Consider the following 52,377-nt stretch of genomic DNA (forward strand, 5'->3'; position numbering starts at 1 on the left):
GCCCCGGTCAGGACCGGGGCGCCACCCTGGGAACGCACAAGCGGAGATCAGTCGTTCGCGCAGACGTTGCCGAACGCCGGGTTCAGGGCGCCGATCACGTTGACGCTGTTGCCGCAGACGTTCACCGGGATGTGGACCGGGACCTGGGCCACGTTGCCGGACAGGACACCCGGGGAGTGGGCGGCTCCACCCTCGGCGCCGGAGTCGGCGAACGCCGAACCGGCGGCGGAACCGGCGGCGAGACCAGCAGTGGCGAGGACCAGGGCGGCCTTCTTGGCAGTCTTCATGGAAACAGCACCTTCTGTTCGATGGTTTGCCCGGGGTCCGGGCTCACACGGATCAAAACGGATGAGGCACAGAGATGACACGCACGCCTCGCCACTGCCCCCCATTCGGAGCAATGCGTGTACGCGCCGGGCCTTCCGCGATCCGTATTGCCGCGCGGGCCGGACAAGACCATTTGAGTGAACCGTCGGAACCATTCGCCCGGGCCACTGGTTGTCAGGGCGCTCCAGCAGCGGGCATCCAGGCAACAGAAGGACGGAACATGCTCAAGAAGGTTATGGCAACTGCCGCGATCACCCTTTCCGTGGCTGCCGCGGGGGCGTCGATGGCCCCGCAGGCTATGGCCGTCGGCAACGGCAATGACACGACGGCGCTGAGCGGCAACGGCGCCTCGCAGGCTTACGGCAACTTCGCCACCGACGGTGAGCAGAGCACCCAGCTCGGCCTCGTCCAGGGCTCGCTCAACAAGCCCTGCGTCGGCCTGCCGGCGAAGCTCGACGTCGGTTCCGTCATCGGCGCCGTGCCGATCACCGTCCAGGACCTGCTGACGACCCAGCAGAACCAGCAGTGCGCCGAGAACTCCACGCAGGTCAAGGGCGACGACACCCTGTCGCACCTTCTCAGCCAGATCCCGGTGCTCTCGGGCAACGGCGTGGGCAACGAGTAGTCCCACCTGCCGGCACGCACCGGGCCCCCCGTCGCCATCGGCACGGGGGGCCCGGTGCTGTCGTACGGGGGAAGGCTCCCCCGGCTGGGCTCAGCCGGTCCAGAAGTCCCACCAGCGGGTGAGGATCAGCATGCCGATGATGCCGATCCACAGCACCGGCGGCATCCAGTGGAACTCCAGCAGACCGCTGCGCAGCCCCTCAGGGACCCTGATCACCCGGTGCTTGACGTTGTGCACGGTGACGTAGCAGAACATCACGATCGTCGCCACCCACGCCAACGAGCACCACAGACACAGGGCGTTGATGTTGTACAGCGACTGGTACTGCAGCCACGTACAGAACCCCACCCCGAACAGAGCGCCCGCGTTCAGCCCCAGCCAGAACCACCGCCGGTACCGCGCACCCGCCAGCAGCCCCGCACCGATCGCGATCACCATGCCGTACGTGACCAGACCCAGCATCGGATTCGGGAACCCGAACGCCGCCGCCTGCTCGCTCTTCATGATGTTCCCGCAGGACACCACCGGATTCAGACTGCACCCCGGCGTGAACGACGGGTCCTCCAGCAGCTTGAACTTGTCGATCGTGATGACCCACGAAGCCAGCAGACCCCCCGCACCCGTGACCACCAGAAGCCAGGCGAACACCCGCCCGGCACCGACGCCTTCGCGGCCCTCCCGGTGCCGTCCGCGCTCTTCGACGGGCACTGATTCCGTCGCCATGATTGTCATTTGATTTCACCGATTCGATTGCCGTGTGGACCGGGACATTGTGCACCCGGCGCGGAATTCTCCGGGCGCCTCGAATTCATTCGGCAAACGGGTGAAATCCGAGCGTTGAGACCGCTCGCCGGTGCTTGAATGGCCGAGCAGGCCGTGCACGGGATCTGCTTCCGGGTGCAAGCCTCCAGCCGGCGGCGCACTGCGCCGTGGGGCGGTCGTGCCAGTTCTGGCATGACGCACCCGGTAGGGCGATCCGCTCCGTCGGCGGAGGGCCGCGTGTCGGCCTTCCGCCGATACACCGTGCCGGGCGCCAACAGATTGTGGCATTCGGGTGAAGACGCGGAACCAAACCCGTCGAATGCAGTTGATCAGCCTGCTCCACGATCGATCGTTCAAAGCGAAAAGGGACAAAAAGTGATCAAGAAGATTCTGGCTACCGCAGCGGTCACCGCTTCGATGGTGGGCGTCGGCGCTGCGATGGCCCCGCAGGCCCTGGCCGTCGGTGACGGCAACGAGACCACCGCGCTGAGCGGCAACGGCGCCTCGCAGGCCTACGGCAACTTCGCCACGGACGGCGACATGAGCCCGCAGATCGGCCTCATCCAGGGCTCGCTCAACAAGCCCTGTGTCGGCCTGCCGATCAAGGGTGACATCGGTTCCGTCGCGGGCCTCATCCCGATCACGGTCCAGGACATCCTGACGACCCAGCAGAACCAGCAGTGCACCGAGAACTCGACCCAGGTCAAGGGTGACGACCCGCTGTCGCACATCCTCAGCCAGATCCCGGTCCTCTCCGGCAACGGCGCTGCCAACGACTGACCCCCTGGGTCATCTGTGCGCCCCTGAGCGTTGTGCGCTCGGGGGCGCATTCATGAGAGGTGTCAATTCTTCCCGCGACACGGGGAGAATGATTCCCAAACTCATGGCCTTCAGGAAGTTTCCTTGCAGGAATTCAATCGTTACTCATTTTGCAGCGGTGTTCATGAACAGGAAACTGGCAGCGCAGCGCGACGGTCGCACCTGCGTACGACACCACTGCTGAAAGGATCAAAGAAATGAAGAGCAAGAAGGCTGCAGTCGTCTTCGCGGGCGTCGTCATGGCCCTGGGTTCCGCTGCCCCCGCCATGGCCGACTCGGGTGCCGAGGGCGCCGCTGCCGGTTCGCCCGGCGTGCTGTCCGGCAACCTGGTCCAGGTTCCCGTCCACGTGCCCGTGAACGTCTGCGGCAACACGGTGAACGTGATCGCGCTGCTGAACCCGGCCTTCGGCAACGCCTGCGCCAACGACTGACATTCAGCACAAAGCGGCCCCGAGGAGCACGAAAGTGCCCCTCGGGGCCGTTGTCGTGGGGCCCCGAGGTTGTGGTCGTGGGTCCCGGAGGTTACTGCGCGCCCGTTCAGGCCGAGTAGGCCGATAACGCACCTAGCCAGCCCCTGCGTTGGTACCTAGCATTCCACTCGATCCGGCTCTTCGAGAAACACCCCGAAATCATTGAAGGGTTGACATGTCCATGGCTAGCCCATGCATTCTTCCGGATCGACCCCTCACATTTCCCCCGATGGGAGAATCATGTCCCGTGCACTTTTAGCGGGCGGCGCGACAGCCGCAATTCTGGGTTCGCTGCTGGCCTCTCAGAACGCATCCGCGTCCATCGTCGCGCCCCCGGACAAAATCGTGATCGAGGTCGCGACGGTCAACGGATCCGGATGTCGTCCCGGCAGCGCCGCGGTGGCGGTCGCCCCGGACAACACGGCCTTCACCGTGACCTACAGCGAGTACCTCGCGAAGGTCGGCGTGGGAGCCTCGCCCACCGACTTCCGCAAGAACTGCCAGCTCAGCCTGATCGTGCATGTGCCGAACGGCTTCACGTACGCGGTCGCCAGCGCGGACTACCGCGGCTTCGCCAGCCTGGAGAGAGGCGCGACCGCCACCCAGAAAGCCTCGTACTACTTCCAGGGATCGCCGGACACCGCGGCGAGAACCCACCCCTTCAGCGGACCTGTCCAGGACAACTGGCAGGCCACGGACACCACCGAGTGGGGCCAGCTCGTCTGGGCCGCGTGCGGAGCGAAGCGCAACTTCAACATCAACACCGAAGTGCGCGTGAACGCCGGCACCTCCGACCCGAAGAAGACGACGAGCTTCATGACGATGGACTCGACGGACGGAGCGATCAACACCATCTACCGGATGGCCTGGAAGGAGTGCCCGTAGCCTCTTCTGAACAGACCTGAGTAAGCACGGCGTCCCGGTCACCCGCGCGGTGGCCGGGACGACGGGATGGCCACGGCCCCCGCGGCTCCGTCCCGTGGCGTGACGAGCGCAACATCCCCGGTCCGCGCGCCGGGCCCGCGCCGGGGACATCGCAGGCAGGCGGCCCGCCTCGGCTGACGTTTCGAAGGGCCGAGCCCTCCTCGACCGAGGCCGCACGCCAAAGCGGACATTCCCACCGGCCGTCGTGGGCGAAAACACGCAGCGATCACCGTTACGCGCCCGTAAGCTCACGGACATGCAGGTGATCCAGTCGACGAAGCTCGCCAATGTCTGTTACGAGATCCGGGGCCCGGTCCTGGAGGAAGCGATGCGGCTGGAGGCAGCAGGTCACCGCATCCTCAAGCTCAACACCGGCAACCCCGCAGCCTTCGGGTTCGAGTGCCCGCCGGAGATCCTGGAGGACATCCTCCGCAATCTCGGTGACGCCCACGGCTACGGCGACGCCAAGGGGCTGCTGTCCGCCCGGCGCGCGGTCATGCAGCACTACCAGACCAAGGGCATCGACCTGGACGTCGAGGACGTCTACCTCGGCAACGGCGTCTCCGAACTGATCCAGATGTCCATGCAGGCGCTGCTGGACGACGGCGACGAGGTGCTCGTACCCGCTCCGGACTATCCGCTGTGGACGGCCTCCGTCTCCCTCGCCGGCGGCACCGCCGTGCACTACCGGTGCGACGAGCAGTCCGACTGGATGCCGGACCTCACCGACATCGAACGGAAGATCACCGACCGCACCAAGGCGATCGTGGTCATCAACCCGAACAACCCCACCGGCGCGGTGTACGACGACGAGATGCTGCGCGGTCTCACCGAGATCGCCCGCAGGCACGGTCTGATCGTCTGCTCCGACGAGATCTACGACAAGATCCTCTACGACGGCGCCACCCACACCCCGACCGCCGCCGTGGCGCCCGATCTGATGGTCCTCACCTTCAACGGGCTCTCCAAGAACTACCGCGTCGCCGGCTACCGCTCCGGGTGGATGGCGGTCTGCGGCCCCAAGTCCCACGCCTCGTCCTACATCGAGGGCCTGACGATCCTGGCCAATATGCGGTTGTGCGCGAACATGCCCTCGCAGCACGCGGTGGCGACGGCGCTCGGCGGACGGCAGTCGATCGAGGACCTGGTGCTGCCCGGCGGGCGGATTCTGGAGCAGCGGGACGTGGCGTACGACCTGCTCACGCAGATCCCCGGGGTGACCTGCGTGAAGCCGAAGGGGGCGCTGTACCTCTTCCCGCGGCTGGACCCCCAGGTCTACAAGCTCAAGGACGACCGCCAGATGGTGCTCGACCTGCTGCGCGCCGAGAAGATCATGGTGGTCCACGGGACGGGCTTCAACTGGCCCGAGCCGGATCACTTCCGCATCGTGACGCTGCCCGCCGCGAAGGAGCTGGCGGACGCCGTGACCCGGATCGGGAACTTCCTGGACGGTTACAGCCAGCCCTGAGGCGTCCGCACCCACGATTTCCGACCGGACTCAACTTTAGACAGAATCCAATGTAGGATGGTCTCCTGACAGTGAGCAGGAGGCCATCCCCATGTACGAGCCGATCCGCACCAAGTCCATCCACTCGATGGCCGACGACGACGCGTACCCGCACCGCAGCCGCGAGGACGAGCTGGACATCCAGCTCGCCGGTCACCTCTCCGCGCTGCTCGCCGTCACGGACGAACTCGGGATCGACGACGCCGCCGAGCAGATCGCGTCCCAGATCACCCGGCTGCGCGGCACACCCCCGGTCCGGCACGCGGGCCGGCGTGGCAGCGACACCGCCGCCCTGCACCGGCGCGCCCACGATCTGGCCGGCCGCGCCCTCGTCGTCGCCGCGTCCCGCGCTGACACGGCGGTCGCGATCCTCTCCGCCGAGCGCATGGACGCCCACGCGGCCGCACTGGCCGAACCGCGCCTGGTCGGCGCCCCCTGACGGCCCCGGTCCACGGGCCGCGGAGGCGCGTGGACCGGGTGCCACCAACAGCCCTCGGGCGGGACCGGGGGCTGCCCGCAGACCCTTGGAATCCCGGCCGGCGGTGGAGTTCGGGGCCGTGAGCCCCTGATGTTTCGATTGGCTGATTCCGGTTGCATTCCGGGATCGGCCCTTCACTTCGCGTCCACCGGAATCATCCCGGAATGTGTAATTCCGCGAGCACGCTCTGTGCTGTGAGACGCATCGTGGGAATCGTCCTGGCGGTGCTGCTGATCGGCGGAGTGGCAGTAGCCGTCGTCGCAGGCCGCGAGAGCCAGGACCCGAGCACGGCAACGAAGACCGTGCGTGGAGTGATCGGATCGGAGAAGGCGGAGTTCTTCGCCGATCCCGACGTGGTGAAGGCCCTTGCTGCCAAGGGATTCACCGTCAAGGCAGAGACCTCGGGCTCCTGGGCCATGGAGGAACTGCCCCTGAAGGAGCAGGACTTCGCCTTTCCGTCGTCCAAGGCGCCGGCCGACGAACTGCGGCGCGGGTCGGGCGTCGGCGGCGGTCCGATCCGCCCCTTCTACTCGCCGCTGGTCGTCGTCGCCCACAGCGCCGCCGCCAAGGTGCTCGCCGGCAACGGGCTCGCCACCCTCAGCGGCGCTTCCACCGGCACCCTGCGCATGGGCCCGTATCTGGCCGCCGCACGCGCCGACCGGACCTGGCAGCAGCTGAAGGGAACGGGCCCGCACCCCGAGTTGACCGGGACCGTGTTCATCACGAGCACGGATCCCGTCGCCTCCAACTCCGGAGCGCTGTATCTGGCCGCGGCCTCGTACGTCGCCGACGGAGGGCGGGTCGCCGCGGACAGGGCCGCCGTGGCCCGTACCGCACCGCTGCTGAAGAAGCTCATCAGCGTCCAGGGCGCCCAGCAGACCAGCAGCGACGCGCCCTTCCGGGACTTCATCAGCGGAGTCGGCAATCCGCTGGTCCTGGTGTACGAGTCGCAGGTGGCCTCCCTGCTGATGCGGCACCAGGAGGTCGGCGACCTCGTCGTCCTCTACCCCGACACCACCGTCTCCAGCGACCACACGCTCGTCCCGCTCACCGAGGACGGACGGGCACTCGGCGAACTGCTCGCATCCGACCGGCGGCTGCGCGAACTGGCCGTACGGCACGGCTTCCGGCCACAGGGGGCCGCCGCCGAGTTCACCGCCGCCACCGCCGGTCACACCGCCTATCTGAACCAGAAGCTGACCGGTGTCCGCCAGGCGCCCGTGCCGACCTCCGAGGTCCTGCACACGATGGCGCGGGGGACCCGGTCCCAGGGGGGATCAGAATGACCGAGATCGGCACGGAAGCACTGGTCCTCACCCCGCCCGAACCGGTGGCGCCCGTCCGCGCCGAGCAGGCGGCCGGCCTCGTGCCGGTGGACGACTCCGCCCGTACGGAGATGAACCGGCGGGCCACCGAGTACGTCTCCTCGCTGGCGGGGCTCGACGCCCGCTCGCCGGAGTTCGCGACCCGCATCGGCGAGATCGCGGCACTCGGCTCCGGCGACATCCGCAGCGCCGCCCAGCAGTCCAACCGGATGCTCGACCGGACGGTGCGTTCGCTGTCCGCCGGCGGCGAGGACGCGCAGTCCCGCGTCGGCTCCAGTCTCGTCGAACTCCGGCGCACGGTCGAGGACCTGGACCCGCGCGAGACCCCCGGCAGGGGCGCCCGCCGGCTGCTGTCCCGGCTGCCCGGCGGCAACAGGCTCCGCGACCATGTGGCGAAGTACGCGTCATCGCAGGCGACGCTCAACAGGATCGTGGGCTCGCTCCGCGGCGGCCAGGACGAACTGCGGCGCGACAACGCGGCTCTCCACACCGAGCGCACGCGACTGTGGGAGACGATGGGCAAGCTCCAGGAGTACGCGGTGCTCACCGAGGCGCTCGACAACGCCGTCGTGGAGCGCATCGTCTCCGTCGAGGGCACCGACCCCGTCCAGGCCGACGCCCTGCGCGCGGACGTCCTCTTCCCCGTCCGGCAGAAGCACCAGGACCTGCTGACGCAGCTCGCGGTGTGCGCGCAGGGTTATCTGGCCATGGACGTCGTGCGGCGCAACAACGAGGAGCTCATCAAGGGCGTCGACCGGGCCGCGACGACCACCGTCTCGGCGCTGCGGATCGCGGTGATGCTGGCGTCGGCGCTGGAGAGCCAGCGGAAGGTCACCGAGCAGGTCAACACGCTGCGCTCGACGACGGAGGACCTGATCCGCGGCAACGCGGAGATGCTCGCCACCCAGAGCGGGGAGATCCAGCGCATCGCCGCGGACCCGGCGGTGGGGGCGGAAACCCTGCGGACGGCCTTCCAGCAGATCTACCGGACGCTCGACGCGATCGACACCTACAAGGTCCAGGCGACGGAGTCGATGGCGGCGACGGTGGATTCGCTGGCCGGGGAACTGCGCACGGCCGGCGCGTATCTGGAGCGCACACGGACGACCGACGCGCTGGACGGGGGCGCGCTGTGAGACCCGCCCGCACCCGAGGACTCCGTCCTCGCGCCCCCGGCGCGGTCGTGGGCCTCGCGCTCATCGCGCTGCTCGGCGCCTGTACGACGGACACCGCCGCCCCCGAGCCGGACTCCGGCAGGAACTCCCCGGCCACGCTCCGGGTGCTCGCCTCCAGTGAACTCGCCGACATGCAGCCCGTGTTCGACGCGGCACGCGAGGCCACCGGTGTCGGTGTGAAGGCGACGTACGGCGGAACGCTCGACGCCGTCGAAGAGATCGCCTCCGGAAGGGCCGACGGGAAGTACGACGCCGTCTGGCTGTCGTCCAACGACTATCTGCGGCTGCGGCCCGGCATGGCCCGGCGGATCAGCAGCGAGACCCCCGTCATGACCTCGCCCGTCGCCATCGGTGTGAAGCCGCAGACCGTCGCGCGGCTCGGCTGGAACCCGGAACAGGTCACCTGGACGCAGGTCCACCGGGCCGTCGCCGACGGCCGGCTGACGTACGGGATGACCGATCCGGTGCGCTCGAACTCGGGCTTCTCCGCACTGATCTCGGTGGCCTCGGGACTCTCCGGCGCACAGTCCGCGCTCACCGACGCCGATGTCCGGCGCGCCACCCCGAAGCTGACGGAGTTCTTCGCCGGGCAGCAGCTCACCTCCGGTTCGTCCGGCTGGCTGGCCACCGCGTACGCCCGGCGCGGCAACGTCGACGCACTCGTCAACTACGAGTCGGTGCTGCTGTCCATGAACCGGGAGAAGCCCGGGAGCCTCGCCGTCGTCCGGCCGAGGGACGGTGTCGTGACGGCGGACTACCCGTTCACCCTGCTCAACTCCGCCTCGCGCGCCGCCCGCGAGGCGGGCCGGACCCTCACGGAGTACCTCCGCGGGGAGGAGGCGCAGCGGGCGATCACCGAGAAGACCCTGCGGCGACCGGTCGTGGCCGGCGTGCGGCCCGCCGCCGCTCTGGCCGAGGGCACACGACGCGAACTCCCCTTCCCCGGCACCCGGTCGGTGGCGGACGGACTGCTCGACGCCTACGAGAACAAGCTGCGCCGGCCCTCCCGGACCGTCTACGTCCTCGACACCTCCGGCTCCATGAAGGGTGACCGGCTGGAGCGTCTCAAGGCCGCGCTGGGCGAGCTGACCGAGGACTTCCGGGACCGCGAGGAGGTGACGCTGATGCCGTTCGGCTCGGCCGTCAAGCGGGTGAGCACGCACCGGGTCGATCCGGCCGCCCCGGCCGCCGCGCGTACGGCGATCCGCGCCACGGCGCGTTCGCTGACCGCCGAGGGCGAGACCGCGATCTACAGCAGTCTCCAGGAGGCGTACGAACGGCTGGGGCAGGCCGATCCGGCACAGACCTTCACCTCGGTGGTGCTGATGACGGACGGCGAGAACACGGCGGGGAAGGCACCCGGCGCGTTCGACGCCTACTACCGGGGACTGCCGGCGAACCGCCGGCACACACCCGTCTTCCCCGTCCTGTTCGGCGACTCCGACCGTGCGGAGCTGGAGCACATCGCCTCCCTCACGGGAGGCCGGCTCTTCGACGCCACCAAGGGCTCGCTGGACGGCGCCTTCGAGGAGATCCGTGGCTATCAGTAGAACCGCCCTGAGCTGTCTCGAATCGCGCAAGAACATCGTCGGATCCGCCTGCGGGCTCGTCGGGCTCACGCTGACCTTCACCGGACTCGCGGGCGCGTACTGGCCGTTCGTCGTCGCGGGGCTCTACGGCGCGGGCGCGCTGATCGCCCCGCCCGAGCGGCCGGCCACGCCCGACTTCCCCGACACCGCGGACCGGCTGGAGGCGCTGCGGGGCGACTTCGCCCGGCTGCACACCTATCTGGCCGAGGTGGAGCTGCCGCCCGCCGCGGCGGGCAGGCTGACCGAGCTCGACCAGCTGCTCGCCGCGCTGCTCGAACCCGGCTGGGTCGCGGAGGCGCTGTCCGTGGACCCGGAGGCGGTGCACGCGCTGTCCCGGGCGATCCGCCGGGACATCCCCGAGTCGGTGGACACCTACAACCGCGCTCGCTGGTGGACCCGGCTGAACCCGGGGACGGAGCCGCCGGAGCGGCATCTGGAGCGGCAGCTCGGGGTGCTGTTCGCCGAGGCGGACAGCATCGCGACGGGCCTGCGCGAGGCGGAGTCCCGCCGGCAGCAGACCCACACCCGCTATCTGGAGGACCGGTGGGGCACGGCCTGAACCGGGGCGGGTCCGGCGGGGAGGAGCCCGACGGACCCAACGGGAGAGGGCCCCACGGGAAAGGGTCCGGGAAAGGGCCCGGCCCCCGGACGCCGTGAGGGGGCTTCCGGGGGCCGGGAACGCGGCGGACCTGAGGTGACCCCACAGGTCAGGGCGGCTGTCGGACGGGTCCGCCGCGAGCGCCGGGGGCCGTCAGCCCAGACGGGCGACCAGCGACCGGTACTCGTCCCACAGCTCCTTGGGCGTGTGGTCGCCGAAGGTGTTCAGGTGCTCGGGAACCAGTGCGGCCTCCTCGCGCCAGATCTCGTTGTCGACCTTGAGCAGGTAGTCGAGGTCCTCCTCCGGCATGTCGAGCCCGTCGGTGTCGAGCGCCGCACGCGTCGGCAGGATGCCGATCGGGGTCTCGACGCCCTCGGCCTTGCCGTCGAGGCGCTCGACGATCCACTTCAGGACGCGGCTGTTCTCGCCGAAGCCGGGCCACACGAACTTGCCCGCCTCGTTCTTGCGGAACCAGTTCACGTAGTAGATCTTCGGCAGCTTGGCCTGGTCCTTGTCGGCGCCGACCTTGACCCAGTGGGCCATGTAGTCGCCCATGTTGTAGCCGCAGAACGGCAGCATCGCGAACGGGTCGCGGCGCAGCTCGCCGACCTTGCCCTCGGCCGCGGCGGTCTTCTCGGAGGCGACGTTCGCGCCGAGGAAGACACCGTGGTTCCAGGTGAAGGACTCGGTGACCAGCGGCACGGCGGAGGCGCGGCGGCCGCCGAAGAGGATCGCCGAGATCGGCACGCCCTTCGGGTCCTCCCACTCCGGCGCGGCGATCGGGCACTGCGAGGCGGGCACGGTGAAGCGGGCGTTGGGGTGGGCGGCCGGCGTCTCGGACGCGGGCGTCCAGTCGTTGCCCTTCCAGTCCGTGAGGTGGGCCGGGGCCTCCTCGGTCATGCCCTCCCACCAGATGTCGTTGTCGTCGGTGAGCGCGACGTTGGTGAAGACGGCGTTGCCCCACAGGGTCTTCATGGCGTTGGCGTTGGTGTGCTCGCCGGTGCCGGGCGCGACACCGAAGAAGCCCGCCTCGGGGTTGATCGCGTACAGCCGGCCGTCCTCGCCGAACCGCATCCACGCGATGTCGTCGCCGATGGTCTCCACGGTCCAGCCGGAGATGGTGGGCTCCAGCATGGCGAGGTTCGTCTTGCCGCACGCGGACGGGAAGGCCGCCGCCACGTACTTGGACTCACCGTGCGGGGGCGTGAGCTTGAGGATCAGCATGTGCTCGGCGAGCCAGCCCTCGTCGCGCGCCATGACGGACGCGATGCGCAGGGCGTAGCACTTCTTGCCGAGCAGGGCGTTGCCGCCGTAGCCGGAGCCGTACGACCAGATCTCGCGGGTCTCGGGGAAGTGCGAGATGTACTTGGTCGAGTTGCACGGCCAGGGCACGTCCTCCTCGCCCTCGGCGAGAGGAGCACCGAGGGTGTGGACGGCCTTGACGAAGAAGCCGTCGGAGCCGAGCTCGTCGAGGACGGGCTGTCCCATGCGGGTCATGGTGCGCATGGAGACGGCGACGTAGGCGGAGTCGGTGATCTCGACGCCGATGGCCGACAGCGGCGAGCCCAGCGGACCCATGCAGAACGGCACGACGTACATCGTGCGGCCGCGCATCGAGCCGCGGAAGATGCCCTTCTCCCCGGCGAAGATCTCCTTCATCTCCCCGGGCGCCTTCCAGTGGTTCGTGGGGCCGGCGTCCGCCTCCTTCTCGGAGCAGATGAAGGTGCGGTCCTCGACACGGGCGACGTCGGTCGGGTCGGACGCGGCGTAGTAGGAGTTCGGACGCTTGATGGGGTCAAGCTTCGTGAACGTTCCCTTGGCGACGAGCTCTCCGCACAGGCGCTCGTACTCGGCTTCTGATCCGTCACACCAGACGACGCTGTCCGGTTCCGTGATTGCTGCGATCTCGTCGACCCAGGAGATGAGCTCCTGGTGGCTGGTGGGGACGGTGGTGGGAGCCGCGATGTCGCGCGCCACGATCGCTCCTAAGAGAGGGTTTGGTGGTTGGTGCCCCGTGGGGGCTGCGACCCGGATGCTTCGGACCCTTCACTCTTCTGGCGCTCATCCGGTGCCGACCGCACTCATCTGATCATCGGTGGAGTGCGCCCATATGTCCAGAGGGCGTCTCACGTGAGCATTGCCACTCGGATACCCCGAAGGAGGCGGAGCTCACGCTGCCCGGAGGAGTCCGTTACCTACGGTTGCGTAGGTACCATCCAGACATGACGCCTGCAGCGCCCGATGTGACAGAGATAGAACCGCCCCCGGTCAAGCCCCGGTTGCGCGGATGGCTGCACGCCGGAATGTTCCCGGCCGTCCTGGTCGCGGGGCTGGTGCTGACCACGTTCGCGGGCTCCACCGAGGCACGGATCGCGTGTGCGGTCTATGTGCTGAGCGCCTGCCTCCTGTTCGGCGTGAGCGCGATCTACCACCGCGGAAACTGGGGTCCGCGCGGTGAGGCCGTGCTGCGCAGGCTCGATCACGCCAACATCTTCCTGATCATCGCCGGCACCTACACGCCGCTGACGATGCTGCTGCTCCCCGACGCGACCGCCCGGCCACTCATGTGGGCGATCTGGGCGGCAGCCGTCGCGGGGATCGCCTTCCGCGTCTTCTGGGTGGGTGCGCCGCGCTGGCTCTACACGCCCTGCTACATCGCGATGGGCTGGGCCGCGGTCTTCTTCCTCCCCGACTTCCTGCGTACCGGCGGTATCGCGGTGCTCGTCTGTGTCGTCGTCGGAGGGCTGCTCTACAGCGCGGGCGGCGTGGTCTACGGTCTCCGGCGGCCCAACCCCTCGCCCCGGTGGTTCGGCTTCCACGAGGTCTTCCACTCGCTCACGCTGGCCGCCTTCGTCGTGCACTACGTGGGAATCTCCCTGGTCGCCTACGAGCACTGACGGCCACCACCTTGTGCGAGCCGCTGTCATTCGGCAGCGGCTCCCGCGCCGCCGAAGCGGCTCCGCGGCCGGCCGATGCCGCACAATGACCGCCATGGCGGCCACCACACGCAGCCCGTCGGGCGACCCACCCGTCGCGGCATCTGCGCGGCCGGGCCTGCGCGAACGCAAGAAGCTCAGGACCCGGACCGCGATCCGCCGCGCGACGTTCCGGCTGATCGCCGCGCACGGGTACGAGGCGACCACGGTCGAGCAGATCGCGGAGGCGGCGGACGTGTCGCCGTCCACGGTCTTCCGCTACTTCGCGACCAAGGAGGACATCGTCCTCGCGGACGAGTACGACCGGGCCGTGGAAGCCGTCCTGCGGGCCCGTCCCGCCGCCGAACCGCCGCTGGAGTCCCTGCGGGCCGCCCTCACCGAAGCGTTCGCCGCGATGCTCGCGGAGGAGCCCGAGGAGATGCGTCAGCGCAGCCGGCTCGTCGTCGAGGTCCCGGCACTCCGTGCGCGGATGACCGGGACCATGGCCGAGACGGCCCTGCTGCTGGCACGCGCGATCGCCGAACGGGCCGGGCGGGAGCCCGACGACCTCGACGTGCGGGTGTTCACGGCGGCCGTCATGGGCGCGCTGCGGGAGGCCCTGATCCACTGGGCCGAGCGCGGCCAGCAGGACGACCTGGTCGCGCTCGTCCACCGGACGCTGGACACCCTCCAGGGCGGCCTGCGCCTTCGGTGAGCCGCGGGGCCACCCCTCGAAACCCCGGGGCCTCGCGCCTCACGCGTCTACCGGAACAGGGCGGGCGTGTCGCCGGTACCTCGCGCGTCGGTCACCCGGTGGCCTCATGCACCGAGTTGTCCGGCCAGCTCATCCGCGTCCGTGGTGGGCATCCGGCAGGTGAAGTCGCGGCACACATAGGCCGCCGGGCGGCCCTCCACCAGCGCCCGGTCACGCAGCAGCGGGAACTCCTCGCTGTCCGGTGACCCCGCCGCCACGACCGCACCCGGCGCGGTGCTCAGCAGCGCCGTACGGACCAGCTCGCTCGTCGCCGGGTCGTCATCCGGACCCACGATCGCCACCTCGCGCGGCCCGTCGAGCAGCGCCTCGGCCACCGCCAGCCCCCAGCCCACGAACCGCGGAGCCCGCGGTCCGAGCGCCTTCACCACACCGAGCGCACCTTCGGCGGCCGTGCGGTGGGACTGGGAGCCCGTGTGCGCCGCGTACGACAGCAGCGCGCCGGCCGCGGCGGTCCACCCGGACGGAGCGGCGTTGTCCGTCGGGTCCTGCGGGCGGCGGATCAGCCGTTCGGCGTCGTGCGCCGTGTCGAACAGCGCCCCGCCCTCGCCGGTGAACCGGTCGATGACGATGTCCAGCAGGAACCCCGCGAACTCCAGCCAGACCCCCTCACCGGTCGTGCCGGCGAGCGCGAGAAAGCCCTCGGCGACATCGGCGTAGTCCTCCAGCACACCGGCGTTCCGACCGGCCTTGCCGTCCTTGGAGGTACGGGTGAGCCGCGCTCCGGTGGCGGAGAAGTCGATGTGCAGACGGACGAGCAGATCCGCCGCCTCGGTGGCGCGCTCGATCAGGTCCGGGCGCTCGAAGTACGCGCCCACCTCGGCGAGCGCGGCGATGGCGAGCCCGTTCCAGGCGGCCACGATCTTGTCGTCCCGCTCCGGCCGGGGCCGCAGCTCCCGCGCGGCGAGCAGCCTCTCCCGCATCCCCGGATCGGCTTCCGTGTCCGGGAGTTGCAGCACGGAGGCGCCTTCCTCGAAGGTCCCCTCCTCCGTCACCCCGAAGGTCCCGGCGGCCCGCTGCCCCTCGTCGTCGCCCAGGGCCTCGCGCAGCTGCCGCGGCGTCCACACGTAGTACGCGCCCTCGACGTGCCGACCGCTGCCGTCGTCGCTGTCGGCGTCCAGCGCGGAGGCGAACCCGCCCTCGGCGGTGCGCAGTTCACGCACCATGAAGTCGGCGGTCTCCAGGGCGACCCTGCGGGCGAGGTCGCTGCCCGTGGCCCGCCACAGGTGGGCGTACACGCGGCACAGGAGGGCGTTGTCGTAGAGCATCTTCTCGAAGTGCGGCACCACGAACTCCCGGTCCACCGAGTAGCGCGCGAACCCGCCGCCGAGCTGGTCGTAGATACCGCCGCGGGCCATCGCCTCGCAGGTGTCCGCCGCCATCTGGAGCGCGCCCTCGGCGCCGGTGCGGGCGTGGTGGCGCAACAGGAACTCGAGCACCATCGACGGCGGGAACTTGGGCGCGCCCCCGAAGCCGCCGTGCCGCTCGTCGTAGTCCCGGGTGAGCCCGAGCAGCGCCTGCGCCAGCTCCTCCTCCCCGGGCACCCCGGCCCCGCCGACCGCGAGGGACCGCCCGGCGAGATCGCGGACGATGTTCTGCGCGACCTCGGCCACTTCCTCGCGCCGGTCCTGCCAGGCGACCGTGACCCCGTCGAGGACCTGAAGGAAGGAGGGCATGCCCTGGCGGGGCTGCGGCGGGAAGTACGTACCGAAGTAGAAGGGCTCGGCGTCGGCGGTGAGGAAGACGGTCATCGGCCAGCCGCCCTGGCCGGTGGCGGCCTGCACGGCCTCCATGTAGACGGCGTCGACGTCGGGGCGTTCCTCGCGGTCGACCTTGACGTTGACAAAGTGCTCGTTCATGTACGAGGCGGTCGCCTCGTCCTCGAACGACTCGTGCGCCATGACATGACACCAGTGGCAGGCCGCGTAGCCGACCGACAGCAGCACGGGTACGCCGCGCTTCCGCGCTTCCTCGAAAGCCTCCGGCGACCAGGGCCACCAGTCCACGGGGTTCGAGGCGTGCTGAAGCAGATAGGGCGAGGTCTCGTCGGCCAGCCGGTTCATACGGCCCAGCCTCTCACAAGGCCCGATGGCACCGGCGAAGCCCGCACGGGCCCTGCCTCGGTCGGCCGAACCTCATGCGCGGCGCACCGACAGCAGGGGTGGGTGCGCTGATACGGAAGAGACGGGGGAGGGCAAGGGGCCCTCCCCAAGTCGGGCGCCCCCGGATCACGGAACAGTAGGCTGAGCCCAGCAGCGTCGGGCTGTTGAAGCTCCTCGAAGGAGGCACACCATGACCGCCGAGATGGTGGCGCCCGCGTGGATGCATACGCAGATCAGCGCGGAGCAGTACGACTCCTGGTCCGAGGAGCAGTGTGCCGGCATCGAGATCGTGGACGGGATGGTCGTTGTGAGCCGAGCGCGTCCAAGAGGCCCAACCGCCTCGCCCGGGTCCTGGCCAATGCTCTGGACGCCGCCGCAGGCCCGGACTGGAACGCGGACACAGACTTCGACGTCCGCCTGCAGGACGTTCCGCTCACCAACCGCCGTCCGGACGTCATCGTCTACCGCGCGGAGACCATCGACCTCACGCCCACCCGCCCGGAACACGTCCTCCTGGTCGTCGAGGTCGTATCGCCCGGCTCGGAGACCACCGACCGGATCGTGAAGGTGGACCAGTACGCCAAGGCAGGCATCCCCTTCTACTGGCGTGTCGAACAGGCCGCCACCGGTGTCCCCATCACCTATACCTACGTTCTCGACCCCGCCACCAAGGCGTACAGGGACGGCGAGATGTTCACCGGCCCGATCAAGGCTGCCGCGCCTTTCTCCGTCACCGTGGACCTGGAAGCCGTCTGACAGCGCTGGAACACAGCGCGAACGGCAGGGCCGGGAATCAGCTCCCGGTGGATTCGACAGGCTGGCGCAGGATGGTGCGCAGCCGCGACGGGTCGGTGCGCCGTGCGTCGGAGAGGTAGATCTCGTGGTGGTCCCCGCGGGGCTTGAGTCCCTGCTGCGGCATGTACTCGTCGTGCATCCGCGCGATCGTGGGCCCCTCCTCGTTGTAGGGGCCGATGTGCAGGACCTGGACCGCCTTGCCCTCGTGGAACTCGCCGAAGCGGACGCGGTCGCCGGCGGCCAGGTCCTTCTTCTCGATCGCTCGCTTCAGACCTTCGCCGACGATCTCGTCGGTGATCCAGTCCGGCTGAACGATCATGAGTCGCCACTGCCACTCGTTCTCGTCGCGTGACGACGTGAAGGCCTTGAGGTCGTCGGCCGACCACAGCCCTTCCAGCGGACCGACGGTGTGTTTCCTGCCGAGTTCGTCGATGGCGAGAGCACGGACGGCGTACGCGGTCGCGTACAGCGCGCGCACGATGTCCGCGTACAGCTGCGATGTGTTGGGGCTGCCCTCACCGTCCGCCATGAGGAACTTCATGGCGGGCACATCGACGACCTCGAACCTCTTCTTCGCGGTGAACAGGCTGCGCAGGTCCTTCTTCACGTCATAGTTCAGCATGGATGGACTCAGTCCCGAGAGGTGACAAGCGGCAGTGAGCATGCCGAGCGGATGACCGCTCCGTGCACGTGGCTCGGCTACCTACCGTATGGAGAATCCTCAGGATGTCACGCCCACCCGCGGTGTGCCCGGGATGCGCGGGAGAACGACCCGATAGAGCGGACGGGGCACACGGCGGTCTCGAACTGCCGTACGTGCGCACCGCCTTCCGGATCACTTCCGCACGGAGCGCCGCACGAAGAAGGTGTCGAGTACCAGGTGGTCCATCTCCGTGTTCAGGAAGCAGGCCAGCGCGTCCACGGGAGAGCAGACGATCGGCTCACCGGCGACGTTGAAGGACGTGTTGATCAGGCACGGCACCCCGGTCAGCTCGTTGAAACGGCGCAGGACCTGCGCGAGCCGCGGGTTGGATTCGTCGGTGATCGTCTGGATGCGGGCCGTGCCGTCCACATGGCAGGCGCCCTGGATCACTTCCCGGTACTCGGGTCGCACGGGGAACACGAACGTCATGTACGGCGAGGAGTGCTTCCTGCCGGTCTCGAAGACCTCGGAGGCGCGTTCCTCCAGGACGACGGGCGCGAAGGGCCTGAACTGCTCCCGGTGTTTGATCCGCTCGTTGATCGAGTCCTTGATGCCGGGGAAGCGGGGGTTGGCGAGAATGCTCCGGTTGCCCAGGGCGCGGGGCCCGTACTCCATCCGCCCCTGGAACCATCCGATGACGCTCTCGTCCTCCAGCAGCGCGGCCGTCTCGGCGGGCACCTGCTCGGGGGCGACCTCGCGCCATTCGACCTGCTGGGAGAACTTGTCGAGTGCGGCCAGGATGTCCTCGCGGTCGAACGCGGGACCGAGATAGGGCGATGGGCCGGGCCGGGGCGCGTCACCTGCCTCCCGGCTGGCGTGCAAGGCGGCCCCCAGCGCCACCCCGACGTCGGACGCCCCGAAACTCACATCCATGTCGTCGAAGCGCGAGCCCTCCAGAAGCTTCGTGTTGTTCACGCAGTTCAGTGCGAGGCCGCCCTCGAAAACCAGCCGGGGCATCGCGCTCCGGCGCTCCAGCACCCTGAGTTGCGCGGCCGTCACCACTTCGATCATCTGCTGGGCGGCGCTCGCGACACGCACCCGGAAGTCGAAGTCCTCCCGGCGGGAGGGATCGCCGTCGAAGATGCGGTCGAACAGCGCGTAGTAGGCGGGGACCGCGCTGGCGGGGTAGGCGATCGTGTAGGTGCCGTCGGGCAGCATCTCGACCACATGCTCGAGGAAGGGGTTGTCCGCGGGCGGCGGCGCATAGCCGGCCAGCCCCATCACCTTGTACTCGTCGTTGTTCGGCACGAAGCCGAGATATCTGGTCACCACCGAGAAGAGCATGGCCAGGGAGTGCCGCGAGTCGATGCTCACGTCGTCGAGGACCCGTACCTTGCCGTCACATATCTCTCCCATGATCGCCGAGAGCCACTCGGCGCGGCCGTCACTGACCACGAACGCGGCGTCGCCGCCACCGGCCAGGTGGTAGCCGGTCATGAGGTGGGCGAGGTGATGCGGCACCAGTTCGAGCTTCCGCGGGTCGAGATGGTGGCCGGTGTGTTCGAGGAAGTCGGCCAGGATCGCCTCCTTGCTGAACATGGCCGCGTAGGTCTCCGCGAGGCGGTCGAGCCGAGAGAACTTCTCCGCCGTGCTCGCCGAGTGGTCCTCGGTGATCTCGGCGATCATCCGGTCCATCACCTCGTCGGAGAACTGCCAGGAGAAGGCCACCACGTCGACGTCGTCGAAGGAGACACCGCCGGTCTCCAGGCACCAGTTCATCGCGTTCACCGGGAACTCCGATGTCTTCTTCACCCGGTTGAGCCGTTCCTCCTCGACCGCCGCCACCAGCTCGCCGTCGACGATCAGGGCCGCCGCGGAGTCATGGCCGAACAGCAGATGACGGTCGATTCCGGTCGCCCGGTAGAGGCGGGCGAACAGCTCCGCGGCCTTGCCGAATCCGTTGTAGCCCAGGACGATCATCGGGAACTCCTTGCCTGTTGACGGCGGATCGAGACGGTGGCGCCCACGGCTACTCCGGCCAGATGGTGAGGTAGTCGGAGATGACCTGTGACCGCGTGAACGATGGATCGAGGTGCGCGCCCGTGAGGTCGGCGCCGCTGAGGTCGGCACCGTCCAGGCTGGCTCCCACGAGGCGGGAGTTCACCAGGTCCGCGCGGATCAGATAGGCCTCGCTCAGGTCGGCGCCGTCGAGGTCGGCGCCGCGAAGATCGGCGGACATCAGATACGACGCGCTGAGCTGGGCCCCGCGCAGATCGGCATGGGCGAGATCCGTCCCGCTCAGGTCGGCACCCGACAGGCTTGCGTCACGCAGATCCGCCCGGCGGCCCTCGGCTCTCTGCCGTCGTGCGTACTGATTCCATATCGTGGGTCCCTGCTTCAGGACCGCTTCGTCCGCGTCCATGCCCCTCCTACACGGTCGTCAGGCCCGCCAGGGCCCGCTTCTCCAGATCCATGGACGCGCGGACGGAGGTGACGACCTCGTCGACGAGACCCTTCAGTTCCGATTCCTCGGCGCAGGCGCTGCGTGCCAGCAGCGCCTTCCCGAGCCCGGTCCAGTGCTCCGCGCTCTGACCGAAGAGATCGGCCGCTTCGGCGTACCGGGGGTTGTCGCAGTGCTCGGAGACGGCGCTCAGGAAGCGCGCGATCACGGGACGGAACATCCCGCCCCCCGTTCCGAAGGACTCGATCTGACGCCCGAGATGCAGGAGTTGTCGCGCCAGAGCGCTCGTGGTGATGACGTGCCCCTGGAGGTCGACGTCCTCCACCTCGCCGCGCTTGCTCGCCGGCCAGGAGGGGGCGGTGGTCGTCAGCACCTTCATGGCGGGGATGCCCAGGCTTCGGCTCCCCGGCCTCAGCACCTCCCGGCTCAGGGTGCGCACGGCGACCGGACCCACCAGCCCCAGCCGGGGGGTGTTGCGCGGTGACCCGAACGTGTAGGTCCGCCAGTCCGGATTCAGTGGCGGCGAACTCCGGCTGGAGCGCGCCGCGTTGAGGTCCTCGGCACGGACCAGCACGCTGCTGTCGTACGCCGGGTCGGACACCTCGAACTCGCCGTCCGCCGTAGCGCGGACGACGTTGACGAAGTACCCGCCGAACGAGGCCCGGCCCTCCAGCCCCCAGTAGGGCATGAGGCCGATGTCGACCCGCGTCGTGACGGCCGGTACCGCGTCCAGCAGCGCGGCGAGCCCCGCGGCGGACTTGGGGGTGTGCGCGTGGACCTCGACGCCGAGGAGCCGTGCCGCCCGGAGCGGCATGACCACCTGCTTCCCGACGATGATGTCGGGGGTGTTGCCCCGGGTGGGGAAGTACGAGAAGCCGAACCCGCCGTCCAGGCCGAAGATGACGTGCTCGTCGACGTCGTGCCCGCCGGCGGCCAGGATGTTGCGCTGGCAGGCGCTCTCGCTGTGGATGCCCGGCCGGTGCACGTAGCCGTTCTGCTCGCTCACGCGCGCACACCTCCGTCGAGTGCCATGAGTGCGGCCCGGTCCTGGGCGCCCATCCCTTCGAGCGCGTACCGGAAGGTGTCGCGCCTCATCCGCGTGTGCCAGGTCCGCAGGTACTCCCCCACGGCCTCCGGATGCACCTGCGCGGTGACCTTGAGCACCCATCCCACGCCCTTTTGGACGTAGAACTCCTCGTCGGACATCAATGCGGTGCAGTTGTCGAACACATGGCTGATCGGGAGCTCGTAGACGGCCTTGCCCACCTGGCGGCGCACGAACTTGACCACCGCCACGTTGGCCGCCCGCCTGGCCCAGGGGCCGCCGTGGATCCACGCCCGGGTCCGGGACATGTCGTCGAGGTGACCGAGGAGGTAGGGGTAGAGCAGTTTGAGGCACAGGTCGTCGCACTGGGCCCAGTTGGTCACATGGCGGTCGAGCCAGAGGCGGGCGTGGTCGAGAAGCTCTCCGCCCAGCTGCTTCTTGGCCACCCGGTGCAGGAGGGCGAACCCGGCGAGCGTCTCCTCGTGGTGTTTCGACTGCGCGATGAGCGTGTCCGCGATCGACAGCCGGTCCGCGGGCGAGAGATCCGGGTGTTCGCCCACCCAGCGGTACGTCAGGTCGGCGACGGCGCGGTTGCCCACGCCGAGCGCCGGCACAGGGGTGCGGAAGTAGCGCTGCATCCCGTCAGCGAACGCGGGGTCCGCATGGCGTGCGAGCAGCTCACGCAGTTCGGCGGCTGCGGCCTCGGGGGTCATGCGGGTGCCCCGAGTGTGAGGGCCACCGGCTTCGACTTGGGCCGAGCGGGCTTCAGACGCGTCTTGTCCGCCATCACATACGTGTACTCACGCTGCATCTCGGCGACCGTCTCGGCCGAGTACTGTGCGCGGTCGCTCAGGCTCTGGCCGCTCAGCCCCCACCACAGGTACCAGTTCTTGTGGCTCAGATAGGCGTTCCGCACGAAGTCGAGGGTGTCCCGGTCCCGCACGATCTCGGGCTCGACGTAGTAGGCCGGGACGAAGGTGCCCTGGCCCTCCTCCATGATTCCGGCCTTCACCGCCTGCTTCAGCAGCTTGGTGCCGCTGAGGATCCGGATGCCGAGGTTGGCGTAGATCTGGGCGGGGTTGAGGTAGCGCTCGGTGAAGTCGATGGACTCGCGCAGCGCCGCGGATGTCTCGCCGGGGCCGCCCAGGAAGACGCAGTGCGTGTGCTCGATGCTGCTGGCGGTGAACCAGCGGTCGACTTCCACCACCCGGGCGAGGTCGAAGCCCTTGAGCAGATCGGCAAGCGCCTCGTCGGTGAACGCGTCGGTGCCGAGGTCGACGCGGATGCAGCCGGCCGCGGCCAGCAGCTCGACGAACTCCGGTGTCACCGCGTTGGGCGTCAACTGGCAGTACCAGGGGACGTCGAGCTTGGCCTTGACCATCTCGTTGCACACGTCCGCCGCGTAGTCGAGCGGGAAGTTGAAGGTGGCATCGACGATCTCGAACTCCTTGACCTCCGGGTTCTCGAACATCGCCCGTTTGATCTCGTCCACCACCGCCGCCGGTTCCTTGAAGCGGTTCCCCTTGCCCTCGGTCTTGCGGATGATGCAGTAGGAGCAGTACAGCTTGCAGCCGCGCTTGGTCTGGAGGGTCTCGATGGCGGGCTGCGTGTCGCGGGTGAGGTCGGACGCGGCCGACACTCCTTCTTCGAAGTACCGGGGGTCGTAGAGGGACCGGTCGGGCTCCAGTGCGCCGATGTCGAACCCCGTGTTGGGCGGATTGTGGACGAAGCAGCCCTCGTCGTCGACGTAACAGAGGCCGGAGATGGTGTCGAGCGAGCCGCCGACCTCCAGGTACTGCAGCAACTGCGCCATGCCGACCTCGCCCTCACCGGCGATGCCGAAGTCGGGCTGGGCGTACTCGAAGAACGCCAGGGGCTCGACCGAGAAGCCGGACCCGCCCAGCACGACGGTGGCTTTGGTGTACTTGCGGACGCATCGCACGATCTTCTCGGTGAGGGGGCCGAAGAAGATCGGGTCGACGAAGGTGAGGTTGTCGAGGTTGCGGACGGCGATCCCGACCACGTCGTAGGTGGTGGACGTCAGCTTCTCGCGGACGGCCTTGAGCTCGCGTGACTCCCACAGGAGGTCCAGGACGTCGACGTCGTGTCCGGACTTCTTGATGGCGGCACCGATGTAGGCCATGCCGATCGGCAGGGCGGGCCGGGGTACTCGGATCTTGTTCGTGGATATCAGGAGGACTCGCATGGAACGCTCCTACGTCTGGAGGGCCGCCGTGGCCGGTCCGGTTGCGGTGGCGGCGTCGGCGACGGGCCGCCAGTAGGTGCCCGGCCGGGCGTCGTTGCGCAGTGTCGCCTTGTCCCGGTAGCGGCGCATCCGGTCGATGTCGACCTCGACGATGCCCACGCCCTCACCCTCGGCGAGCAACACCATGCGTTCGTCCCCGTCCTCGAAGTCGAAGCGCTCCGACTCCAGGAAGAGGGGGTCGGCCAGGATCTGGCTGCGCCCCATGTAGCCGAAGCCGGCGTAGAGGTTGTTGCCGACGCCGGAGGCGAAGGCGAGAACGCACTCGCCGTCGACCGCCCGCACCGGCAGACGCATGTCGACCAGGTACGTGAACATGTCCGGCACCAGGGCGGAGCACACGAGCACGTCCACCCCGCGGCGCAGATACTCCCTGGACACTTCGGGGAAGTTGACGTCGTAGCCCTGCATGAGACCGACGCGCCCGATGTCGAGATCGAACACGGGGTACTCGGTACCGCCGGCGAGGTAGCGGCTCTCCAGCTCATGGCGGTGGACGCGCCGGTAGGTGCCGCGGAGTTCCCCGGTCCGGTCGATCAGCACCGAGGTGCTGTAGTACGAGGCGTCCTCACCCCGCTCGAGCAGTCCCGCGACGATGTGGACCCCCAGCTCGGCGGCGACGCGGCACAGCTGGTCGGTCGCGTCGCCGGGGATGGGAACCGCCACGTCGGCGACTTCCAGGATGTTGCCCGAGGTGAGGAACGCCTCCGGGAGGCAGACGAGGTCCGCGCCGTCCGCGGCGGCCTGCCTGACATAGCGCTCGGCCCGGCGCAGGTTGGCCGGCTCCCGCCCCAGCTTCGACTCCATCTGGACGACCGCGATCCTGAGGCGGCCCATCACATGCTCACCGGGGTGACGGGGCGGTTGGAGATGACGAGACCGAGATCCTCCTCCACGACGTGCCAGTCGTCGAGCCCGGCCTCACGCAGCAGCTCCTGTGCCTGCTCCGGCGAGTAGGCGGCCTTGAGCGAGCGCATGAACTGCTCGCCTCCCTCCTTGACGAACTGGAGGATGAACGTGATGTGCCCCTCTTCGGCGAGGCGGTTCACGTCCTCGATGAGGACCGTCCCGCCCGGCTTGCAGATGCGCGCGGCCTCCTTGAGCGTCTCCACGGGGCGGCGCCAGCGGTGCAGCGAGGAGAACGAGTAGACGATGTCCGCGGAGTCGTCGGCGAAGGGCAGCCGGCTGAGCTTGGAGTGCTCGAACTCCACATCGCCCGCCATGTTGGCCCAGACACAGAGGGTCAGGTTGTCCTCGGCGACGTCCACGAGGTTGTTGTGCTCCTCGACGCCCGACACGGCGACTTCGGGCAGACGGCCGGAGACGTGCAGGGACAGGAGCCCCGTGTTGAACCCGATGTCGACGAAGTCGGTCATGCCCTCGTGGTGGGCCGCCAGGATGCGCTCCGTGGGGCGCTTGTACGCCATCAGGGCGGAGCGGCGCATGCCGAGGTCGTAGGCGCGAACGGCCTCCATGTCGGTGAAGGGCTGTGTCAGCGGAACCCTCTCCGCGAGGTCGAGCAGCGGCGCCTCAACAGTCATGGCAGCCTCCCTGGGAATCACCGTTGACGATGGCAAGAGGAAGGGAACGCTGGGGGGAGATGAAGCCGGTGATGTCGGCCCCCAGGTGTTGCGGATACCGGCGGAACTCCGGCGAGTAGAACGCCTTGGAGATGTTGTCGAGGTAGTACCAGCCCTTGGGGCCGGTCACCTCGATGCCGTCCTCCGTTATCTCGACGAGTCCCTTCTCGACGAGGTCGGAGATCTCGTCGGCGAACATCTCCATGAAGTCCACGCCGTGCAGTCGCATGAAGCGCTCACGGTTGACCCGGCCGGCCTTGACGCCCAGCACCATCGACCTGCGGATGGCCTCCGGCTTGGGGATGTGCCGCCCCATCGAGATGGGCAGGCGTCCTTCCCGCACGGTCTGGACGTACCTGCCGATGTCGGGTTCGTTGAAGTACCAGTGCTCACGCAGGTGGCCGGTGGCGGTGGGCCCGAGCGGGATGATGGGGATGTCCTCGCTCCACGACGTCTCGCCGTACTTGGGCTGGTAGCCGGGCTTGGCGAAACAGTCGCCGTAGTAGCCCAGGAAGCCGTTCTTGGTGAGCTTGTCGGCGGCGAAGAAGAACATGTCGTCGACGGTTTCGCGGTCCGGGACCGGCGGCAGCTTGCGGCGCTTGGTGGAGACCTGGGCGAACTCCATGTAGGTGTAGAACGACACGCAGGTGACGCCGAGTTCGATCGCCACGTCGAGGCTGTGCTCCCAGCCCTCCATCGTCTGCCCGTTGATGCCGTGCATGAGGTCGATGTTGATGTTCTCGAACCCGGCGTCCTGCAACAGGCGGATGCTCGCCTTGAGCATCTCCGGGTCGCTGGGCCGGCCCAGGTTCTTCAGCTCCTCCTCGACGAACGTCTGCACGCCGAGGCTGATACGCCGCACGCCTCGTTCGAGCAGCACCTTCGCCTTGCGCTCGGTGATGTCGATCGGCGTGGTCTCGATGGAGAAGTCGGCGTCGGGCGCGAAGTCGAAGCTGTTGTGCAGGTGCCCGAGCAGGTCGTCGAGCTGCTGTGCCGTCAGCGAGGTCGGCGTGCCGCCGCCGATGTATCCGAGCGTGATCCGGTGGTCCTGGATGTACGGCCGGCTCGCGTAGTTGGTGATCTCGGCCTTGAGCGCGTCGAGGTAGGCCAGGGTCAGGTCGCGCTCCGTCTGGAACTTGATGTACGGGCAGCTGAAGCACAGCCGGTTGCAGAACGGGATGTGCATGTACACACCCATCGGCTTGGGCGGGAACACCTCCTCCTCGGTGACCATGACGTGCTTGGTGGGGTACTGCCGGACCCACTCGCTGTCCCGTTCCGGGTATTCCTTCCAGAACGGCATGCTCGTCGTGGTGATGCTCATCAGCTCTCTCCCCATCCGTCGTGTTGGGCGATGGTCCGGACGATCTCCGCGAGAGTGGCCCGGTTGTAGAAGGCGGCGCGGAGCCTGATGCCGCCGGCGTGCGCGCGTGCGACGATCTCCCCGAGCGCCTCGGGGTGCTCACCGTCGTGCAGTTCGACGTCCGCACCGGCGGGCGTCGGGTGGACCGCCCGGACGCTCTCCTGGCTCAGGAGGAGCCCTTCGGACCACTCCTGGAGCGGCCCGGGACCGGCGTCCGGATGGGATTCCAGGACGAGGCGCGGGCTTCCCGCCGAGCGGGCGATGTCCTCCAGCGAGGCGTCCTTGACCTGCCGGCCCCGGTGGAGGACGACGACCGAGTCGGCCAGGGCGTCGAGTTCCTGCCTGTGGTGGCTCGCGTAGAGCACCGCGACCCCGTCCTTCTTCAGGCCGGCCAGCATGTGCAGCAGCGTCTGCCGTGCGGCGGCGTCGAGGCCCGCGGTCGGCTCGTCGAGGATCAGCAGGTCGGGCCGGTGCGCGACGGCCGTGATGATGTGGAGCTTGCGCTGGCTGCCGCCCGACAGCGTCCGCACGTACTGACCGGCGAAGCTCTCCAGCTCGGCCAGGGCCAGGAGTTCGCCCAGCCGGGCCGGCTCGGCCCGGTGGAGGCGGAGCTGATGGCGTACGTACGCCTCGACCGTCACTCCGTCGGGCAGTTCCTTGGACTGCTGCACATAGCCGATGTGGCCGCTCACCCTGCCCCAGCGCCGGGCGTCGGTGCCGCACACCCTGACCTCTCCGGCCCGGGGCTTGAGCAGCCCGGCCACGAGCCGGATGAGCGTGGTCTTACCCGCGCCGTTGGAACCGATGACCGCGACGCCCTCACCTGCGCCGACGCCGAAGTCGATGTCCCTCAGGCCGAACTCGGGACCGACGCGGTAGGCCAGGCCGGATACCTGGAGCACCGGAGTGCTGGTGTCGTGTGTGCTAGCCACGGCCGATCCTTTGTCTGAAGGCGTACGCCGACACGCCCACCGCCACGACGGCGTAGGCGACGGCCAGGGTGAGGATCTCCACCGACGGCGAAGGTCCCTGTCCGGTGGCCGCCCTGAACAGTTCGACGTTGACGGAGAGCGGGAGCCGTTCCATGACGTCACCCACCCACCCCAGGTTCTTCAGGGGGAAGAAGACGCCGGCGAAGTACATGAGCGGGATGACGATGATGTTGACGACGGCGGGGAACGAGATCTCGTTCGAGAAGGTCGCCACGACGACACCGAGACCCGCGAACGCCAGGCACCCGGTGACGAAGGCGAGGATCGCGAGCGGTACGGACTCGACGGCGGCGTCGAACACCACGAGGCCGAGCACCAGCACGGCGGCGAACTGGAAGAGGCACTTCAGCGTCACCCCGACGAACCGCGCGAGGAGGAACCCCGAGTACGACAGGGGCGAGAGGATCAGGTCCTCGATCGTGCGCCGGTTCCGGTCGACGATGATCGTGTAGCCGACGGAGTAGGTGCAGCTGAACATGACGCCGGCGGCCAGGATGCCGGGGAAGACGAAGTCGAAGAAGTTGGCCGCGTCCGCGGTGGGACTGGCCATCTGGTCCGTGGCCGCGCCGAACGCCAGCACCATCGACACGGATGTGAGGAAGGTGGAGACGGCGTACAGCCTGTTGTCGAAGAACTGGCGAAGGTCCAGGGCCACCAGCCGGAACACGTCTCCGAGCCACTGGGACACACTGAACCGGGGCCCGGGCGAGGACGCGCGAGCGTTGCGCCGCCGGTACGCGGGCGCCGTCATGGCCCCTCCCAGATGTAGGAGGTGCGCCAGGTCGCCACGGTGTCCTCACGGAACGGAAGGGCGGCGCCCGCCTTTCTGCGTTGACGCGGGTACAGCGTGGCGGTCGCGACGCCCTCGCGGCTGCCGGCCGGGACCTCCGCCAGCACGTCGGCGTCGTCCGTGGTGACACCCTCGGTCAGGCCGTCGACGATGCAGCTCCGGCCCACGTACGGCATGCCCACGAACCGGTTCTCCCCGGTGCAGCTGCTGAACACGAGGGCGGTCGCGTTGTCGGCCGCGCGGGCGCGCGCGAGCGACCTGACATGGTGCGAGAAGTCGGCGAACAGGTTCGCGACGCACACGATGACGTCGACGCCCTGGACGAGGAACCGTCGGCTCGCTTCCGGGAAGCGCAGGTCGTAGCTGACCTGGAGGCCGATACGGCCGAGCGGGGTCGTGATGGCGTCGAGGGGCTCCCCGGCCGCCAGGTAGTCCCGCTCACCGGCCCACAGGGACGCCCGGCGATAGAGCCCGAGCAGATCACCCGCGGGACCGACCAGGACGGCGGCGTCGTAGATGTCCCGGCCCTCCGACAGCAGGACACCGGCCGCGATGTGCATACCGTGCCGCTGCGCCTGGCCGGCGAGGAAGTCCATGACGGGTCCGTCCAGCGGAGTCGCGTCCTCGCGTATCGACGGGAAGTTCACTCCGGTGGCGAAGCACGCGGGCAGACACGCCAGGTCGGCGCCCTGCCCGGCAGCGGAGGCGAGCAGCTCTGCCGCACGGGCCTGGTTCTCCTCGCGTCGACCCGGATCGATCTGCGTCTGGACGGCGGCAAGGGTGAGGCCTTGACCGCGGAACAAGCTCAACGTGGGACTCCTCGGGGGGTCGTGATCGTCGTTGTGGTGACATGAGCCCTCATCCGGCCACCTCGGCCCGGACTTCGTGGTCGGCCTTGACCAGGGCGGGCAGGAACGCGTCGATGACGTCCCGGGTGACGTGCCGGGCCACCACGAGGCGCAGGCCCTCCTCGAAGCGCTTGGACGTGGAGACGATCCAGCCGTCGGCGTCGAGACGGCGTGACACCTCGGCGGCGTGCGGGACCCGGGCGACCACGATGTTCAGGTCGGGCTCGATGAGAAGGCCGTACCCGGCCTCGGCGAGCTGTGTCGTCAGGTACTCGGTGTTCTCGAAGTTGGTGCGGGTGATCTCGACGAACCCCTCCCGGCCGAGATGTTCGAGGACGGCGCAGGTCGCCACCGCGGCGCTGCCCGGGCGGGTGCCGAGGAGGGTGGTGTGCGCGGGCGTGTCGAGGAAGAACGAGTCGGCCTGGTACGCCTCCTGGTCACGGAAGAGGATCGCCCCGGCGGGAACGTTCGCCAGGCCGTACTTGTGCGGGTCGATGGTGATCGACCGGACGCCGTCGACCTGGAAGTCGAACTGCGGCAGCGGACGCCCGAGTTCGCGTGCGAACGGGATGATGAAGCCGCCGGTGGCCGCGTCCACGTGCAGCCACACCCCGTGCGGCGCGAGGGCGGTGGCGATGTCGTCCACCGCGTCCACCACACCCAGTTCGCTGCTCCCGGCGGTGGCCACCGCCGCGATGGTGTTCTCGTTCACCGCCGCCGCCACGGAGCCGGGCGCAAGGCGCAGACCGTCGTCCACCGGTACGCGGACGGCGGTGACGCCGAGGGCGGAGAAGATCTTGTCGAACGAGAAGTGGACGGTGCTTCCGACGATGACTTCCGGGCGCTCGGTCAGCCGGCCGGCGGCCCGGGCCTCCTGGCGGGCGGCGAGAACGGCGAGCAGATTGGCCTCGGTTCCCCCGGAGACCAGGCTCCCCGCCCCCCGGGGATGGCCGAGCAGCTCCAGGAGCAGGGCGACGACCTTGCGTTCGATCCGCTTGGTACCGCGGAAGATCCGCACGTCGCCGAGGTTCGTGTGCGACGCGGCGTGGGACAGCTCGACGGCCAGCGGATGCGGTTCGGTGCAGATGGAGTTGAGCACCCGGGTCCAGGGGACGTCCTCGGACAGGGCAGCGGCGATCTCCTTGCGCACCGCGGATGCGGACAGTCCGGCTTCGCGCATGTCAGCTCCCGGCCTCGACGGTGACGCCGGACGGGGGTTCTCCCGCGGCGAGACTCGTGTACAGGTCCGGTCGCCGAGCCCACAGGCCGAACCAGAGGGTCTCCTGGAAGCGCAGGTCCGGCTGGCGCAGGTGCCGCAGATGGTCGAGGTCCCAGGCGGCGCTGACCACCGCCTCCTGAGTGCCGGCCCAGGCCAGGAAGCCGTCGGGAACCGCGACACCCGATCCCCCCGCCGAGGGCGCGTCGAGCCCACAGGCGATGGCGACGCCGACGGTGTTGAGCGTGGAGATGCCCCAGACCGCGGCATGCTGACTGTCGGTCGCCGCCCCGCTGGTGGAAGCGGCCACGAGAAGGAGCTCGGCTCCCGCGAGGCACTGGATCCGCGGCGGTTCGACGAGCCAGAAGTCCGGGCCGAGCAGCACTCCGACCCGCCCGTGCTCGGTGTCCACGACGGGGAAGTCGTCGCCGGTGACGGTACGGCCCTGATCGTCGACGGGACGTCGCACGGAGGCCAGGACGTCGCCCGAGGGGTCCAGGAGGTGAGCGACCTGGTGCAGTCCTCCGCCCGGTCCGCCCTCCTCGGCCCACGAGCCGGTGAGCAGGTAGGTGCCGCGCCGCCGGGCCAGCTCGGCGAGTCGTTCCAGCACCTGGTCCCGCAGCGCGGTGGGCAAGGGACCCGCGTCCACGGAGGCGAAGGCGTTCTCCGGCAGCACGACGAACCCGGCACGTGCCGTGACCTTGTCGTCGAGGTGCTCCAGCACCCCGTCCACGGTGCTCTGCGCGTCGGCACGGCGGCGGTACTGGGCCACGAAGATCCTGGTCATCCTCAGGCCCCCGTCCGCGACGTCGCGGGAGCTTCGGACGGCTGCCGTTGTCCGGCGTCCTCGGCCAGGTTGCTGCGCAGCTCCTCCGCGAGGTCACGGCTCATGCCCGTGTACTCCCCCAGCAGCGGCGCGTAGGCCTCGGGCCGCCGCATGTCGAGCCAGTTCCTGCCGTCGTTGTGCGCGGGCGGCGGGGCCAGGTCGGCGTGCAGAATCTGCGGTCGAGCGCTGCCGGCCTGCGCCATCACCCCCTCCGGCGACACCACGAGGCTGGTGCCCGCGAAGTGGATCTGGACCACACGGTCGCCCCTGGTGCCCTCGACCAGCCCGACCGAGCTGGCGTACACCACGTTGACGCCGTTGAGATAGGCCGTGGTGCGCAGCGCGTTGACCATGAGCGCCTGGTTCTGGCGCAGGGTTCCACCCGGTACGAAGACCGTGTGCACCCCGGCCAGCGCCATGACCCGGATGGCTTCGGGAACCCAGAAATCGGAGCAGACGGCGAGCCCGACCCGGCCGACATCGGTCTCGATGATGCCCAGCGAGTCGGCCGCGCGGCACACCACGATCTCGTTGCCGAACATGTGGGCCTTCGAGGCCCGCCCGGCGATCTCGCCGTCCCTGTCGAGGAACAGCGAGGTGTTGCTGTACTTGCCGTCGTCGAGCTCCTCGACGATCGCCCCCAGCACCATGTTGGTGCCGGTGCTCTGCGCCAGCTTCTGGAAGGTCTCGATGACCGGCCCGGGTATACGGGTGTCGGTGCGGCCCCGCAGATGGTCCTGGCCCGGCATGTACCAGGGCGGGCCGAGGAAGAACTCCGGGAAGCAGAGCACGTCGACGTCCCCGGACTCGGTGGCTTCCTCGATGGCCCGGTGGGCGTTGCGCAGGCCGTCGGCCGGGTCGTCGGCCCAACGCGTCTGGACTACCGCTACCTTCATCTGCTGCTCCTCGCGCGGGTGTCGGCTTCGGCGATCTCTTCGACGAACGGCACCAGTTCGACCGCGGGACCGAGCCGGCTCAGGACGAGCTCCTGAAGTGCCGCGTGGTCCCGGTCGGTACCGCTCCGCACGGCGAAGGCGACCGACAGGCGGCCGTCCTCGACCGTGCTCGTGACCCGCCCCTGGGGTTCCGGGGAGGTGAACAGGCAGTGCTCGACGTCCACTTGTGACACCGGGCCCCGCGGTGTGGGGACGGCGTCGGCCACCCGTCCGAGCGGAATGACGATGCGACTCCCGGAGCCGCACGCGCAGGGCGTGCGCGAGGGGCGGAGCTCGACGAGCTCGCCGGTCGGCAGCGCCGGTGGCGTGGACGACTCGGGGTCGCGGGCGGTGAGCAGGAGTTCCCCGCGGGTGCCGTCGGAGTCGATGCGGCCCGGAGCAGGTGACCGGAGGGACACGTCGAAGCGGTCCTCCGGCAGGTGGAGCCGGCCGGCCCCGCAGGGCGTGGCGGTGGCGGGCCTGGACGGGGTGCTGAAGATCTCGAACGCTGACGCGCCCCAGGCGGCGGCGATACGGCGCAGGCGCTCGGGGGCGGCCGGCCGGGTCGCGATGAGGGTGTGGACGCCGGACGCCCCGGGGTCCCGCCCGGCCGCCTCGTCGAGCGCCGCCAGCTCGGCGGCCAGTTGGGGCGGGCACGCCAGCGTCGTCACCCGGTACCGGTGGATCAGATCCAGAAGGCGCGGGACCGGGCAGATCGTGTTGCTGGTGCCGACGCTGATGAGGGAGGCCCCCAGCCACTCGACGGCCCGCTCGATGGAGGCGCCTTCGAGGGACAGTTCGTACGGCGCGGCGACGACCGTCACGTCGTCGGGAGTGATGACGTCGCCGAGGGCGAGAACGGCGTCGAGCTGGTTCAGCATCCACTCCGGCCGGGTCATCCGCACCTCGCGCGTGTGGCCGTCCGCCTCTTCCCATTCGCCGTACCGCACCGGCGCGGACGAGCGAGGGAGTCCGTGGGGCCCGTCCGGATCGCCGGTGTCACCGGGAGATCCGAGGCGCGCGTCGGACTCCAGCGTGCGCAGCCATTGGGTGAAGTGCGCTTCGAGCCGATCGGCGACAGGGTTCATGTGTCGGCACCCGCCTCGGCCGCTTCGCCGGCCAGGGTCCAGCCGTAGTCGCCGTCGCGTCCCTGCCCGTTGCGTCGCAACGGCTGGAGAGTGTGGTCGATCTCGGCACTGTGGACCCTGCCGAGGATCAGCAGGTGGTCCTCCATCCGGTAACTGGCCGCCATCTGGCAGTCGATGAAGCCGAAGGCGCCGTCGATGCGGGGGCATCCGTTCGCGGTCGCGGCCCACTCCAGCCCGTCGAAGCGGAGGTCGGGCCTGGTCCGCGCGAAGACCCTTGCGATGTCCGCCTGCCGGTCGCTCAGGATGTTGACGCAGAAGTGCAGCCCGGGGGCGATGCTCGCCCAGCTGGAGCTTTCCGCCTTCACCAGGAACCCGATGAGGCCGGGGTCTTCGGAGACCGCCGTGAGGGAGGCGATGGTGAGACCCCGCGGTGCCGCGGCGCCGTTGCCCGCGGCTCCGGCGCAACCGGTCACGATGGCCAGCGACGTCGGCAGCAGGTCGTTCGCCCCCGCCAGGGGGCTCATCGGCCGACGGGACGTCGTCGGCCGGGTGGGCGGGATCTCGGCCGCGGATCGGCCCTCCAGCGCCCTGCGCAGATGCGTCGCGGTGGTCGACTCCTCCGACTTGAGCAGCTCGTCCGGGGTCCCGCAGTGGATGACCTTGCCGCCGGCACGTCCGGCGCCCGGACCGATGTCGATGACCCAGTCGGCGACGGCGACGACTCTGAGGGTGTGCTCGATGGCGACGATGGTGTTGCCGGAGGCGACGAGGCGTTCGAAGAGGGCCAGGAGGTGGCGGGTGTCGGCCGGGTGCAGCCCTCGCGTGGGCTCGTCGAAGATGAACAACGTGCCGCTGCGCCGCTGCTTGATCAGCTCGGCGGCCAGGTTGAGACGCTGGGCCTCTCCGCCGGAGAGCGTGGTGGTGGAGGAGCCGAGCAGCAGATAGCCGAGGCCGAACTCGTCGAGGACGGTCAGTACCTTCACGACCTTGGCGTTGCCGAGGCCGTCGAACCAGGCCAGGGCGTCCTCGACCGTCATCGACAGCACGTCGTGGATGTTGCGGCCGTCGAGCTGTACGTCGAGCACATGGTCCTGGAAGCGCCGGCCGTCGCACTCGGAGCACACGACGTGTTCGCTGCGGAAGAGGGACATGTCGACTTCCGCCAGCCCGAGGCCCTTGCACGCCGTACAGCGTCCGCCGGCCACATTGGCACTGAACTCGGCGCGGCCGAGCCCGCGTTCGACCGCGTCCGCGCTGCCGGCGAAGGCGTCACGGATGTGGTCACCGATCCCGATGTAGGTCGCCAGCGTGCTGCGGCTGGACCGGCCGATGGGGCGCTTCTCGACGTAGATCACGTCGTCGAGGTGGCCGACTCCCTCGATGTCGCCGCCGGTACCCGCATCCTTGAGTGCGGCCCTGAGCCGGTCGTGGAGGCTCGCGACCAGTGAGCTCTTGCCGGCTCCGGAGACGCCCGTGACGCAGGTGAGCGCCCGCAGAGGCAGCCGCACCGCCTGGTCCTCGACGTTGTTGCGGGTGAGGGAGCGGACGTCGAGCCACGCGGCTGCGTCCAGGTCGGCGCCCTCCCTTCCGGCGGGCCGGGAGCGCAGCGCCTCGGCCGTCGGGGAGTCGGGCTTCTCGAGAAGCTCCGCCACGGGGCCCTCGAAGACGACTTCTCCACCCCGGGAGCCCGCCCCCGGACCGAGCTCGACCACCCAGTCGGCCGCGGTGATCACGGTCTCGTCGTGCTCGATGGCGATGACGGTGTTGCCCAGGTCCCGCAGTCGCCGCAGCGAGGCGAGGACGTTCTCGGTGTCCGCGTCGTGCAGGCCGGCCGTGGGTTCGTCCAGCACATACATGACACCGGTCAGGTCGCTCGCCAGATGCTGGGCGAGCAGCAGCCTCTGCAGTTCGCCGCTCGACAGGGTGACGATGGGACGCCGGAGCTGGAGGTGCCCCAGGCCCACCTGATCGATGTTGGTGGACTTCTTGACGATCTCCTCGGCCAGTCCGCGGACCTGCCCCGGCAGCTTCCCCCCGGCGAGCGCCTCCCGGAGCCGCTCGGTCGAGGTGGAGAGTTCGTCCCGCTGGAACTGGGGGAAGGTGAGCCCGGCGACGGATGCCTTCAGCGACTCGGTCCGCAGCCGTCCGCCCTCACAGGACGGGCAGACCTCGGCGGCCAGGTAGTTCGCGAAGGCGTTGCGCCTCGCGGCGCTGCTGGCTTTCTTGTGGGCCCGCTCCAGGAAGCCGAGGATTCCCTCGAACCGGAAGTCGTTGGTGACCTTGTTCAGCTTGATGGAGTAGACGGTTTCGGAGCCGTGGAGGACCCGCTCGCGCTGCTCCTCGGTGAGCTTGCCGAACGGGCGGTCGAGCGGGATGCCCGTGTCGTCGGCCATGGCCTCGAACACCTTGCGGCAGTTGGGCACGGCGAAGGTGCCCGGGTCCGCGCCGTCCCAGATCTCCTTCAGCGTCTTCGAGCTGTCGGGGATGATCCGGGCGAGGGAGAACCCGACCATCTCGCCGACGCCGTCGCAGTGCAGGCACTTGCCCTCGCGGCGGTTCGGGCTGAAGTGCTGGGCGGAGTGCGGTTCCGTGTAGATACCGCAGTCGGGGCAGAGCAGGTCGGGCCCGGTGTCGCCGAAGCAGGCGGGACACACCGGGTGGGAGGCGGCGCCGAACAGCAGCCGGTAGAGCCCGTCGATGCCGGTCAGCGTGCCCACGGTCGAACGGGGGTTGCTGTAGCCGCCGTCACGCTGGCGCAGCGCGACGGGCGGCTGGGTCCCGGCGATGCGGTCGAACTGGTAGTCACCGTCGCCCAGGTCGAGGGACCTGCTCGACAATGCGCCGAGATAGAGCGACTTGGAGTGCTCGAACAGCGTGTCGATGATGAGGGAGGACTTGCCGGACCCGGAGACACCGACCGCGACGATGAACTTTCCCTTGGGCAGGGCCACATCGACGGACTTGAGGTTGTGGGTCGTGACGCCCTCGAGAACGATGCTGTCGTGGTTCACGGGTGCTCCAAAAGGTCGGCCAGGGTGCGTGCCGCGGCTTCGCAGGCCGGAAGGTCCGCGAAGGTGGTGTAGAGCGCCGAGCGGACCCGGACGGGGTCGCCGCGGTTCCATGCCTCGTAGAGTTCCTGCCGCATGCCGAACCGGTCGATGACCAGATCGCCGGCGAGGCGGAAGAGCCGGGACTTGTCCTCGACCGACGTCTCACGGCCGCCCATGTACAAGTCGAGCGCTCTGCGCAGTTCCCGCGCTTCCAGGTCGCCCTCGGCGGGTTGCATGATCAGCCCCGAAGCACCGATCTGCCGGACGATCGCCGAGGCGCGTTCCGAGAACCGGCCCGCGATGCAGTCCAGGGCGGCGGTCGATCCCGGAGCGAGCAGGCCGCTCGGTGTCGCGGTGGCGTCCCGGGTGATCGCCTTGAGCGCGAGGTCGACCACCGAGACGTAGGAGGCGAGTTCGCCGAGCATGGCGCCGACCTCGCGGAACTTGTCCACCCCGATGGACTTGGCGAGCAGGGACGCGACACCGAGCATGACGCGGAGTCGATGGTGGAAGCGGATCTGCCCGGTGTACAGGGACCATTGGTTCAGAGCGCGGAATCCCTTGACGGCGGTGCCCGCGTCATCGAGCAGGAAGACGCGCTCGTTGGGGATGAAGGCATCGTCGAAGACGAGCATGGCGTCCTGCTCGTCGAACCTGGAGCCCAGCGTGTTGGCCGGCCCGTTGTAGGAACGACGGCAGAGGATCTTGAGGCCGGGGGTGTCCAGACGGGCGCCGAACCAGCAGACGTACGCCGGGTCCTCCCGCAGGTAGTTGGCGGGCGAGAGGTAGATGAGGGCGTCGTGCGCGTACGGCGCGAGGGTGGCGATCTGCTTGGCCCCGCGGACGACGATGCCGGCGTTGTCCCGGTGCACCACCTTCAGGCCCAGTTCGGGGCGCTGCATGGGCGTGAGGGATCGGTCGACCTGGGGATCGCCGAGTCCGTGGGTCAACGCGAGGTCGTTCTCGCGGCAGTGCAGGTAGTAGTTCTCCGCGTTGGCCGCGAACGTGGAATCGACCTCCCCCAGTGCATGACGGAAGTCGAAGAGTCCGACGACCACATTGGCCATGAAGTCAGGGATCCGCGATATCTGACCGTGGGAGCCCTCGACCCAGTGCCGCGAGTTCAGCCACTTGCGGTCCAGATCCTCGGGCGAGGCCGCGGCGAGGTAGGAGAGGCTGACCGGGTTTCCGCTGAGGTCGGACTTGAAGGTCATCTCGTGGGCCAGTTCGGGTGAGCGCTGACGGTCGTACAGGCCGGCGAGGGTGCGCAGCATCGGCTGGAAGTCGGGGTGCGCGGTCACATCGACCCGTTTGCCCTCCACCCACACCTCGCGTCCGTCGGCCAGGCTTTCGACGAACGTGGCACCGTCGTGCGCCCCCAGACGTGGCCGGGAAGGAAGGTCGCTCGCGAGGGTCGCGGTCCTCGCGACGGTCTCGCCCTCATGTGTCGTCATTCCCCGCCTCCCTACGGCATCCGCTCGGCTGCGCCCAGGTGGAACTGCTGGTAGCCCTGCTCCTGGACCTCGGGGAAGTAGTCCCGGGTGGCCTCGCCGACGACCCGCATCAGCTCCGCGTCCACCGACGTGGGGTCGGTGAGGAGTGCGGTGAGCGGGGAACAGTCGACGACGCTGGTCAACTTCATGCCGCGCGCCTTGTGCAGCGCGTTCAGCGAGGGCTGGGCGTTGGCGGCGTCACGCATCTTGTAGACCGCCTGGGGCCCGTCGGAGACGCCGATCATCGATTTGGTCCCGCCGCTTCCCAGGCAGTTCCGTGGCATGTGCAGATGCTCGTGACGCCATTCCTGGTACGTGTGGTGCAGACGGAACGCCTGATGCAGAACCTGATGACACAGCCAGGCGTCGGAATCCCGGTGCCGGTCGGCGTCGATGGCCCGGATCGTGCCTTCGAGGGAACCCTCGCCGACCGGGCTCAGCCACTTCGAGACGTCGTTCCAGAAATGCTTGAAGAGGTCCTTGAACATGTGTTGCTTGATCGCCAGTGAATGGGTGCCGCTGGCCGGACCCAGGTTCTTCCGGAAGCCGTGGTACTCGCCGGTGGCCAGCAGCTCGGCCATGACCCGCTGCGCCTCGACCATGGGACCCAGGACCGCGTTGCAGACCGCCAGATGCGAGGCGGCGCGGCTGAGCGAGCGCGACCGCACATCGCGTACCGCCAGCTCCAGGTGGTCGTTCGACTCCGCGGTCAGGATCTCCGGGACCTGGTGCAGCGCGACGAATTCGCCGTGCATGGTGCTTGGGTCGAGTTCGGTCCAGGTGACGGCGTCGGCGAGCAGTCCCGTGGACAACAGCGCGTTCAGATCCCCTTCGAGCGCCAGCGGCACGCCGGACAGGTCGCTCTCCCACTTGGTGGCGTCGTGGCTGCAGATCCGGACTCCGTGCAGGAGCCGGTACAGGTCGTCGTCGATGCTGCGGGTCGCTATGGTGGCCCGCACCGTGAGCGGGTCGCTGACCAGGAGCGAGCAGCGGACCTCGTCGTCGAAGGCCCGCAGTTCGTCGATGTACGCCTGGCATCCGGCGGTCTCGGCGATGTCCACCGTACGCAGCCCGGGACGGGGAGTCGTCCCGCAGAGGCTCTGCACCTCCTGGCCCACCCTGCCGAGGCCACGCAGAAGCCGGTGGAAACCCATGCTCCACTGGATGAGGCGGGAGGCGGTGGCGAAGTCGCGGGCCTGGACCGCCTTGCGGCTCCGGTCGGTCAGGCGGGCCAGGTTGAGCAGGCACACCTCGGCCGCCTGGAACACCGCGCGCAGGGTGGACTCGTACGAGCCGGGTTCGGTGGGGCAGGACTCCCTCGCCGCTGCGAGGAGATCGATGCGGTGAAGGTGGTCGTAGCTGGGCGCGATGGGCCCCAGCTCATTCCTGGGCGGGCCGGATTCGGGGCAGGCGTCCGGTGGATCGGCTCTCACCCCGGCCCTGGGCACCGGACACGCTTGCGACTCCCGTGTAGTCATCGCGCTCACTCCTCGGTGGAGATTCGCAGATAGCGGATCGAGTTGCTGGGACACGACTCGTAGGCGTCGAGGACGCATTCGAGTTCGGCCTCGTCTTCGGGCTGCTTGCAGACGTAGTGGATCTCGTTCTCGTCGTCGCTCTCGAAGTTCTCGGGTGCCAGGTCGCGGCAGAGGTGACAGTCGATGCACGTGTCGTCGACGTGGAACCGGCCGTCCAGGGGAAGGCGGCCGGGAGGCGCTACGTCTGTCATGACCCTCGCTCCTCCGTGGCGCGCAGGAAGTTCCGCATGGTCGGCTTGGCGGAGGTGCGGAGCGCGTGCTCGAAGGCCGGAACGTCCAGAACGCCGACTCTGGTGGTGGCTCCGAACCGCCGGGCGGCCTCCACCGCGATCGCGTTCCGGGTTCGCTCGTCGGACGCGCTGCCGGGCGGCAGCGCGACATCCAGCACGGACCCGTCGACGTCGAACGCGAAGAAGTACGGCGGCCGGCTCATGGCCCCCAGAACGACGTCCTCGATCTCCAGCTGCGAGGCCCAGCCATGACCGACCGCGATCCGGTCCCCGAGCCGGCCCCGGTGTCGCAGACGGCGCAGCGGTGAGCCGCAGGGGCACGGCGCCGCCTCGATCTGGCAGGTGTCGCCGGTGCGGTAGCGCAGCAGGGGCATCGCCCGGCTGGCGAGAGTCGTCACGGCGAGTTCGCCGGTCTCACCGTCGGGGAGACGTTGCCCGGAGCGAGGGTCGACGATCTCGAAGTACGTGCGCGTCTCGACGAGGTGGAGGTCCTGCCGGGCGCAGAACATGGCGAGCGTGTTGGTCTCGGTCATGCCGAACATCGAGTAGGTGGAGGCGCCCCATTGTTCGGCCAGACGCGACTTCTTGGCCGGCGAGGCGCCTTCGCCGGCCATCAGGAGCTTGTCGACGGCGAGGTCCCGGGCGGGGTCGATCCCACAGCGCCGGGCCACCTCGCCCAGCAGGAGGGCGCGGGTGCCCGAGCAGATCAGTGCCGTGGCCCCGGAGCGTCGCAGGGCGTGCACCATGCGCTCCGGCGGGCACGAGGGGGACGCGGCGCCGAGCGGAACGATCGTGCACCCGAGGAGTTCCAGGGCACGGTCCAGGTCCTGACCGACGCCGGCGAGTTCGTAGGGGACGGCGATCGCGACCACGTCGCTGCTGTCGAGAACCGCGGAGAGGAGGTGGGCCACGACGAGGTTGTTCTCGACCCAGTCGTCTGCGGAGAAGAAGGCGGCGATGGACTGGCCGTTGCCCGTGCCGGAGCTCTCGTCGAACCGGGTCACTTCACGCCGCGGAACCGCCAGCATGCCGAGGGGGTAGGCGTCGGCGAGTTCCTGCCGCGTGGTGAAGGGCACCGACTGGAACGCCGCGGGGTCCTCGGCCACCGCGTCCGCCAGGGACCTGGGGACGCGGCCGGCGTAGAAGGCGGAGTGCTCGGCGGCGTGAGCCACGGTCTCGGCGAGCGCGGCCGATGCCCACCGGCCGAGCTCCTCGCGGTCCAGGGACGCCACGTGCGCGACCTTGCGTGCCACACGGCGGCGCGACGCGATGACGCTGCGCAGCCGCTCTTCCGTCCGCGTCGTCCTCCGGGCTGTCGGTGAGATCGTCACGGCATGACCGCCAGCTTCGACATGGCGTCATGTTCGGCCCGGCCCAAGTCCTCCAGGATGACGGCCACTTCCTCGGCTGCCTTCCGCATCGCGGCCGGTTCGGACTCGTCACGCAGCAGGTGTGCGATGCGGGTCCACCGGGTCGAGAGTTCCCGGTAGGTGTCGGCCACGGACGCGTAGGCCGGTTCGCCGGTCAGTTCGGCCGCCTCGTCGAGGAAGTCGGCCCACAGGGTGCGGAAGAAGCCACCGCCGGTGCCGCCGTCCTCGATGCTGTGGGCCAGGAAGCCGAACGCGGCCGCCGGTTCGTCGAGCGCGTCGCACCAGCCGCGCATCGCCTTGGCGGCCTTCTGGAACCCCTTGTGCCCCATGTTGGTGATGGGCGGGTTGAGGAAGTCGTCCGCGGTCGCCGCGATGGCTTCACGGCATGCGCCGGCCAGGGCGCGCGGGTCGAAGTCGGAGGTGCCGAGACGGAACGACAGGCTGCGCGAGCTCATCGGTCCCTTCGCCGCCCGTGCCTGGGCGAGGCCGGCCCTGCTGGTGCTCTGGACGCCCAGCCCGGCGGTCTCGACGACGGTGTAGGTCTCGGGCGTGTAGCCGACGCACGCCAGGTAGTGGGCCGCGAAGTGGAAACTGTCGTGGGCGTAGTCGAGATGGAAGCGGTCCAGCTTGAGCCCGACGACCTCCCCTGCGTCCAGGGCGGCGATGAGCTCACGTTCGGCCTTGGCCTGAGAGGCCGTCTCGCTCTCGAACAGCTCGACACCGAGGGCGGCGGTGGCGTTCCGGATGAGGTGGTCCGGCTTGACGCGGCCTCCGAGGAACGGGGCCGGCATCTGCTTGGAGTGCCAGTACAGGAAGGAAATACCGCGTCCGAGGCCGAAGATCAGCGGTTCGCTGAGGTCGATGCCGCGGTTGAGCAGCATGTTGGCCAGGGTGGACGATTCGCAGTGCTCGCCGGACTTCCAGTTCATCGTGCCTCCCCCGGGGCCGCGCCGCTCTCCTTCTTCGCGGCGTCGTAGACGACTTCCAGCACGGTCCGGGTGGTGTTGTTGCGCAGGTGCCCGTAGGTGTGGCCGACGTCGTCGGCTTCGGTGTAGGCGATCGTCTCGAGGTGCTCGACGTCGCGTTCCAGACCGTCGAGGACCGCTCGGACATCGTCGGCGGCGGCCACCTCCAGGGCGACATGCGACATCAGGCGCCGGCGTTCGGAGACGGGCTTGCCGAGCCAGGGGCCGAAGTGCCGACAGGTGAAGGTCTCGATCACGCGGCCGTCGGGCAGGGACAGCGAGAGCCACCAGCCGGGTGTTCCGTACTGCCGGGGCGAGATGTAGGACGGGCCCATCTCGACGGCGGAGAGCTCGCCTGCGCCCTTGAGGCCCTCCAGATACGCGTGCCAGCGGAACACCTCCTCGTCGGAGGCGTAGTCGCCGAGATAGACCCCGATGTGGTTGACGCCCGCGAACCGTTCGGTCACGTCCTTCGGCGCCTGCCCGCACCAGGACCGCAGGTACGACGCGCAGTCAACCGTGTTCCAGGCCGCGGACTCGTCGAGCAGCTCCCGCCACACGACCGGGAACTCGGTGTCGGAGGGGAACGTGCCTGCTTCACCTCGGTGGGCGGACGGATGGCTGCCTGTGGCTGCGGTCATGATTCCTTCTCCTTCCGTCCCGCGATCACCAACCCCATCTGCACCGCCGTCACGCTGTCGGCGTGGATTCCGGCTTGCTTCAGCAGATCGGCGGCCTCGGAGACCGTGTACGCGGACTGGACTGACGTACGGAAGCCGGGACGCATGTCGACGGCGATGTTCGCCTTCATGAACTGGAAGGTGGTCCGGTCGATGTCCCGGCGCAGATCGGAGACACAGAACGCGCCACCGGGGCGCACCAGGCGGTGGATCTCGCGCAGTGCTGTGACCGGATCGGCCCACTCGTGCAGTGACGCCGCGCTGAAGGCGTGGTCGAAGGACGCGTCCGGGAACGGCAGTTCCAGGACGTTGCCGATGGTGTAGTCGGTGCGGTGCGACACCGCGTAGGCCCGGGCGTTGCCGCGCGCCCTGTCGAGCATGGCCGGGGAGATGTCGACGCCGACCAGGGTGGAGTCGCCCGCGGCCTGGGTGAGCCACTCGAGACCGAGCAGGCCGGGGCCGCAGCCGGCTTCCAGGACGCGTCCGGAGTCGATGCCGGCCTCCAGGACGCTGTCGACCTTCTCCTGCAGCCATCCGCGGTCCCGGATGTGGCGCTGCATGTCGTCGTACTTGAGCGCCAACTCGTCGCCCTGCAGACCGACTTCGGTCTCGTGGACCCGTTCAGTGCGTCGAATGGGCGCCATGCGCTCCACCTCCCACGTCGGCCTCCGCGTCTGCCTCTGTTCTTTGCTTCGCGTCTGTTCTTTGCTTCGCCTCGGTTCTTGCCTTTGTCTCCGCCTCCGCCGTCACGACCGGCCGGAGCCCGACGGGTACACCGCGCAGCGTCGAGCTGCCCATGTACGGGTCGCGGCGCCCGCTGTCCGTGATCCGGTTGATCGACGATCGGGTGGCCGCGCGGATGTCCTCCTCGCCCGGGTACCACCAGCCGGCATCGGCGACGATCACGTCCGGTGCGACGGTGTCGGACACCTTGACCGTCATCACCACACCCGGCCCTTTCGGGTCCCGGTAGATCTCCACCCGGTCCCCGTCGGCCACCGCCAGGTCCACGGCGGCACGGGGGTGGATCGTCACGTGCGGTTCCCGGTAGCGGCGGGAGGTGGTGGGCAACTGCCGGAACTCGGTGTTGAAGAACTGGAGGTTGTGGGCGCTGGTCATGACGTACGGCAGCTCGTCCGTGGTGGACGACGGCGGCCGGAAGACCGGGACGGCGTCGTAGCCCATGGCCGCGAGGCCCCGATGGGCCAGATCCACCCGCCCGGAGCGGGTGCGGAATCCGGCTGTCGCGTACTTGCGGTACCGCCGGGTGTTGGGCAGGTGGCCGATCTTCTTGAACTGCTGCCACGTCAGGTCGATGCCGCTCAACTTGGCGTCCAGGGCGTCCTCGAGGCTGGGGTAGAAGTGGTGCCCGAGGCCGAGTCGCCGTGCCAGCTCGAGGATCATCTCCTCGTCGGACCTGGCACCCTCCACGGTGACCACCCGCTGCCGTGCCGCGATGTAGGAGTTGAACTCCACGATCTGGTCACGCTCCAGCCAGGAGGAGGCCGGGAGGACGATGTCGGCCAGCCGCGCGGTCGGCGTCAGGAACATGTCCGCGACGGCGAGGAAGTCCAGCTCGGTGAGCGCGGCCTCGGTGGCCGTCGCGTTCTCGTGCGAGACCAGCGGGTTGGACCCGAAGATCACCATGGAGCTGACGCGGTACGGGCTCCCGCTCAGGATCGCTTCCTGAAGGTCCGCCGGAGCCACCCAGCCGGACATGGAGAGCACCTTGTGGGCGGTGCCGCCGATTCGCTTGGCCGCCTGCTCCTCGGACAGCAGGTCGGTCCTGGGGAAGCCCCGACGGCCTTCGATGGGCATGGGGTCCCAGATGACGTCTCCGCCGGGCGCGTCGAGGTTGCCGGACAGGGCGGAGAGGATGGCGATCGCCCGGTGGGTGTCGAAGGCGTTGTCGGACTGCGAGACACCCGTGCCGGCCTCGACGCACGCGCGGGACGCCCGGGCGTACATCCTGGCCGCCGTCTCGATGAGGCGCGGTTCGAGACCGGTGATACCGGCCACCGTCGCGAGGTCGTACGCGCGGACGTGACGCTTCAGTTCGTCGAAACCGGAGGTGTGACGCGCGACGAACTGTTCGTCGTACCAGTCGTGGGCGATCAGCAGCTGGATGAGGCCGAGCGCGAGCGCGGCGTCGGTGCCCGGCTTCAGTTGCAGATGGAGGTCGGCCCGCTCGGCGGTGCGGGTGCGGCGGGGATCGACGACGATCAGCCGGCTGCCCCGTTCGAGGGCGCCGAGAAGGTCGACTCCGATGACACCGTCGGAGTGCGTGTTGACCTTGTTGCTGCCCCAGAGCAGGACCACCTCGGGGTCCCCGTCGTAGTCGCAGAACGTGAAGCCCCCGTAGGTGAGGATCGACGCCATGACGCGCGGGTAGAAGCACACATGGGCCGGCCCCACCACGTTGGGAGTGCCGATGGCGTTCGCGAGCCGGAAGACCCACTCCTGGTAGTTGCGGTCGGTGCCCTGGCCGAAGACCACCGACTCGGAGCCGAACCGCTCCATGCTGCGGCGGAGGTTGCGGGCCACCTCGTCGAGTGCCTCGTCCCAGCTGATCGGCTTGAACGAGCCGCTCCCGCGCGGTCCGGTTCTGGCCAGGGGGGTCCGAAGGCGGTCCGGGCTGCTGACGAGGTCCAGGGATGCCTTGCCCTTGATGCAGAAGTAGCCGCGGCTGGTCGGGCTCTCCGGGTCGCCGGAGATGCCGGTCGGCACTCCGTCGGTGAGCTCCACGAGCGCGCCGCACCCTCCGTGGCACATGCGGCACACGGACTTCACCGTGGTGGTTTCACCGCTCATGTCACTCGCTCCGCCCCGACCCGGTCCCGGGCCAGCTCCGCGAGTTCGCCGAAGGCGGCTTCCTCGGCATCGGCGATGGAGTGGAGCTGCGCGGAGGCGTCCTTGAGGTGCGCGGAGGGCCTCGACGCCTCGGGGTAGCCGGTCAGATGATCGATGAGCCTCGTCCACGCCGAGACGATCGCTTCGAACCGCGCGAGGCTCGGCAGCAGCTCCGCGTCGCCGGTCATGGCATGGGCCTCGGTTAGGAACTCGCCGTACAGACCACGGAAGTTGGTGCCACCGGTCCCTGCGAATCGCCAGAACCTGGCGATCTCGGGGATCACGACCTCGCTACGGGACAGCTGCTGCCAGCCGGGTAACTCCTCGGCCGCCCGGCGCAGGGCGAGAATGCCCCGGTCGTCACCCCGTCGGCGATCCAGACAGTGACCGGCCGCGCCGTGGATGGCCGGCCACACCTCGAGGGCGAGAGCTGCCGCTCCGCCCGGCAGCGGATCGGGACGTCCGTCGAGGTGCCAGTGAAGGCGGGGGGAGGGCATGAAGCCTTCGTCGGAGGCCCGTGCCCGGGTGAAGGACTCCAGCGGCAGCTGCTGGGCGCCGCCCTGTTGTGAGGTGTCGGCCACGTACGCCGTGGAGTCGTCGAGCCCGTGCAGCGCGATGCAGTGGGCCGAGAAGTGTGCCTGTGAGGCGAAGTAGTCCAGGTGGAAGATGTCGACCGTGACGCCCACGACGCTGCCCGCCGACAGCGCCGCCACGGCTCGCGCGTGAGCCCCGGCGTCGTCCGCGTCCTGCGTGGTCACCAGGGTCAGGCCCATGGCCGCGCAGGCGTCCGCGGCGATGCGTCCCGGCTCGACGCGCCCCGTGAGCATCGGGGGAATCCCCGTGTGCGGAGGTGGCGGGAAGAACTGGGCGTCGATCCCTCGGCCCAGGCCGAAGATCAGGGCCTCCGACACGTCGAAGCCCGCGTACCGCAGCATGTTGTTGAGCATGGTCGTCTCGCAGTGCACGCCAGGCACCGGCCGGAAGCCCTCGAGCATCGCTCCTCGCGGCCGGGCTTCCGCGCTCATCGCACGCCCCCCAGCAGCACCTCGCCGTAGCTCTGGAGATCGAGCAGTCCCGAACCGCTGGCGAGCACCACCAGCACCGGGTCCCTGTCGGTCTCCTTGGCACGTGTCGCCACCTCGATCGCCGCCGCGACCGCGTGCGTGGACTCGGGCGCCAGCAGGAATCCCTCGGTCCGAAGGACCAGGCGTCCCGCCTCCAGCGCGCGCTTCTCCTCGATCGCCACCGCGTCGAGCAGTCCCTCGTGACGCAGCAGGCTGACCGTGCTGGAACTGTGGTGGTTGCGCAGCCCGGCGGTGTGCACCGGCGGCGGAACGAAGTCGGGGCCCATGGAGTAGCCGAGGACCTCGGGGGTGAGTCCGGCGAGATCGGACCGGCCGTACTGGTAGCGGCCGGCGGTCAGTCGCGGCGCCGCCGTGGATTCCGCGGCCAGCAGCCGCAGATCACGGCCCTGCCCGCGGGCCTGCTTCAGGAAGGGTCCGACGAGACCGCACAGATTGCTGCCGCCACCGGAACACGCGATGAGATGGTCGCCGCGGCCGGGGACTCCGATCGGCTCCTCCAGCGCGGCCAGCTGCGCCTGGACCTCGAGCCCGAGGAGGGTCTGGTGCAGATACACATGCGGCACCCCGCTCCCCGACAGGTAGGCGGCCCCGGGGCCGAAGTCGAGTGCGAACTGGATGGCGTCGCTGATGGCCGTCCCCAGGCTCCCCGGGTGTTCGGGATTCCGGGCGAGCAGCTGCTGACCGAACTTCGTGTCCGGGGACGGGGAGGCGTGCACCGTGGTCCCCAGAAGCTCCATGTAGTGGCGCCGGTAGGGCTTCTGGGCCAACGAGCACCGGACCATGAAGACTTCGGATTCGAGGCCGAGCAGGGAGGCCGCGAGCGCGACGCTCATCCCCCACTGCCCCGCGCCCGTCTCGCTGATCAGGGTCGTGCGACCCTCTTCGGCCGCGTAGTACGCCTGCGCCACCGCCGAGTTGAGTTTGAAGCTGCCCGTCGGAAGGACGTCCTCCCGCTTGAGGTAGATGCGGGCACCGGTGCCGAGCGCGGACTCCAGCGCCCTGGCCCGATGGAGCGGCGTGGGGCGGCCGATGTGCCGTAACCGGTCGGCGACCGGATCGGGTATCGGGACCCACTGGTCGGCGGGTCGGTCCTGGGCCAGCAGGGCCGCCGGCCTCACCCGCTGTGCGACCTCGGCCGCCGACGGTGTGAGCTCGTCCTTGACGGGCGGTAACGCTGCCGGAAGATCGGGCAGGAAGTGGTACCAGTGAGTGGGAAGGGGAATGGAGGCGGGTATCGACTGAGCGCTGGATTCCGCATCGACACGTAACCGTGCATTGCTCGACATGTGCCCCCCGTGTGCCCATCCCTGGAATGCAGAGCACAATTACAGAGCACTTTGGCCGGAGTCAAGGGGATGGCAGAAAACCGCTTCCCGCACTCCGGGGCAAGTTGTTGAGCGCTCAATTGACAGGGCGATTCCGCACACCACACCGGAATGCCGGATTCTGTCGATCACCACATAATCGATCATTGCCCAATGCGATCATTCCGCGTCGCGACCGGCTTGCCGAAGATCTCCACGGCGGGGAGATAAACGATCTTTCGGGGGCGGTCGTCGAGTTCCGCGGCGACGCGGACACGGCCCTCGGGCCCCGAGGGTGGGCAGGTTGGTACCCCTGTGGCGGCAGCGGTCCGGGTGAACTCATGAGGCCGGCCCGTCTCGCCGCCATGAGAGTGCCGCGCTTCACCGACGGGCCGTTCCGTATGCGATCACACGGAACACAGCGGAAGGGAAAGCTCTGAGAATGGTCGCGCACGGCGTACCCAATACATTCTCGGGCGCACCGGCGGATGACCGTCTCGAAACAGATCCGGGGTCCGAAGATTCCACACGGAAAAGGTCGCCGGCGAATTCCGCCGCGCATTTCGATGACGAAATCCCGGCCCATCGTCTTCGCGGGACACGCCCATGACCACAGACAGTCGAGAACATGCCGAAAGGCCCTCCGGGAAAGCGGCTCCGATTCATCGCGCCACCGCAGTGGAGGACCGCCCTCCGCACACGGGCGGACAGGGAGGCAGCGCTCGGACGTCCACTCGACAGGTGCCGTCATCTGCGCTTCGAGCCAGGCCGCCGTGATCGTGTCACTGCCGGGGCGGTCGCCCCGGACACGCCTCGTCACATCGGTCGCGGCTCATGCGCGCGTGGCGATACCGACAAAAATGTGCTGACTGCACGTCACATTCCGAAAAATTCGGTGGCCTGTTCCCCACATTGCGGGACACGCGCAGTGGGGACGGCGCCGGCAGGACCACGGGGCACCGGGTTCCCGGCCGGCCGCTCGTACGTATACACCCCCGTACTCCGTGCGAATGTTCCGAGGGAGACGAGTCGCGACGACGCGGCGTACGAACGCGTCGGGCATCCGGCCCACTGCCCCGTCGCCGAGGCGCCGCATGCGGCGGCGGACCGGCACAGGGGCGCGACGGTTCGGCGAACTCCCGTCCTGTGAGCGGCGAATGATCGACGGACTCCCTCGCGCTGACGCCCCGTACGCACGACACTTGAGCCGGAACGGAACCGGAGCGGAGGGGGACCCACTATGCGGGACAGCCATCGGGCGGAAGCCGAGCGGCTGTTGGTGCGCGCCGTCGAGGAAGAGGTGCGCCGGGCGGGCGGACGTACGGACGCGCAGGTGCTGCTGGCGCGCGGGCGGGCGGGACTCGACGCGATGGCGTCGAGTGCCGGCGAGGAGTACGCGGCGTACGAGCGGGCGCTCGCCGAGGCGGAGGCCGTGCAGCAGCCGCTCTCCGCACGGTTCAGCCGGCGCACCGTCTCGACTCCCGCGCTGGTGACGGCTGTTGCCGCCGCCGCTGCCGTCGGGGCGGACGTCGCGCTCGGAACCGCCACCGGTACCGCGCTGGGTGCCGGAGTGGTGGTGGCCGTGGCCGGTGCGGCGACCACCGTCGCCAAGGTGACCGCGTCGCACTGGCCGGCCGCGCACCGCAGAGCGGGAGCGCTCGGGCAGCCGGGCGGCGCCGAACAGCTGCGGCTCCAGTGGCTGACCGCGCTGGAGGTCCGGGGCATCCGGCCGTTCCTGGACCAGCAGCGGATGCTCACCTCCACCACGCGTCCCGCCAAGAAGACCACGACCGCCCCGCAGCTGCGCGGTGCCGACCGCAGTGCGGCCGCCCGACGGCGTTCGGTGCTGGAGCAGTCCTTCGGTCATCTGCCGGAACCGGAAGGTCCGTTCGCGGGCCGGCAGCAGCAGATGACGCAGATCGCCCAGTGGGTGCACGCGGCCCGTGCCTCGACGGAGACCCGGCCGACGGTCGTGGTGCTGCACGGTGCCGCGGGTTCGGGGCGCACCACGCTCGCGGTGCGGGCGTCGCAGCAGCTCAAGGACCAGTTCCGGGGCGCGTGCGTGGTCGACCTGCGCGGGGAGAGCACCCACCCGCTGTCCACCCGGGACGCGCTGCTGCATCTGCTGAACCGGCTGGGCGCTCCACGCGAGCAGTTGCTGTTCCGTGAACGGTCCTCCGCGGACCAGCAGGTGCGGCGCCTGAGCGAGCTGTACCACCAGCATCTGACGGGTCTGCCGGTGACGGTGGTGCTGGACGACGCCCGCGACGCGGCGCAGGTGCGGACGCTGGTGCCGGAGCGTTCCGACAGTCTCGTGCTGGTGACGGCGCGGACACCGCTGGAGCTGCCGGAGGACATCCCGGCGTGGGTGCACCACCTGCCGGTGGACGCGCTGGACGAGGCGGGCGCCGAGGAGCTGCTGCGGGCGTCGGCCTCGGAACAGCCGACCGGCCCCTACGACGTCCAGTCGGCCGACGCGGTACGGGAGTTGTGCGGGGGCCTGCCGCTGGCGCTGCGGGTGGCGGGCTCCTCGCTCGGTGCGCGTACCGCCCAGCAGCTGGCAGCCGATCTGCGGGCCTACGGTCCCGTGGACCCCGTCGAGCGCGCCCTGTGGCTGCGTTACACCGATCTGCCGGAGCAGACACGGCGGCTGCTGCGGCGGCTGGCGCTCGCCGGGCGGGCGTCGCTGGGTGCGGCGGCCGCGGCGGCTCTGCTGGCGACCGACGAGCAGGAGGCGCAGCGGCTGCTGTCGGACCTCGCGCAGGCGGGTTTCATCGATCATGTCCGGGCCGGCCGCTACCGGCTGCACGACGTCGTCCGCTCCTTCGGCCGGGCCCGGCTGCTCGACGAGGAGGAGGCCGCGGAACGGTCGGCCGCCCAGGAGCGGCTGATTCAGAACTACGCGGATCTGGCCGGGGCCGTGATCCGCATGGTGGACGGCAAGATGTCCACGCGCGCGGGCCAGTTCGGCGCGCACGGCTTCACCTCGCTGGACGCGGCGCTGCGCTGGCTGGACGACGAGTCGAGCTTCATCACCTCGGCGCTGCGGTACGCGGAGGGTGTGAACCAGCAGACCGTGCTCAATCTGCTGGGCGCGCTGTGCGACTACTGCCTGCTGCGCGGCGATCTGTACCGGCTGGGTGAGATCAGCGAGCTGTCGCAGGCGGTGGACCAGGGTCTGCTGGAGCGTTCCGTACGGTGGCGTACCGGTATCGCGGCCCGTCAGCTGGGCGAGCTGGACAAGGCGCGCACCACGCTGTCGTCGGTGGTGGGGCTGTACCGCGAGGCGCACAACGACTCGGGTACGGCGCTCGCGCTCTGCTCGCTCGGCATCACGCTGCACCACCAGGGCAATCTCACCGAGGCGGCGGCGAAGCTGCACGAGGCGATCGAGCTCCAGGCCTCCGACGAGCAGGCCGAGGACCGGGCGTGGTCGCTGCACGCGCTGGCGGCCGTGGAGCGCGACCGGGCCGATCTGGCCCAGGCACTCACGCTGCTGGCCACCGCGCTGGCCCTGCACCGTGAGGGCGAGTCGCTGCACGGCGAGGCCTGGACGCACTTCCAACTGGGCCAGGTCTGTCTGCGGATGGGCGACGTGCCGCGGGCGGAGTCCGAGCTGCGCGAGGCGCTCGACCTGTACGGGCGCACGCACGACGAGCGGGGCGAGGCGTGGGCGCTGACCCAGCTGGCGCGGGCGCGGCTGGTCGACGGCGATCCCGCGCCGGCGGTGGACGAGCTGCGGCAGGCACTGTCGCGCCACCGCGACCAGGAGGACGCGCGTGGTGAGGCGTGGACGCTGTACTACCTGGGCCAGGCGCTGGAGGAGAGCGGCGACCGCGACCAGGCGGTACGGGAGCTGGAGCGGGCCCGGACGATGTTCTCTCGGATGCGCGACGTCTACGGCCTGGCCTGCGCGCGCCACCACTCGGGCCGGGTCACCCGCGACCAGCGCGCGGCCCAGACCGGCAACCTGCGCAACTCCGGTTTCGCCCGCCAGCTCCTGGTGGACGCGCGTGCCGACTTCCGCCGGATCGGCGTGGCCCACGGCGAGGCCTGGACCTGTCTGGAGCTGGCGCTGATCGACGCGGGGAACAACCGCGCCGCGCAGGCGCTGGGGCTGTGCGACGAGGCGGTCGATCTGTTCGTCTCGTACCAGGACGACCGCGGTGCCGACTGGGCCCGCTTCCTGCGCTGCACCCTGCTGCCGTACGCCTCACCGGGCGGCATCGAGGTCGGCACGGTGGTGGCTCAGGAGGAACTGGCCCGTCTGATGGAGAAGTCGCACGCCTCACGCGACGGAAAGCTGGAGGACTGCGCGGAGGCGCTCACGGTGATGCTCCAGCGGGGCGTGCGCCTGGAGGACGGCTGGCAGGCCTGGCACCTGGGGATGGTCCCGAACCGTCACGCACGGGAGGTCATGGGGGTACCGGTGGTCTCCGCGCCGTAGGGGCGGGGTGCGCCCCTACGGGCGGACCGTGAGCCGCCGCGGGGCGGGGGGCACCCGTCAGGCGTGGGGTGGGCTGCCGTACGCCGGTGCGCGCGCTTTCCGCCGCCGGGCCGGCCGCGTGATGCGGCCGGC

The 52,377-nt window shown here is 69.4% G+C and carries 44 protein-coding genes and 1 pseudogene; 14 read left to right on the top strand and 31 right to left on the bottom strand.

What is annotated here, in order from left to right:
* Nucleotides 1-47: 47 nt before the first annotated feature.
* Nucleotides 48-287 carry a chaplin gene (locus ACFWU3_RS29720; RefSeq protein WP_313944422.1) on the bottom strand — a complete coding sequence of 80 codons (240 nt, stop codon included), beginning with the start codon at nucleotides 285-287 and terminating at the stop codon, nucleotides 48-50.
* A 260-nt stretch (nucleotides 288-547) separates the two neighbouring features.
* On the opposite strand from ACFWU3_RS29720, the gene ACFWU3_RS29725 reads away from it, so the two are divergent.
* Complete coding sequence (locus ACFWU3_RS29725; protein WP_313944423.1) at nucleotides 548-952, top strand: rodlin; 405 nt, start codon at nucleotides 548-550, stop codon at nucleotides 950-952.
* A gap of 90 nt (nucleotides 953-1,042) precedes the next feature.
* Here the strand turns inward: ACFWU3_RS29725 and ACFWU3_RS29730 are convergent, their stop codons facing one another.
* Nucleotides 1,043-1,684, bottom strand: coding sequence for a vitamin K epoxide reductase family protein (locus ACFWU3_RS29730; protein WP_384443861.1), 642 nt, complete (start codon nucleotides 1,682-1,684; stop codon nucleotides 1,043-1,045).
* A 405-nt stretch (nucleotides 1,685-2,089) separates the two neighbouring features.
* On the opposite strand from ACFWU3_RS29730, the gene ACFWU3_RS29735 reads away from it, so the two are divergent.
* The 9 genes from ACFWU3_RS29735 (at nucleotide 2,090) to ACFWU3_RS29775 (ending at nucleotide 10,560) form a co-directional block, all read left to right on the top strand.
* Complete coding sequence (locus ACFWU3_RS29735) at nucleotides 2,090-2,494, top strand: rodlin (protein WP_313944424.1); 405 nt, start codon at nucleotides 2,090-2,092, stop codon at nucleotides 2,492-2,494.
* 236 nt (nucleotides 2,495-2,730) lie between these two features.
* The gene (locus ACFWU3_RS29740) at nucleotides 2,731-2,964 is read left to right on the top strand and encodes a chaplin (RefSeq protein ID WP_384443863.1); all 234 of its coding nucleotides are present in this window, start codon (nucleotides 2,731-2,733) and stop codon (nucleotides 2,962-2,964) included.
* A gap of 279 nt (nucleotides 2,965-3,243) precedes the next feature.
* Entirely contained in the window at nucleotides 3,244-3,888 is a 645-nt protein-coding gene (locus ACFWU3_RS29745; RefSeq protein ID WP_384443865.1) for a DUF4360 domain-containing protein, read from the top strand.
* A gap of 295 nt (nucleotides 3,889-4,183) precedes the next feature.
* On the top strand, nucleotides 4,184-5,395 hold the full coding sequence (locus tag ACFWU3_RS29750; RefSeq protein WP_384443867.1) for a pyridoxal phosphate-dependent aminotransferase: 1,212 nt from the start codon (nucleotides 4,184-4,186) through the stop codon (nucleotides 5,393-5,395).
* 91 nt (nucleotides 5,396-5,486) lie between these two features.
* A complete protein-coding gene (locus ACFWU3_RS29755) occupies nucleotides 5,487-5,873 on the top strand; it encodes a hypothetical protein (RefSeq protein WP_384443869.1) in 387 nt (128 codons plus the stop codon).
* Between the two features lie 233 nt (nucleotides 5,874-6,106).
* Nucleotides 6,107-7,198, top strand: a complete 1,092-nt coding sequence (locus tag ACFWU3_RS29760; protein ID WP_384443871.1) for a hypothetical protein — start codon at nucleotides 6,107-6,109, stop codon at nucleotides 7,196-7,198.
* Nucleotides 7,195-8,373, top strand: a complete 1,179-nt coding sequence (locus ACFWU3_RS29765; protein WP_384443873.1) for a toxic anion resistance protein — start codon at nucleotides 7,195-7,197, stop codon at nucleotides 8,371-8,373. The genes ACFWU3_RS29760 and ACFWU3_RS29765 overlap by 4 nt, the downstream gene beginning before the upstream one ends.
* Nucleotides 8,370-9,962: a substrate-binding domain-containing protein gene (locus ACFWU3_RS29770; protein WP_384443875.1), complete on the top strand. Its 1,593-nt coding sequence runs from the start codon at nucleotides 8,370-8,372 to the stop codon at nucleotides 9,960-9,962. The genes ACFWU3_RS29765 and ACFWU3_RS29770 overlap by 4 nt, the downstream gene beginning before the upstream one ends.
* Nucleotides 9,949-10,560 carry a hypothetical protein gene (locus ACFWU3_RS29775; RefSeq protein ID WP_384443877.1) on the top strand — a complete coding sequence of 204 codons (612 nt, stop codon included), beginning with the start codon at nucleotides 9,949-9,951 and terminating at the stop codon, nucleotides 10,558-10,560. The genes ACFWU3_RS29770 and ACFWU3_RS29775 overlap by 14 nt, the downstream gene beginning before the upstream one ends.
* A 192-nt stretch (nucleotides 10,561-10,752) precedes the next feature.
* Here the strand turns inward: ACFWU3_RS29775 and ACFWU3_RS29780 are convergent, their stop codons facing one another.
* Nucleotides 10,753-12,576: a phosphoenolpyruvate carboxykinase (GTP) gene (locus tag ACFWU3_RS29780; RefSeq protein ID WP_384443879.1), complete on the bottom strand. Its 1,824-nt coding sequence runs from the start codon at nucleotides 12,574-12,576 to the stop codon at nucleotides 10,753-10,755.
* Nucleotides 12,577-12,821: 245 nt separating this feature from the next.
* Between ACFWU3_RS29780 and ACFWU3_RS29785 the strand changes: the two genes are divergently transcribed.
* Both ACFWU3_RS29785 and ACFWU3_RS29790 read left to right on the top strand, forming a co-directional pair.
* Complete coding sequence (locus ACFWU3_RS29785; RefSeq protein ID WP_384443881.1) at nucleotides 12,822-13,496, top strand: hemolysin III family protein; 675 nt, start codon at nucleotides 12,822-12,824, stop codon at nucleotides 13,494-13,496.
* A 94-nt stretch (nucleotides 13,497-13,590) separates the two neighbouring features.
* Nucleotides 13,591-14,229 (top strand): TetR/AcrR family transcriptional regulator, encoded by a 639-nt coding sequence (locus ACFWU3_RS29790; protein ID WP_384443883.1) that lies wholly within the window; start codon nucleotides 13,591-13,593, stop codon nucleotides 14,227-14,229.
* A gap of 104 nt (nucleotides 14,230-14,333) precedes the next feature.
* On the opposite strand, the gene ACFWU3_RS29795 is transcribed toward ACFWU3_RS29790, so the two are convergent.
* Nucleotides 14,334-16,349, bottom strand: coding sequence for a thioredoxin domain-containing protein (locus tag ACFWU3_RS29795; RefSeq protein ID WP_384443885.1), 2,016 nt, complete (start codon nucleotides 16,347-16,349; stop codon nucleotides 14,334-14,336).
* 229 nt (nucleotides 16,350-16,578) lie between these two features.
* Here ACFWU3_RS29795 and ACFWU3_RS29800 point away from each other — a divergent pair.
* A pseudogene (locus tag ACFWU3_RS29800) lies at nucleotides 16,579-17,144 on the top strand (Uma2 family endonuclease).
* A 37-nt stretch (nucleotides 17,145-17,181) separates the two neighbouring features.
* Here ACFWU3_RS29800 and ACFWU3_RS29805 read toward each other — a convergent pair.
* From ACFWU3_RS29805 to ACFWU3_RS29935, 27 genes are all read right to left on the bottom strand, one after another.
* A complete protein-coding gene (locus ACFWU3_RS29805; protein ID WP_384443888.1) occupies nucleotides 17,182-17,805 on the bottom strand; it encodes a GyrI-like domain-containing protein in 624 nt (207 codons plus the stop codon).
* A 213-nt stretch (nucleotides 17,806-18,018) separates the two neighbouring features.
* Nucleotides 18,019-19,806 (bottom strand): carbamoyltransferase, encoded by a 1,788-nt coding sequence (locus ACFWU3_RS29810; protein ID WP_384443890.1) that lies wholly within the window; start codon nucleotides 19,804-19,806, stop codon nucleotides 18,019-18,021.
* Nucleotides 19,807-19,855: 49 nt separating this feature from the next.
* Entirely contained in the window at nucleotides 19,856-20,248 is a 393-nt protein-coding gene (locus tag ACFWU3_RS29815; protein WP_313944434.1) for a pentapeptide repeat-containing protein, read from the bottom strand.
* 7 nt (nucleotides 20,249-20,255) lie between these two features.
* Entirely contained in the window at nucleotides 20,256-21,293 is a 1,038-nt protein-coding gene (locus tag ACFWU3_RS29820) for a DUF4872 domain-containing protein (RefSeq protein WP_384443893.1), read from the bottom strand.
* Nucleotides 21,290-22,045 carry a DNA alkylation repair protein gene (locus ACFWU3_RS29825; RefSeq protein ID WP_384443895.1) on the bottom strand — a complete coding sequence of 252 codons (756 nt, stop codon included), beginning with the start codon at nucleotides 22,043-22,045 and terminating at the stop codon, nucleotides 21,290-21,292. The genes ACFWU3_RS29820 and ACFWU3_RS29825 overlap by 4 nt, the downstream gene beginning before the upstream one ends.
* On the bottom strand, nucleotides 22,042-23,538 hold the full coding sequence (locus ACFWU3_RS29830) for a B12-binding domain-containing radical SAM protein (protein WP_384443897.1): 1,497 nt from the start codon (nucleotides 23,536-23,538) through the stop codon (nucleotides 22,042-22,044). Before ACFWU3_RS29830 ends, ACFWU3_RS29825 begins: the two co-directional genes overlap by 4 nt.
* Nucleotides 23,539-23,547: 9 nt before the next feature.
* The gene (locus tag ACFWU3_RS29835; RefSeq protein ID WP_384443899.1) at nucleotides 23,548-24,432 is read right to left on the bottom strand and encodes a carbon-nitrogen hydrolase family protein; all 885 of its coding nucleotides are present in this window, start codon (nucleotides 24,430-24,432) and stop codon (nucleotides 23,548-23,550) included.
* Complete coding sequence (locus tag ACFWU3_RS29840) at nucleotides 24,432-25,136, bottom strand: class I SAM-dependent methyltransferase (RefSeq protein ID WP_384443901.1); 705 nt, start codon at nucleotides 25,134-25,136, stop codon at nucleotides 24,432-24,434. Before ACFWU3_RS29840 ends, ACFWU3_RS29835 begins: the two co-directional genes overlap by 1 nt.
* The gene (locus ACFWU3_RS29845; protein WP_384443903.1) at nucleotides 25,126-26,499 is read right to left on the bottom strand and encodes a coproporphyrinogen-III oxidase family protein; all 1,374 of its coding nucleotides are present in this window, start codon (nucleotides 26,497-26,499) and stop codon (nucleotides 25,126-25,128) included. The genes ACFWU3_RS29840 and ACFWU3_RS29845 overlap by 11 nt, the downstream gene beginning before the upstream one ends.
* Complete coding sequence (locus ACFWU3_RS29850; protein WP_384443905.1) at nucleotides 26,499-27,470, bottom strand: ABC transporter ATP-binding protein; 972 nt, start codon at nucleotides 27,468-27,470, stop codon at nucleotides 26,499-26,501. The genes ACFWU3_RS29845 and ACFWU3_RS29850 overlap by 1 nt, the downstream gene beginning before the upstream one ends.
* Entirely contained in the window at nucleotides 27,463-28,281 is an 819-nt protein-coding gene (locus tag ACFWU3_RS29855) for an ABC transporter permease (RefSeq protein WP_384443907.1), read from the bottom strand. The genes ACFWU3_RS29850 and ACFWU3_RS29855 overlap by 8 nt, the downstream gene beginning before the upstream one ends.
* Nucleotides 28,278-29,129, bottom strand: a complete 852-nt coding sequence (locus tag ACFWU3_RS29860; RefSeq protein WP_384443909.1) for a carbon-nitrogen hydrolase family protein — start codon at nucleotides 29,127-29,129, stop codon at nucleotides 28,278-28,280. Before ACFWU3_RS29860 ends, ACFWU3_RS29855 begins: the two co-directional genes overlap by 4 nt.
* 49 nt (nucleotides 29,130-29,178) lie before the next feature.
* Nucleotides 29,179-30,348, bottom strand: a complete 1,170-nt coding sequence (gene mfnA, locus ACFWU3_RS29865) for a tyrosine decarboxylase MfnA (RefSeq protein ID WP_384443911.1) — start codon at nucleotides 30,346-30,348, stop codon at nucleotides 29,179-29,181.
* A 1-nt stretch (nucleotide 30,349) separates the two neighbouring features.
* Nucleotides 30,350-31,171, bottom strand: a complete 822-nt coding sequence (locus ACFWU3_RS29870) for a carbon-nitrogen hydrolase family protein (RefSeq protein WP_384443913.1) — start codon at nucleotides 31,169-31,171, stop codon at nucleotides 30,350-30,352.
* A gap of 2 nt (nucleotides 31,172-31,173) precedes the next feature.
* Complete coding sequence (locus ACFWU3_RS29875) at nucleotides 31,174-32,106, bottom strand: carbon-nitrogen hydrolase family protein (RefSeq protein ID WP_384443915.1); 933 nt, start codon at nucleotides 32,104-32,106, stop codon at nucleotides 31,174-31,176.
* Entirely contained in the window at nucleotides 32,103-33,233 is a 1,131-nt protein-coding gene (locus ACFWU3_RS29880; RefSeq protein WP_384443917.1) for a hypothetical protein, read from the bottom strand. Before ACFWU3_RS29880 ends, ACFWU3_RS29875 begins: the two co-directional genes overlap by 4 nt.
* A complete protein-coding gene (locus ACFWU3_RS29885) occupies nucleotides 33,230-36,244 on the bottom strand; it encodes a flavin reductase (RefSeq protein WP_384443919.1) in 3,015 nt (1,004 codons plus the stop codon). The genes ACFWU3_RS29880 and ACFWU3_RS29885 overlap by 4 nt, the downstream gene beginning before the upstream one ends.
* The gene (locus tag ACFWU3_RS29890; protein WP_384443921.1) at nucleotides 36,241-37,737 is read right to left on the bottom strand and encodes a 4-hydroxyphenylacetate 3-hydroxylase N-terminal domain-containing protein; all 1,497 of its coding nucleotides are present in this window, start codon (nucleotides 37,735-37,737) and stop codon (nucleotides 36,241-36,243) included. The genes ACFWU3_RS29885 and ACFWU3_RS29890 overlap by 4 nt, the downstream gene beginning before the upstream one ends.
* Before the next feature lie 11 nt (nucleotides 37,738-37,748).
* Nucleotides 37,749-39,254 (bottom strand): hypothetical protein, encoded by a 1,506-nt coding sequence (locus tag ACFWU3_RS29895; protein WP_384443923.1) that lies wholly within the window; start codon nucleotides 39,252-39,254, stop codon nucleotides 37,749-37,751.
* A 5-nt stretch (nucleotides 39,255-39,259) separates the two neighbouring features.
* Nucleotides 39,260-39,505, bottom strand: coding sequence for a ferredoxin (locus tag ACFWU3_RS29900; protein ID WP_384443925.1), 246 nt, complete (start codon nucleotides 39,503-39,505; stop codon nucleotides 39,260-39,262).
* The gene (locus tag ACFWU3_RS29905) at nucleotides 39,502-40,875 is read right to left on the bottom strand and encodes a phenylacetate--CoA ligase family protein (RefSeq protein WP_384443927.1); all 1,374 of its coding nucleotides are present in this window, start codon (nucleotides 40,873-40,875) and stop codon (nucleotides 39,502-39,504) included. The genes ACFWU3_RS29900 and ACFWU3_RS29905 overlap by 4 nt, the downstream gene beginning before the upstream one ends.
* Complete coding sequence (locus ACFWU3_RS29910) at nucleotides 40,872-41,843, bottom strand: BtrH N-terminal domain-containing protein (protein ID WP_384443929.1); 972 nt, start codon at nucleotides 41,841-41,843, stop codon at nucleotides 40,872-40,874. The genes ACFWU3_RS29905 and ACFWU3_RS29910 overlap by 4 nt, the downstream gene beginning before the upstream one ends.
* Nucleotides 41,840-42,520 (bottom strand): hypothetical protein, encoded by a 681-nt coding sequence (locus ACFWU3_RS29915; protein WP_384443931.1) that lies wholly within the window; start codon nucleotides 42,518-42,520, stop codon nucleotides 41,840-41,842. Before ACFWU3_RS29915 ends, ACFWU3_RS29910 begins: the two co-directional genes overlap by 4 nt.
* Nucleotides 42,517-43,203: a class I SAM-dependent methyltransferase gene (locus ACFWU3_RS29920; RefSeq protein ID WP_384443933.1), complete on the bottom strand. Its 687-nt coding sequence runs from the start codon at nucleotides 43,201-43,203 to the stop codon at nucleotides 42,517-42,519. Before ACFWU3_RS29920 ends, ACFWU3_RS29915 begins: the two co-directional genes overlap by 4 nt.
* Nucleotides 43,181-45,370 (bottom strand): molybdopterin-dependent oxidoreductase, encoded by a 2,190-nt coding sequence (locus ACFWU3_RS29925; RefSeq protein ID WP_384443935.1) that lies wholly within the window; start codon nucleotides 45,368-45,370, stop codon nucleotides 43,181-43,183. The genes ACFWU3_RS29920 and ACFWU3_RS29925 overlap by 23 nt, the downstream gene beginning before the upstream one ends.
* The gene (locus ACFWU3_RS29930; protein ID WP_384443937.1) at nucleotides 45,367-46,434 is read right to left on the bottom strand and encodes a BtrH N-terminal domain-containing protein; all 1,068 of its coding nucleotides are present in this window, start codon (nucleotides 46,432-46,434) and stop codon (nucleotides 45,367-45,369) included. Before ACFWU3_RS29930 ends, ACFWU3_RS29925 begins: the two co-directional genes overlap by 4 nt.
* The gene (locus tag ACFWU3_RS29935; RefSeq protein ID WP_384443939.1) at nucleotides 46,431-47,780 is read right to left on the bottom strand and encodes a TrpB-like pyridoxal phosphate-dependent enzyme; all 1,350 of its coding nucleotides are present in this window, start codon (nucleotides 47,778-47,780) and stop codon (nucleotides 46,431-46,433) included. Before ACFWU3_RS29935 ends, ACFWU3_RS29930 begins: the two co-directional genes overlap by 4 nt.
* 1,258 nt (nucleotides 47,781-49,038) lie before the next feature.
* Between ACFWU3_RS29935 and ACFWU3_RS29940 the strand changes: the two genes are divergently transcribed.
* On the top strand, nucleotides 49,039-52,245 hold the full coding sequence (locus ACFWU3_RS29940; RefSeq protein WP_384443941.1) for a tetratricopeptide repeat protein: 3,207 nt from the start codon (nucleotides 49,039-49,041) through the stop codon (nucleotides 52,243-52,245).
* The last annotated feature ends 132 nt before the right edge of the window (nucleotides 52,246-52,377 follow it).

Source organism: Streptomyces sp. NPDC058685 (assembly GCF_042714725.1).
Lineage (GTDB): Bacteria > Actinomycetota > Actinomycetes > Streptomycetales > Streptomycetaceae > Streptomyces.

Coding starts and splice junctions, on each gene's coding strand:
- ACFWU3_RS29845 (WP_384443903.1), bottom strand. CDS start 26,499: ATGAGCATCACCACGACGAGCATGCCGTTCTGGAAGGAATACCCGGAA.
- ACFWU3_RS29795 (WP_384443885.1), bottom strand. CDS start 16,349: ATGAACCGGCTGGCCGACGAGACCTCGCCCTATCTGCTTCAGCACGCC.
- ACFWU3_RS29855 (WP_384443907.1), bottom strand. CDS start 28,281: ATGACGGCGCCCGCGTACCGGCGGCGCAACGCTCGCGCGTCCTCGCCC.
- ACFWU3_RS29890 (WP_384443921.1), bottom strand. CDS start 37,737: ATGACGACACATGAGGGCGAGACCGTCGCGAGGACCGCGACCCTCGCG.
- ACFWU3_RS29935 (WP_384443939.1), bottom strand. CDS start 47,780: ATGTCGAGCAATGCACGGTTACGTGTCGATGCGGAATCCAGCGCTCAG.
- ACFWU3_RS29920 (WP_384443933.1), bottom strand. CDS start 43,203: ATGGCGCCCATTCGACGCACTGAACGGGTCCACGAGACCGAAGTCGGT.
- ACFWU3_RS29725 (WP_313944423.1), top strand. CDS start 548: ATGCTCAAGAAGGTTATGGCAACTGCCGCGATCACCCTTTCCGTGGCT.
- ACFWU3_RS29815 (WP_313944434.1), bottom strand. CDS start 20,248: ATGGACGCGGACGAAGCGGTCCTGAAGCAGGGACCCACGATATGGAAT.
- ACFWU3_RS29755 (WP_384443869.1), top strand. CDS start 5,487: ATGTACGAGCCGATCCGCACCAAGTCCATCCACTCGATGGCCGACGAC.
- ACFWU3_RS29810 (WP_384443890.1), bottom strand. CDS start 19,806: ATGATCGTCCTGGGCTACAACGGATTCGGCAAGGCCGCGGAGCTGTTC.
- ACFWU3_RS29895 (WP_384443923.1), bottom strand. CDS start 39,254: ATGACTACACGGGAGTCGCAAGCGTGTCCGGTGCCCAGGGCCGGGGTG.
- ACFWU3_RS29805 (WP_384443888.1), bottom strand. CDS start 17,805: ATGCTGAACTATGACGTGAAGAAGGACCTGCGCAGCCTGTTCACCGCG.
- ACFWU3_RS29930 (WP_384443937.1), bottom strand. CDS start 46,434: ATGAGCGCGGAAGCCCGGCCGCGAGGAGCGATGCTCGAGGGCTTCCGG.
- ACFWU3_RS29915 (WP_384443931.1), bottom strand. CDS start 42,520: ATGACCGCAGCCACAGGCAGCCATCCGTCCGCCCACCGAGGTGAAGCA.
- ACFWU3_RS29875 (WP_384443915.1), bottom strand. CDS start 32,106: ATGAAGGTAGCGGTAGTCCAGACGCGTTGGGCCGACGACCCGGCCGAC.
- ACFWU3_RS29745 (WP_384443865.1), top strand. CDS start 3,244: ATGTCCCGTGCACTTTTAGCGGGCGGCGCGACAGCCGCAATTCTGGGT.
- ACFWU3_RS29750 (WP_384443867.1), top strand. CDS start 4,184: ATGCAGGTGATCCAGTCGACGAAGCTCGCCAATGTCTGTTACGAGATC.
- ACFWU3_RS29900 (WP_384443925.1), bottom strand. CDS start 39,505: ATGACAGACGTAGCGCCTCCCGGCCGCCTTCCCCTGGACGGCCGGTTC.
- ACFWU3_RS29765 (WP_384443873.1), top strand. CDS start 7,195: ATGACCGAGATCGGCACGGAAGCACTGGTCCTCACCCCGCCCGAACCG.
- ACFWU3_RS29835 (WP_384443899.1), bottom strand. CDS start 24,432: ATGGGCCGCCTCAGGATCGCGGTCGTCCAGATGGAGTCGAAGCTGGGG.
- ACFWU3_RS29825 (WP_384443895.1), bottom strand. CDS start 22,045: ATGACCCCCGAGGCCGCAGCCGCCGAACTGCGTGAGCTGCTCGCACGC.
- mfnA (WP_384443911.1), bottom strand. CDS start 30,348: ATGCGCGAAGCCGGACTGTCCGCATCCGCGGTGCGCAAGGAGATCGCC.
- ACFWU3_RS29925 (WP_384443935.1), bottom strand. CDS start 45,370: ATGAGCGGTGAAACCACCACGGTGAAGTCCGTGTGCCGCATGTGCCAC.
- ACFWU3_RS29880 (WP_384443917.1), bottom strand. CDS start 33,233: ATGAACCCTGTCGCCGATCGGCTCGAAGCGCACTTCACCCAATGGCTG.
- ACFWU3_RS29940 (WP_384443941.1), top strand. CDS start 49,039: ATGCGGGACAGCCATCGGGCGGAAGCCGAGCGGCTGTTGGTGCGCGCC.
- ACFWU3_RS29785 (WP_384443881.1), top strand. CDS start 12,822: ATGACGCCTGCAGCGCCCGATGTGACAGAGATAGAACCGCCCCCGGTC.
- ACFWU3_RS29830 (WP_384443897.1), bottom strand. CDS start 23,538: ATGCGAGTCCTCCTGATATCCACGAACAAGATCCGAGTACCCCGGCCC.
- ACFWU3_RS29870 (WP_384443913.1), bottom strand. CDS start 31,171: ATGACCAGGATCTTCGTGGCCCAGTACCGCCGCCGTGCCGACGCGCAG.
- ACFWU3_RS29910 (WP_384443929.1), bottom strand. CDS start 41,843: ATGAACTGGAAGTCCGGCGAGCACTGCGAATCGTCCACCCTGGCCAAC.
- ACFWU3_RS29720 (WP_313944422.1), bottom strand. CDS start 287: ATGAAGACTGCCAAGAAGGCCGCCCTGGTCCTCGCCACTGCTGGTCTC.
- ACFWU3_RS29840 (WP_384443901.1), bottom strand. CDS start 25,136: ATGACTGTTGAGGCGCCGCTGCTCGACCTCGCGGAGAGGGTTCCGCTG.
- ACFWU3_RS29790 (WP_384443883.1), top strand. CDS start 13,591: ATGGCGGCCACCACACGCAGCCCGTCGGGCGACCCACCCGTCGCGGCA.
- ACFWU3_RS29740 (WP_384443863.1), top strand. CDS start 2,731: ATGAAGAGCAAGAAGGCTGCAGTCGTCTTCGCGGGCGTCGTCATGGCC.
- ACFWU3_RS29730 (WP_384443861.1), bottom strand. CDS start 1,684: ATGACAATCATGGCGACGGAATCAGTGCCCGTCGAAGAGCGCGGACGG.